Below are 53,165 nucleotides of genomic sequence, written 5' to 3'. Positions count from 1 at the left end.
GCGGGCCCATCTGTAAGTGACAGCCAAAAGGCCGCCTTTCAACCTTCCTCCATGCGGAGGAAGGTATTACCCGGTATTAGCCCCGGTTTCCCGGAGTTATCCCGATCTTACAGGCAGGTTGCCCACGTGTTACTCACCCGTCCGCCGCTCGTTCCACAGGCTTCACCCCGAAGGGATCCGCCTGCTTCCCGCGCTCGACTTGCATGTATTAGGCACGCCGCCAGCGTTCGTCCTGAGCCAAGATCAAACTCTCCATAAAAGTTGAGCTTGCTTGCTCGTTCAAAAAACTAGCTTGTATATCTTGCTTGACATACTGGTTGTTTTGTTCAGTTTTCAAAGATCAAGTTGCTCTGTTGCTGTCGAAAACAGCGACTTAATTACTATAACACGCCGTTTTGAAGAAGTCAATATCTTTTTTCGGCTTGTTATTTTGTTTTGCGCCGCTGTCGAAGCGACGATTAATAATATACCATGCAGGCGAGAGAGCGTCAATACATTTTCTCTAAAAAATATTCATCTTTTTCTAGAAACCCGTCACGCCGCTCTACACGCCCGGTAACATCTTCTTTCGTCTCGAGATAACCCTAACCGGAAGCAAAATATCTTTATACCGGCATTGCTTTATACTTCCTATGATAAATCATTTTCCCTTTAGTTTCTTCCCTCACTGGTTCAATTATACCTTTCTCCGTTAAGTATTCCAGCATGGAACTTAAATCGAGTGCATACGGTTCGATTTCCGGATGGATTTTCAATTCGCCGAAAGTCCAGGCATCCTGTTTACTGTTCATGATTTCCAACAGATGGGCTGCACACTTCTTCGCCCTCGTGCTGATTGCGAATTCCAGCGCCAACAGCATCAGCTCCACCCGCTTTCTAATTTCTTCATTACTATTGATTAATTCTTCATATAACTTATATACTTCTATGTCGATCCGCTTCACTTGGTTCCAAACCACCACTTCCGGATGATAGCCTTTTTCGATGATCGCCAGGCGCGCTAAATAATGCAGCGACCGAATCACCCTGCTATAGGCGTCCAAGTACTGATCTGTTTGGAAAAGATCCTTCGATTCACTGTAGCTGCGCGTCAGCTTGGCGAATTCCATCGCCATCTTCAGTTCGCGTTTTTCCTGCGGGAAACTGCTTAACTCTTCCTTTAACCTGGCGACATACTCGTTGCGGTCGAAAACGATTCTTCCATTGATCACCCATTCGACTGCACGCCTATAGGTGCTTGTGTCGATCCAATAGGTAAGCAGCTGCTCGTCTACGATATGCATCGCCGCTTTTTTATCATCAAATTCATAATGTTTCACATACCATGGCTGGTCCGCTTCGCTGGCAATCACCAGCAATATGACATCGAAATTATCGGTTACCGGGCTGACCGGTTTATTCTTTTCTATGATCAAAACACCCAATGTGTTCGCTTGGCTTGCTCGTTCCTGATATATAGGCCGTAAAATGTCCTTCATGATATTCCTCCATTAATGAGAATAGAAACTTATTCGATAAATACGCGAAAAATCCTTTTTCGGGAGACAAGTTTTCAATGGAATTTTATGCTATACTACCCTTTGTAGAGTTAAGGAGGGAAAGCGTTGGCTTTAAACTATAGCAGCAAAATCAATAAAATCCGTACGTTTGCCTTAAGTCTGGTTTTTATCGGATTCGGGGTCATGTACCTCGGCATTTTGACGAAAAAAATCGAATGGCTGATGGCGATCTTTTTCATACTCGGTTTATTATGTATCGTATTCAGTACTGTCGTCTACTTCTGGATCGGCATGCTGTCCACGCGAGCACGCCAGATTATCTGTCCTACCTGCAATAAGCCGACTAAAATACTTGGACGCGTCGACGCCTGCATGCATTGCAAACAGCCGTTGACCATCGATAAGAATCTCGAAGGCAAAGAATTCGACGAAAAATACAATTCTAAAGAGTATCGCAAGCAGATAAAGAACCAGAATCAAACAAACGACTCCAACTGATCACAAATAAAAAAGAGGCTGTCCGACGAGGCAGCCTCTTTTTTCAGCTTTCATAGGAAAACCCCTACCGGCATGGTAAGGGCATTGCAGTATTAGTGCTGGGTGGCTTTTTTGCAATTTTCGCATGTTCCGTAGAGTTCCATCCGATGGTGGCTTACGTCAAATCCTGTCACTTTCTGCGCCAACGACTCTACCTCGTCAAGACGTGGATAATGGAAGTCGACGATTTTACCGCAGGAATCACAGATAACATGGTAATGATCGGATGTATTGCAGTCGAACCTGCTGGAGGAATCTCCGTAGGTTAATTCCCTAACCAGTCCGATTTCGCGGAATACCCGAAGGTTGTTGTAAACAGTCGCGACACTCATGTTCGGGAATTTCCCTTCCAGTGCCTTGTATATGTCATCAGCGGTCGGGTGGATCTCTGCATTCAATAAATATTCTAATACCGCATGACGCTGTGGTGTGATTCTTACGCCTGAATTTTTCAGCCGGCCGACAGCTTCTTGAAGTTGTGCTTCAGACACCGTCATGCACCTCACTTTCACTAAGCTAAATTCTTTTATGGTGGTTTCCGTAAAGTCAATCATTCCTGGTAGATGTATTGCTTGGTTGTATGGTCGGTTCATTCTATTAATATTATTAGTTTATAATTCTTATAATTAGTGTAACCGGATAAGAAACGTTCTGTCAATAAAAGTATATTAGGCAGCAAGCAAAATTATACTACACGTCCGCCTGCAACGGCAGCTCTTCTCCCCCTGACTGCTGGTTGGCATAACGAGCAGCCACGAACAAAAAATCGGATAGCCGATTCAGGTATGACAGGACAAGCGGTCTTTCCAGCTCGTCCTCCAGGGCGACTGCCAGCCTTTCCGCCCGTCTCACCACTGTCCTTGCGGTGTGCAGAGCGGCAGCTCCTGGCCTTCCCGATGGAAGGATGAAGTTCTTCAACGGTTCCAAGTGCTGGTCCCATTCATCGATTTGTTTTTCCAATTCATCGATATGGCTTTCCTTCAACTTCCAGGTCACTTCTTTACCTTCTGGTGTCGCTAGTTCCGCGCCGACGTGGAACAAAATCGTCTGGATACGATGGAGGACTCCGAGAAAGTCATCTTTTCCGGACCAATTATCCTCGGCAAGATGGCTCGCCGCAAGACCGATCATTGAATTAGCTTCATCACATGTGCCATAGGCCTCCACACGAATATCATTTTTTGGTACCCGTTTCCCGTAAATCAACGACGTTTTTCCTTTATCCCCTGAACGCGTGTAAATCCGCATCTCAATACCCCCTGTCCAATTGAATGGTGTTGACGAGTTGCTGGTCACCGCTCACGTATTTTTCCAGGTTCTCTTCAAATATATCCATTGCCCTTGGCAAATATTCGGGAGAAGCACCGGAGACATGGGGTGTCATCGTCACTTTTTCATGATCCCACAACGGATGGTCAGCCGGAAGCGGCTCCTGCTCGAATACATCGAGAATGGCATGTGCGATCTCGCCGCGGTCAAGCGCATCAAGGATTGTCTCACTGGTAACGGCATCGCCACGTCCCATGTTCAGGAAGATCGCAGTTGCCGACATTTTTTCGAAATGCTCATTGCGGAAAAAGCCTCTTGTTTCCTTGGTGCTAGGCAGAATCGATACGACAAAATCGGCGTTAGGGAGGACGGTTGCCAGATCCTTTTGCGTGTACATCTCGTCAAAGTAGCTTTTTTCAGTTCCGCTGTGCGATACTCCGATTGTTTTCATGCGGAATGCCTTGGCGAGCCGGGCCAGTTCCTGTCCAATCGCACCAGCACCGACGATAACCATTGTTTTATTGGAGATTTCCTGAAGGCCGGCCCGTTCGCCACGCGCCCATTGATGGTTACGCTGGCTATCGATGAACAGCTCTGCGTTACGGCATACCTGCAGCAGCATGCCGATCGCATATTCAGCCATCGGTATTTTGTGAATTCCCCTGGAATTGGTGACGATAATCCCCTTTTTCTTGATCGCTTCGAAAGGCATCTCATCGATACCTGCTGACAGCACCATGATCCATTTCAATTCGTCAGCCTGTTCGATCAATTCATCATTCAAATCTTCCCCATAGGTAAGCAGGATATCGGCCGATTGGACGTACGGCTTTGCTTTCTTCATCCCGCTGCAAAATCGGAATTGATGAGATGGATAAGTAGCAGTAAAGTGATCTTGCATGTTTTTTGGGATTTCTGCGGATGATACGATATTCATTGCGTCCCCTCCTGGCAGCAGTTTTATCTCTATGATAAACCTTTCTGCATCCGGGAAGAAAGGGAAAAGCAGCCAGCCGATGGCAAAAAAATCAGCGCAAGGCGATTACCTGCGCTTTTAAGAATATCTATATTATAGGGGAGGTTTCAGAATATATTACACGATATGCCGCCGCCCCTCCCCTTGTATAGAGGCTTTGCCTACTTTTTGAAAAAAACTGCGGAAATCAGGATAAATTCTCGGGATTCAGCCCTTTCAATGCATCGATGACAAACTCTCCGTCCTTCCGGATCAACACATCGTCAAAGTAGATCTCCCCTCCACCATATTCCGGCCGCTGGATCAGCACCATGTCCCAGTGGACTGAGGATTCATTGCCGTTTGGTGCCTCATCATACGCCTCGCCCGGGGTGAAGTGCAGACTGCCGGCAATTTTTTCATCAAATAGAATATCGCCCATCGGTTCGGTGATTTTCGGATTCAATCCAAGGGCGAATTCGCCGATGAAGCGTGCTCCTTCATCCGTATCGAGGATTTTGTTCAATTCCTCCGTTTTATCGGCAGTCGCTTCAATGATTTTGCCATCTTTAAATGTCAGTGACACATCATGAAAAGTGACGCCTCGGTAGGGACATGGTGTGTTATACGTGATCGTCCCGTTGACGCTGTCCTTTACTGGCGCAGTGTACACTTCTCCGTCCGGTATGTTTCGTTCCCCGAAGCACATGACCGATGGGATATCCTTGATAGAAAAGGTCAAATCGGTGCCTTCAGCGGTGATCCGTACTTTATCCGTTTGGTCCATGAGCTGTTTCAACGGGCGCTGTGCCTCTTCCATCTGTTTGTAGTCGACCGTACAAACATCCAACAAATAATCAAAGAAATCATCAAATGTCTTGCCGGCTTTCTGTGCTGCCCCGGGTGTCGGATAGTTTAATAGCACCCATTTTTTGTTGTCGACCAGGTAGTCGTTGGCAGGCTTCAACACGCGCCCGGCTAATTCCCACTTTTCGGACGGCACCGTACTAAACTCCGCGTCATTTTCTTCCCCGACAATTTGGACAAAGGCATCGATATCCTTAAAGCGCTCCAAATCCCATTTATTTTGCAAGGCCAATTGCTCCTCTTTTACTTCTTCTATTTGTAAACGCCGGATTTCATCATCGACCAATTCCGGATATGGAAGTGCCTGTAGTTGGTATGCTTTTTTCACCAATTCCTTGATCAATGGCTTTGCGTTCGTATTTCCGGTAATCAACACTTTCTCTCCTGGTTGAATCGTCAAGGAGTGCTTTAGCAATACTTCTGCAAGTTCAGTTAGTCTGGAATCTTTCATGTTCTCGCTTCCCTTCTGTTTAGCTGTCTATGCATTATTCGCTGCCGAGGGCTGAATTCCTGTATTTGATTCGAAAAACCGCCAACGGTCGGACGCATTTTCCGTCGCAAGTCGGATTGAAAGCGTGCAGTAAATTATATAAAAAAGCACCCGTCCGCAGACGAGTGCTCCAACAATCAGCTTAAATTTTCTTTGATATACTCCAACGCTTCTTCCACATGTCCCTGCACTTTGACTTTGCGGAATTCTTTTTGCAGGTTGCCCTGCTTATCAATGATGAAGGTCGACCGTTCAATACCCATATACTCTTTGCCGAAATTCTTTTTCAGCTTCCAAACGCCGTATGATTCGGCAACTTTATGGTCCTCGTCGACCAGCAGCTGGAACGGAAGGTCGTATTTTTCCTGGAACTTCTGATGACTTGCTTCGGAATCCGGACTTACACCGAGAATGACGGCATCAAGGTCGGCAAAGCTTTGATGATTGTCGCGGAAGTCACATGCTTCTGTCGTGCAGCCTGGTGTATTGTCCTTCGGATAAAAGTAAAGCACGACATTTTTTCCTTCAAAATCCGACAGCTTGACGGTTTCACCCGTATTTGCTTTCAAGGCAAAACCCGGCGCCAGTTTGCCAATTTCTGTGGTCATGTATGTATCTCCCCTTTTCCTAGGTAATCGGGAACGGGGAGCGCGCAGCTCTCCAACTCCCCTTGCTTACCTACAGGATAGCTCACCTTCGGGTAAGATACAACTAATCGTCATTATCGTCTTCCTGTTTATTGCTGCCGAACGCCCTCATAAAGTAAGCTGTCGGCAGCAACACTCCTATACCGGCTTCAACCAGGGAAACGATTCGGCCAATGCCAAGCGGCACGATATCACCATATCCGACGGAAAGGATGGTCTCCCCGCTGAAATAAAGATATGTTTGGAACGAATGCTCGACCGGCTTGCTCCCGTTCGGATCAGAATAAACGAGCACTGGACCGTTCAAGGATAGGACATAAAACAAAAAGGCAAAGCCGAAAGTCATTCCGGTAAGGACAAAAAACAGTTTATAAAACATCGCCCGGTTAAAATAACTCTTTTTAAATGATTTGTTTGTAAAAAAGTAATACAGATTGACTGCCAAAAATAAGACGATGATGGCCAGCAATACTTTGGACAACATAGCAACAACCCCTTCATTGATCCATAGGGGTTCTATACCCGGATGGGCAGGTAGTTATGCCTGACAGGTTAAACCAGTTATCCACTACAAAAAAGGGGGGTGTTTTTGATAGAAATCTGCCTTTTCCTGCTGTTCCTTATCCTCCAGAGATGTCTGCCAGACCTTCAGAAAAAAAGCAGCGGGCAAAACATACCCGATCAATGCTTCGGTTAACGCGAGCACCCGGCCTATTCCGATCGGGATGATATCGCCGTAGCCGACGGTCATCAACGTAACACCGCTGAAATAGAGGGCATGCGCTAAAGCCTCCAATGGAGCAACCTTGGACAGGGAATCGCCTTCGATCAGGACGACACCGTTGAACGATAAAATAAAATACAATAAGGCAAAGCCGAGCATGACGGCCAAGTACAGCACGATCAGTGTATAGAAAATTTCCAATGAAAAGTAGCTGCGTTGATAGGATTTATGGAATATGAAGGAATAAAGACTGCCTGCAAGCAGCCAGACGATCAATGCGGCGATAATCCAGGTCATGATTCGGCCTCCTGTCTTTTCACAGACTATGAGTGGTTCCGCCCGTACAGCTTCTGTCTTACTTGTTTATTCTTCTTGCCAGTTATTTATGACAAGCCGCCTTCCTCCTCTCCGCATGAGAGACTTTCCAATTTGGGGGTTGTTTTCGTTTGTTGCTATAATGGACATGATTCTATTTACATATGGAGGTTTCGTAATGAATATCGAAAAGTCGAAACAATTACATACAGAGGCACAGGACCATATCGTCGGCGGGGTCAATTCCCCTTCCCGCGCCTATAAAGGAGTAGGAGGCGGTACACCGGTCTATATGGAACGCGGACAGGGTGCTTATTTCTGGGATGTCGATGGCAATAAGTACATCGATTATCTGGCAGCATATGGTCCGATCATCACCGGACATGCCCACCCGCATATCACCGAAGCGATCACCCATGCAGCTCAAAACGGTGTGTTATACGGGACACCGACAGCGTTGGAAAACAAATTCGCTAAAATGCTTAAAGAAGCGATTCCTTCTTTGGAAAAGGTACGCTTCGTCAATTCGGGCACGGAAGCGGTCATGACAACGATCCGGGTCGCCCGCGCCTATACGAACCGGAACAAAATCGTAAAGTTTGCCGGCAGCTACCATGGGCATTCGGATCCGGTGCTTGTCCAAGCAGGTTCCGGACCATCCACGCTTGGAACTCCTGATTCTGCCGGAGTGCCAAAGGCGATTGCCCAGGATGTGATTACGGTACCGTTCAATGACATTGAGGCTTATAAAGAAGCGATTCGCCACTGGGGCGACGAGGTCGCGGCTGTCCTGGTCGAGCCGATTGTCGGCAATTTCGGCATTGTCGAGCCAAAACCAGGGTTCCTGGAAGAGGTCAACGAAGTCACCCATAATGCAGGCGCACTTGTGATTTACGATGAAGTCATCACTGCGTTCCGTTTCACCTACGGGAGTGCTCAACAGCTGTTGTATGTGGAGCCGGACATGACGGCGATGGGCAAAATCATCGGCGGCGGACTGCCGATTGGGGCGTATGGCGGACGCAAGGACATCATGGAACAGGTTGCACCGCTCGGGCCCGCTTACCAGGCCGGAACGATGGCCGGAAACCCTGCATCTATGTCCGCGGGTATCGCTTGCCTGGAAGTGCTGAGCCAACCTGGTGTCTATGAGAAAATGGACAAGCTGGGTGAAAAACTGGAGCAAGGAATTCTCGAACATGCCCGTCAATACAACATTCAAATAACCATCAACCGGTTGATCGGCGCCTTGACCGTCTTCTTTACCGATAAGCAGGTAGAAAACTATGTGGATGCGGAAAACACCGATGGCGACAAGTTTGCCAGATTCTTCAAGCTGATGTTGGAGCAAGGGATCAACTTAGCGCCATCCAAGTATGAAGCCTGGTTCCTGACCACCGAGCATACCGAAAAAGATATTGATCAAACACTCGATGCAGTGAAACATGCCTTCGCTAAAATGAGTGAGTGATAAGCTGCTTTATGAAAAGCTTCCGGGTGACCGGGAGCTTTTTTATATTTACCACTCTTAGTATAATAAATGGCGGAACCTGTACATGTCCGATTTTCAGCACATAGCCAGCGAAGACAGAACACGGAAACTCCAATTAAGCGTCCGTCTCAAGCCCCACTGAAAAATGGATTTGCGTTTAGAAGAGGCTAAAGCTCGCAAAGAAAAGCATTGTGTTCTGCCGAAGTTTTTGCGCTGACTATGATTGGAAACAGAAAAAATTAAATCCGCATGAGTTTTTCCATTCTTTCCCTCAGTCCTAATAAATTGTGCCAATAGTAGACACAATTTATTTTTATGCAATATTTTGAATATTCAATTGAATTAGCTGCCTGCTTGTGATAAAATAATAGATGAAAATTTTTATAATTTTCAATCATTCGTGCTTTTTGTCAGTTTGTTTGACTTCCCTTCCAAAGCATGAAAGTCTTGAGTCTCTGTCATACCGGCAGGGACTCTTTTTTTACTGCCTTTTTTCCACCCAAGAAGAAAGCTTATTATTTCTCGTATAGCGGAATAGACTGGTATTAGCAGTTTGTTTTGCCGTTTTCATAACAAAAAAACAACAGCTGCGCTATACTTTAACTAGACAGAGCAATTGGAGGGGGTACCTACATATGAAACTCGGAGCAAGAATGCTGAAAACAGGTCTGGCTGTCGCAATCTCTCTATACATCGCAACGCTTGCCGGTCTGCCTACTCCGATTTTTGCCGGAATTGCCGCTGTATTTGCGGTACAGCCATCGATTTACCGCTCGTTTCAATCAATTGTCGAACAAATCCAGGCCAATATCATCGGAGCAGCAACTGCGATCCTTATCGTTCTTACCCTGGGCAACGATCCGTTCGTGATTGGCTTTACCACTATCGTGGTCATCGGGATGTGCATCAAACTGAACATGAACCAATCGACGATGATGCTTGCCGTTGTCGCTGTTATCGCCATTATGGAATCGACGGAAATGGAATTCATCACCTTCGCCTTGATGCGTTTTTCCTCCTTGACGCTGGGGATTTTGGCAGCGTTTGTCGTCAATCTGTTTTTCCTGCCGCCGAAATATGAAACGAAGCTGTTTCAAAAAATTGACCGCACCACTTCCGATATTTTGCAGTGGCTCCGTGTCACAACCAGGCATTTATCGGACGAGCCGGCGCTCAAAGGGGAAATCGAACGCATCCAGGATGAAATTCGCTACATTGATCAAACCTACATTTTTTATGCTGAGGAACGGACCTATCTAAAGAAGAACCAATACAGCAAGGCTCGTAAATTGATTGTTTTCCGCCAGTTGATTGCGTGTACGAAAAAATCTTTCGACGTGCTTCAAGCCTTCAACCGTCTCGGCGAAAAAATCGAGAACATCCCGAAAAACTTTCAGGATGCGCTCGTCCAAGAACTTGATAAGGTTATTCATTCGCATGAAAAATTGATATTAAGTTCAATGGGCCGTATTCGAAAAGACCACAAAGAAACATTGCGGCTGATCAGCGAGCCAGATTTGCTGCGGCTTGTCGAGACATTGATCCACGTGTATCAAGAGAAGGAAGAAGAACGACTGATCTTTCTGCCGCTCGCGTCCCAACTGATGGAATACCATCACGAGCTAAAACACCTGCGGCGGCTTTTGAAAAGCTACCAGCAATACCATCAGGATGAAAAGTTCAACGTCACACCTGAATACAAAAAATAAGGCAAGGAATTTTACTCCAACGATTCCAGAACGCTTTATTAGTTGCTAGGTTACAACCGCAGCTTATACGAAATAAAAAACCGAACGAGTTCGAATGCTTAAGACTTCGAATCATCGATCGGTTTTTTCTTTAGTCATTAATGCTTTTGTTCCAGCCTATTTTCAGGTCCCCAAATATTCGGTTGTCGTCGAGTCATCAAGCTGCTGTACCTGATAAAGATTGTAGTAATTGCCCTTCAGGTTCATCAGTTCATGGTGGGACCCTTGTTCCTTGATTTCTCCGTTTTCGATCAATACGATTCTGTCGGCGTGGGTGATGGTCGACAGCCGGTGTGCGACAATAAAGGTCGTCCGGTTGGAAGCCAGCTTTTCAAGCGCCTCCTGGATCAAATGCTCGCTCTCCAAATCGAGCGCCGAAGTTGCTTCATCCAATATTAGGATCGGCGGGTTTTTCAAAAATACCCGTGCGATGGCAATCCGCTGTTTTTGTCCGCCGGAAAGCTTGACTCCGCGCTCGCCGACCATGGTGTCATAACCGTCGGAAAGCCCCGTGATGAACTCATGGGCGTTGGCCGCTTTGGCTGCACGGATTACTTCTTCATCGCTGGCATACGGGTTTCCCATCCTGATGTTCATGGAAATCGATTCGCTGAACAAAATATTGTCCTGCAGCACCATGCCAATTTTGTCTCTCAGAGAGCGGGCCTCGACGTCACGGATATCGGTCCCGTCAATTTTGATGCTACCCCCGGTGACGTCGTAGAAACGCGGGATTAAACTGATCAAGGTGGATTTCCCACCGCCGCTCATCCCGACAAACGCAATTGTTTCGCCTTTTTTCACATCAAGGGACACATCGTGAAGAACGAGGGCTTCCTCATCGGTGTATTTGAACTGAACATGGTCGAATTTCACATCACCGTGCACTTCTTCCAACTGCTTGGCATTCGGTTTGTCGATGATATCATAATCTTCATCTAAGAATTCAAACACCCGGTCCATCGAAGCAATCGACTGCACTAGCACAGTCGAGGAACTGATCAAACGCCTGAGCGGGCTGTACACCCTATCCATGTAGCCAACGAAAGCAGCCATCGTTCCGACGGTAAGTCCGCCTGTGATTGCAAAATATCCGGCAAATCCGATAACGAGTAGCGGTGCCAAATCGGTGATCGTATTGGTCACTGCAAAGGTTTTCGCATTCCACGAAGTATGCTGGAGCGCTTTGTCCAGGAAGTTCGAATTTTGCTGGTCGAACTGTTCTTGTTCGTAATCCTCAAGCGCAAAGCTTCTGGTCACCGGCATTCCCTGAACGCGTTCATGCAAGTGGCCCTGTACCTGGGCAAGTGCTTGGGAACGGTCTCTGGTCAAACTGCGCAGCCTCCCGTAAAACAGTTTGACAGCAAACCCGTAGAACGGGAATAATGCCACTGCTACAAGAGTGAGCCAGACATTCATAGACAACATGATCGCAATTGCAATCAAAATCGTAATCATATCCAGCCAAATATTCATCAGACCAGTCATAACAAAGTTTTTCGTCTGCTCGACATCGTGAATGACACGGGAAATAATTTCCCCTGTCTTCGTCTGTGAATAGAAACGCAAACTCAACCGCTGTATGTGATCAAACAGCTTATCTCGGATATCGTATAAAATTTTATTTCCTGTCCACTGGGCCAGATATTGTCGTATATACTCAATCGGCGGCCTGGCCACCAGAAAGACGACAAACGCTCCACCCATGAGCCAGAATAATTCGGACAGTTTCTCCGAATTCGTCAAGTCATCAGCGCCGATAATATTATCGATAACATACTTAACAATCAACGGCATCAGTAAAGGGATTCCAAATTTGACAATCCCGATCAGCACCGTCCAAAGAATTCTCCATTTATAAGGCCAAACAAACGCCATGTACCTTTTTATACTGTCCAAGGTGTCCACCTCTCTCTCTGTTGCTGTATCTTGTATATCTTTAACCTGCCCAGGCATAATCAAACGCCTTTATCCAAATGAGCGCCGGCACGGTCCTCTATCGTGCTGCTTACAAATATAAGATGCGGAGCTAACTTCAGCTAGGAAGAATAATATTTCTCTTAAAAATAATCAACTTTCGGGAACATGAGCGACTTTACGGCTAAGTAGAGCGACTTCGGATCGAACTGGAGCGACTTTCCCGGAAAGATGATCAACTCACTCGAACTGGAGCGACTTTACGGCTAAGCAGAGCGATTTCGGATCGAAGTGGAGCGATTTTCCCAGAAAGATGATCAACTCACCCAACATGAGCGACTTTACGGCTAAGCAGAGCGATTTCGGTTCGAAGTGGAGCGACTTTCCCGGAAAGATGATCAACTCACTCGAACTGGAGCGACTTTACGGCTAAGCAGAGCGATTTCGGATCGAACTGGAGCGACTTTCCCGGAAAAATGATCAACTCACCCAAACATGAGCGACTTTACGGCTAAGCAGAGCGACTTCGGATCGAACTGGAGCGACTTTCCCGGTAAGATAATCAACTACCAGGAACAATGAGCGACTAACTCTTAAAGAGTAGATCATCGCGCCACTATCCACAAACGCAAGAAAAACCTTGCCGCCCAAATTGGTGACAAGGATTTTCGAACATATTCCTGTTTTTCAGACAACAAGAAAAGCCTACCGGTAGGTTAAATACCGTTCATACCATTGGTCTACGAATTCGGGGGCGAACGGTCCTTTGCGCTGTCTGATCCAATGAATGAGATATTCTACGTGGTTCCATAAAATCCGGTCGACTACCTTTGGGTAATTCATTTCCCGTCTATGCTGCTCGTATTCATCCTCATCCAGCAAATTAAACGTCATATCGGGGAACACTTTGATATCCAAGTCATAATCGATGTACTTCAACGCTTCCTCGTCATAAACGAAAGGAGAACTAATGTTGCAGTAATAATAAATGCCATCATTGCGCAGCATGCCTATCACATTAAACCAATACTTGGAATGAAAATAACAAATTGCGGGTTCCCTTGTTACCCATGTTCGTCCGTCGCTTTCCGTGACCAAGGTTCGATCATTAGCTCCTATCACGACGTTTCGCGTGCCCTTTAACACCGTACTGCTTTCCCAAACGCGATGGAGCTGGCCATTGTGCTTATAGCTTTGAATTTGCATTTTCGAACCAGGTTGCGGGCCAGCCATCCTATCTTCCTTTCTTTTTTAAAAGAGTATTTTTTGTTTACTAATTTAATTATAACGATAAAAAATTCTAAATGGAAATGATAGACTGCAGGCAGTAATGAAGTTTGTCCCCTTCTCCCCTTCGAGCACAAACAAAAGGAGCTCTCAACGGGTGAGAGAGCTCCTTTTTGTCTGAATTATTCGGGGGTTAAGAAGTTACTTCTTTTTTGCTTGAGATTGTTGGTTTTGCTTTCTTACTTGCTGAGCATCAGTTTCAGAAGCAAACTCTGTACCAAACTGGCCTGCTTGTCCAGCTTGTGCTCCTGCTTGACCTGCTTTGCCGCGGGCAGCTTTTTGGTTTTGCTTTCTTACTTGCTGAGCGTCAGTTTCAGAAGCAAACTCTGTACCAAATTGTTGACCTTGGGCAGCCTGTTGGTTTTGTTTTTTAACCTTTTGAGCGTTAGTTTGGCTTGGATTATTGTTTTTAGCCATCTCATATCACCTCCGCACCCATTAATTTCTCCAATAAGCGGGATGTTATCCGGAGGAATGAGGCAAGAAACTTATCCATATAGACCAAAAACTTCCAAGCAGGAATAAAAATGACTCGGACGCTTTAAACTAAGTGGAGAACGCTCATTCTACGTGTTTCAGCATTTTTTGATGGGAAACAGGAAATGGGTACTGATCCAGTTCTTCCACTGTAACAAAACGGCTTGCGTCACGGACCAGGACTCCTCCTCTGACCGTGGCTTCAATGACTTCGACATCCCAAATCAAGTGGGAAAACACATGCTTGATTCGGTCAACCTGCCCGCCGATTTTAATGTCGACACCGTACACCTGGCTGAACCATTGGGCGGCATGCTCTTCATCTGTTTCAGCTAACGGAGCCATCGGAAACTGCCATAGGCTTGCGAGCAAACCGGTTTCTGGTCTTTGTTCGATCAAATAATTTCCGTTACCATCTTTTACGAGGAAAGCAAGGTAACCGACCTGTTTTTGTTTTTTGGCTTTTGTTTTTACCGGTAAATCCTGCTGGATACCTTCGGCAAACGCCCGGCAGTGGCTCTGAACAGGACAGAGCATACAGGAAGGGGTGGTCGGCGTACAGACAATTGCCCCCAGCTCCATCAGCCCCTGATTGAAAGCGGAGGGATCCTCATGCGAAATAATCGCTTTGACGGCGGACTCAAATGTTTTTCTCGTTTTCGGCTTGGCGATATCCTCATCAATCGACAGCACCCTCGATAAAACACGCATAACATTGCCGTCGACAGCAGGTTCCGGTTGATCGTAGGCAATACTGAGAATCGCCCCTTTCGTGTACGGCCCGACGCCTTTCAGGGCACCAAGCTGATTTGCATTCTCCGGCACTTTACTGTCATAGGATGCAGCGACTTCCTTGACTGCGTTTTGCAGATTTCGGGCACGGGAATAGTAACCTAGACCTTCCCACGCTTTCAATACTTCCTGTTCGTCTGCTTCCGCCAGATCATCAAGTGTCGGGAATTTTTTCATAAAGCGTTGGAAATAAGGAATAACGGTATCTACTTTGGTTTGCTGAAGCATAATTTCGGATACCCATACTTTGTAAGGGTCTTTATCTTCACGCCAGGGAAGCTGACGCTGTTCCTGATAAAACCAATTGATCAAATCGGCTTGAAATCCAGCCGTATCGAAATGATTTATCGTTTCTTCAACTAGTTTGTTTTTCATTGTTTTTCATCCTTCGTGGTACAATATCATTAGCACGATTCAAGACCGTGTAGAAGTAAGTGTGTTTATCAAAGCGATTAATTGCTTATCGATAAAGAGGGATAGATTATACAAGGAAGTAAGTTCGGTAGGACAAGTAACCACAAACTGGTTATGGAAAATAACCGGAGTGCTGCACTCCAATGGTGGACTTCTTGCCTTTAAAACAATCTATCCATCAAGCACAAGTGACTCAAACTTATGCAGGCGTATAGCCTGCTTGATAACTGAATGAAAAGCCTAGCAGCCAAGTCTGCTTTTTACTACTAATATACTGATTAAAGGAGGGCCGTATGGAATGGATACTGGAACCCACATCGTCATGGGGGTTGCGCTCGGCGGCCTGGCCACACTTGATCCGGCCGTTCAACAAGATCCTGCTTTATATAGTGCCGTCATGATCGGCACATTAGTCGGATCACAAGCACCCGATTCGGATACCATTTTAAAATTGCGAAATAATGCTGTTTATATACGACACCATCGTGGGGCTACCCACTCACTGCCGGCAGTCCTGTTTTGGGGAGTTGCCGTTGCAGGCCTGATTCATGCATTTATGCCGGACGTTAGTTTTCTGCATTTATGGATGTGGACGTTTCTGGCTGTAATCCTTCATGTTCTTGTCGATATCTTTAATGCATATGGCACCCAGGCTTATCGGCCGTTCACACGAAGGTGGGTCGCCTATGGATTTATCAACACGTTCGATCCGTACATTTTTACGATGCACATCATTGGTATTGTCGCGTGGATACTGGGAGCTAATCCTGGTTATACATGGCTGCTGATTTATTTTGTGATTTTTCTATATTATATCAAACGGTATCTCGACAAACGGGAAATCGTCAAGAAGGTGAAACACCATATTCCGGATGTCGAACAAATCGTTACATCGCCTACTATGAAACAAAACATTTGGCGGATTGCCGTGACAGCAAAAGACCACTTCTATGTAGGCAGGGCCGAAAACGGGCATATTGAATTCATTGACGAGTTTGAAAAAAAGCCGCTGCCGGAAGACGAATTGACCGATATGGCATTGCAGGACAAAAACATTTCTGCGTTCCTGTCATTTTCACCGGTACACCGTTGGGAAATCAACTACTTTGATGATTTTACCGAGGTACGGTTTATTGACCTGCGCTATCGATCAAAGGGGCATTATCCTTTTGTCGCAGTTGTGCAAATTGATGACAACCACCGGATTATGACTTCCTACACGGGCTGGATATTTTCCGAGAAAAAGCTTCAGCGCAAACTTGTGATTGAGGATTCTCCCTCCCCTTTCACCTGATAAGAAAAGTGCAAGGGGCAATTTACCCTTACCCTGACAAGCTTAAGAAAAATGGAAGGCTGGGAATCCCTTTAACGGGTACCAGCCTTTATTTATTTTCGCTATTGTTTTTCCGCTCGAACATTCTTGCGTATTTTGGATTATTGGCTAGAAAATCGTGCAGTCGCGGACCATATTGGTCGATCCAGCGTAGTACGATCTGCTCGGTAACGTCTTTGCCCTGATACTTTTCCCCGGCTTTCGCCCGAGTAGAGTCGAAATCCTCCCAAAGCAGTTCTACCCATGTTCTAGCTTCGTCACGGCTCAATTGTTGATTTTTTTCGGCAAGTCGTTCTGCCAGCCGTTCAAACCGTTCCTGCATGTCACTCACCCTTTATGAAAGAGAATCGCGTACGTACCTGCATCTGAAATGCGGTCAGTACCGGTAATTATTGTACCACATAAGCTCTCTGATTACGTAAAAGCTATGAGTGCGCAGCTTTCAGGCAGCGCACAAAGGATTGACGGGACGGAGGGAATGCGAATGCGGAATAAAAAGTATGGTTTTCCTGATATGCGCATGGACAGCAAACCGCGCGCCAAAGGACGATACAGTCCGAAGCGGGCGGATGGCTCGATCAACACTGAACCACAGGAACGCATGAAAAATTCTGCACACCGCTGAGGAGGAAAACAGCTATGGCCAGAAAGCCATTTGCCGAAAATCTCTACCAGGATCCTTTTCAATCTCCACGGGCAAATCCGAAACGTGCCAGCCAGCAAGTGAACGGTGAAACCCGTAAAAGCCAGAAAGATATCATCATGGACGTTCTCAAGAAAAAAGGCTGACATACAGCAGTCCCTGCCATATGGCAGGGACTGTCCCTTTACCGCTTAATCCAATTTTTTCCCGAGCAACGAAATCGGTATCGCTTCCTGTTTCTCCACCATTTCACCCAACAGATTGATTCGGTTGCCCCAGGCAAACCTGCCGTTGACATAACTGATTTTGAACGTGTGGCCCGGATCCTGCTGCAACTCATAGGTTTCCCCTGCAGCATAATCCTCCGGGTTCATCATATATGCCAGCGCCATCTGTATTTTTCTTTCATGGATGGCGAATTCACTTACGTTACCCAATTGTTCTGCTTTTTGGGCTTTTTCTTTCAGGGCTGCCACTTCCTGACGAAGTTCGTCCACCGTGTACTCACTGTATCTCTTCTCCACTCTTGATAACCTCCCGCACACTTGATGCATTTCCTATTCCTTTTCCATTTTACCGCATTGTCCGTTGACCCACAAAATATCTTTTTCCTTTGCCCATCCTCTTATTTACACAACCCAAGCTGATTGGTAATATATAGAAAAAACTCTGTAGAAGAATTTTGAGATCGCTATAACTGATGTAAACCTGTAAAAATGAACGACAACTGCACAGGAGGAAAATTCATGTTTACCATTCTCATATTCCTGCTTTCCATGTTCATCATTCTGTTCACCAAACAGCCGAATGGGCGCTTGCGGACAGGCGCATTGGTGTTTGCGTTTTTCGGATGTATCTGGCTGACACAATGGAAAGACGGGGAACCATCTCCGTTTTACTTTTCCGCATCCCTCGCCGGACTAGCTTACTACCTTTTTCACTATTGGAAATGGAAACGGAGCAGAACACAAACAGAGCAGAAAGCTTCCTGACTGGCAAAGATCGTTCTGTCCATATTTATAACCGTTTGTGTACACTATGAACGATCGGATCCTTGCTTCCTTAATTCCCCTTTGTCTGAAGGCGTTTGCAAACTGTATAATCGAAATTGATTATCTACATAAACGCCAGATTAACATTAAAGGAGCCAAAATTATGCTCAAACTTTTCGTCACCGATCTTGATGGTACATTATTGGGAAAAGAAAACCATATCCTGCCGGAGGACATCGAAGCGATTGCCGCCTTGGTAGATGAGGATGTTGAATTTGCTGTGGCTTCCGGAAGAATGGATCGCGACATTCTCGAAGTGTTCAAACAAGTAAATCAAACAGGACATCGGGTAAGCCAAAACGGAAGCTTCGTTTATCATGGGAAAGATGGACTGGTGCATACCGAAACGTTTCCAGAAGCCTTGAGCCGGCGTCTGCATCAGGCGATAGCCAAGTATCCTACCGTTTATTCCGTTTCCACTGCAGACGATGTCTATGTAGCAGAAAAAACGCCGGAAATCGAGGCGTTCGAGCACTTGCTTTATTTCCCTGTCAAAGAGGAGAAACGGCTGGAAGCATATTACGGCGAGACCGTTTTCCCTGCTAAATTCACCATCCACGGCGAAACAGAAGATATCCTCAAAATCAAACAGGAAATCACAGAGGAATTCGGCCCGGTCATGGAGAGTTATTTGTCTGATGCCCATTGTGTCGATTTCGTTCCTAAAGGAATCAGCAAAGCACTCGGTCTGCAGCGCCTCATTGAAAAGCTGGGCATTACCGCAGAGGATATTGCCGTTATCGGCGATTCTTTCAACGATGTGCCGATGCTGGAAATGACACCATACAGCTATGCAATGTCGACTGCGCATCCTGATGTCCAGAAAACAGCATCCCGTGTAGTCGATCACGTCCACCAGGCAATCCGCGATTTGAAAGAACGCGGGATTTATTAGTGCACAAGCTCTTGATATTGTAAAGGCTCTCTCTTTTTGAACTTCTGAAAGATGGATGCCCCGGTCTCGTGCTTACCACTGGGTTCTATGCATTCGCCTCCTCCCGTAGTTTATCTACAGTGAATAACAGTTGGCTAAAAACAGAAAGCATAGAATACCTGAAGACTCCTGCGGGAGGAAAGGTCTCGGTGAGATCCCCCCAGAGCGGAAGCTCGCCAGCCGCCTGCAGAAGAAGCAGGGTATTTCCGCAGCGGGGTATAAGCATTTTTCATTAAACCCAGACGGTCGCGGATGATACCAGCCAAGGAGCAAGTACAAGGAAATGGTCAACATAGAAAACCAGGCTGTAATGGTTCAGCCTGGTTTTACTCTGCTTGATCCACGTATTCTTCGATAAAGCGGTCGATTTCTTCGAACCCAAAACCTTTCCGGTATAGTGCACCCTTCAACTTTTGTTTAAGCTGAAGCCCTTCCTCTTTTTTCGCATACTTGCGAAGTAGTTTTTCTCCCTGGTAAACAACTGCCTGCCACTCGGCATCGTTATCATCGTCAGTATCCACTTCCGCTAGCACATCTTTGATGACATCGCTGGTGAAGCCTTTTTGCATCAAGGTTTTCTGTACATTTTGCAGCTGTTCCCTGAACGACTTCCTGCCGTCGAGTTTCATCTTTTTCTCCATCCATTTCAATGCTTTATCATACTGATCCTGATAGGTATAAAGCTGAATCGCTTCTTCCGCAATCACAGCGGATAAGCCTTTATCCAGCAGCTCTTTTTTGACAAGTAAAGGCCCTTTGCTCGTCGTATTCTTTCGGGTCCGTACCAGTGAAGCAGCAAACTCCCGGTCATCAAGAAACCCTTCCCTTACCAGTCTGTCGATGACTACCGGGATTTGTTCTGGTTCTACTTCTTTTTTGGCCAGGTAATCGTGAATTTCTTTTTTGGATCGCATTCGATAGCTTAAATAGTTCAATGCAAGGGTAAAGGACTTATGAATGGTATCTTTTTCAATCAGCGCGTTAATTGTCGGTTCGTCCAGCTCCATTCCTTTGCGGAGCTGGAAGGAAATCAAGATATCCTCGTCGACGCTGAATCCATATGCCTCATTGTTATTTCGGTCAAGGAAAATATTATAGCGGTGTTTGTTTTTCTTCTGTGTGGTTATCCGGGATATAGTTGCCAACGGGATTCACCTCCACCTTCCATTTTAGCACGGAAGGAAACCGCACACACGCTTCGAAACATCGTATAATAAAGGTATCTTGCTCTTACATAATAAAGGAGGCCATGATATGAACGTTGCCATTACAGGAGGAACAGGATTTGTCGGTCGAAACCTAACCAACCAGCTCATCGAAAGGGGGAGCCATGTCTATGTATTGACACGTCATCCGGAAAACCACCGCAACACGGATTCGGTTACCTATATTGGCTGGCTGCAGGAACACAGCAAACCGGAAGCCGAACTGCCGGCGCTCGATGCGTTTGTTAATTTGGCAGGTGACTCGATTTTTGGTTATTGGACGGAAGAAAAAAAGCAAAAAATTATAAACAGCCGCCTGCAGGCTACCGAAGAGGTACTGCGGCTTCTCCGGACATTGCCAGATAAACCCCATGTTTTGATCAATGGCTCGGCAATGGGGTACTACGGCACATCCACTACCCAAGCTTTCACTGAAAAAACGGCAGAACCGGGTGATGATTTTCTGGCAAGCGTTGCAGCCGAGTGGGAAGCCAAAGCAGCGGAAGCCGAAACGCTCGGCGTCCGTACGGTTGTTGCGCGTTTCGGTTTGATTCTTGGCCGCCAAGGTGCCTTGCCTTTAATGTCTCTGCCTTTCAAACTAATGGCAGGTGGCAAGGTCGGAAGCGGCGAGCAGTGGGTTTCCTGGATCCATATCGATGATGTCGTGGAATTGATCCTGTACGCCATCGACACGGCCGAATTAAGCGGACCGCTGAACGTCACAGCTCCGAAACCGCAACGAAATAAGGATTTCAGCAAAACCCTTGCAAAGGTGCTCAACAGGCCCTGCTGGCTGCCCGTACCGGAAAAACTGATGAAGACGGCGCTGGGTGACATGAGCGAGCTGGTACTAAAAGGTCAGACTGTCCTCCCTGCAGCAGCTCAGGCACATGGTTATGCCTTCCAGTATCCGTATCTGGAACCGGCGTTACGCGATATATTTTCTGCCTAAACCGCCCAACTGAATCCAGCTCCGCGTAAGAAAAATTGTCGGATATTGCCTGAAAATTTTTGTTCCCTTTTCCGAGATTTTTGTGTACTATATTCTTGTAAAAAGTGATTGTATTTTCCCATCTGTACATGGGAATAAAAATAGAAAATGGGAAGGCAAATGGTGCGCCACCAGTCTGACTGGTTCTAGTGGGTTCGATTCCCACCCCGAATTTTTGTTGGTTGTTGATAAAAATTCGAGGGGGAGGCGGACCACTAGCGATTCCTAGGGTTACTTTCAATCCTCTCCACGATCAGGAGGGATTTTTTTATGCTGAAAAAACGCGATTTACACGAGGTACCAAAATTATTCGAACTGATGTGCCACCCGCAGGTGTTTCCGTATGTCCGCCACAAAGCAGCGGGGATGGATGAATTTTATTTTTTGACGAAGCAGACAATCGAACAGGAAGAAGCCGGCCTGCTGGTCTCGCGTACCATTCTGGATGAGTGCCAACAGCCGATCGGAACCATCAATTTATTTGATATCCATGATAAGAAAGGATTCCTGGCAACATGGATCGGTCAGCCGTTTTTCGGAAAAGGCTACAACCGGATTGCCAAAGAGCAATTTTTGGAGGAGGTATTCATCTCGCACGGGATGGATGCGGTGTTTATCAAAATCCGCCAGTCTAACGAACGTTCGATGCGGGCTGCCCTGAAACTGCCATACCTTCACTCTGGACAATCCGCCTATCCGGATGTTTATCAAGCGATTAATGCGCACTGCGATGTCCCCGTGTACGATTTGTTTGTCATCACTCCGGCAAGCTACTTCCTCCATCGCCACCCGATAGAGGTAAGCGAAGGAGAAGCTGTCGTATAAAGAAAACGTTTTGGGAAATGCTAGAGGAAAAGGCCTGTATCTTCCCTTTGGGCGGCGGGCGATTCGAAAGCGAGGAATTCGATGAGCAATAAGCGAGGCGTCAACGATCCAAAGAATACGTTATCCAAAACCCAGCAAGTGCTATATCAAAAAGAATTCAAAACAGCAGATCGCATGTATGCTGAAACAAAAAAGCGGGTTTAATTTTGTCCAGGCGGGGAATACCTACACTGTAGCCCTGTAAGTTGTGGGCAGAAGTTATCCACAAGGTTGTGCACAGTGTTGATAAGCGTCTAAAACAGTTGAAGTACCTAGATTTTGATTGTTGATGAAAATCTTATTAACTTTTCACCTTTTATTGTGGATAATGTGGAAAATATCCACAAACCGTGTGTATAACCGATTTGATTTGTGGATAAGATTGTTAATAAGAGATTGTCCTACTCCAAACGTTTTCCCGATTCCTCCCCTTTTTCGGTTAAGAGTTCGACAATCTGAAAAAAGAAGGCTTTCGCCAAATTAATGGCGAAAGCCTTCTTTTTTAACATAACCAAGTGTGATCGGCATTTCATCTATACCAGTTTTATTATGTAAAGGATAAATCTGCGTCTATTCGCCTGCCCAGCAATTCACGCGCACTTCGCAATGCTTCGGAAGCTGTTTCACCAAAACCGTAACCCGCTGCGATACCGGCACATTCCAGTTCCAATGCTGCCTGCCAGACTGCTGTTTTTGTCGTACCTGGAAGCATGACCGTGAGCGTTCCTTCCAGCTCCTGTTTCACCGTTACCTCTGCGCTGTCCATTTTCAATCCATTCACCAGCCATTCCGCCATACTCTTTCCTTCTTGGGGGTATAAAGCAAGACAGCCAATCATCCTTTACTTCCTCCTTTTGTTCTATTCGGTAACATTTTACTACATGTTCACTAATAGAACAACGGTTTCCGCACTTTTTCTACTAATAATGTTACGATAACGATTAACAAATACGAGTTGCGAGTGATTGTCGGATGAACTATGAACAACTAGCATACAATTTGAAATATTACCGTGAACAATCGGGCTGGACACAGAAGCAGCTGTCAGAAAAAATGAACGTTTCCCGCTCTGTGGTAACCAAGTGGGAAAATGGCACCGTCCTCCCCGATCTCAAATCTATCATTAAACTTAGCAGAATTTTTGATATATCCGTCGATCTGATTGTCGGCATCGACACACCACGCGAAGATGTTCTCAAGGAGTTCAATCGGCTGTATAACTCTACAGGGGAAGCCATTGATGAGGAAACCTTGGAAATCTTCGACTACTTAATCAAACACCCGCAATTCAAGCAGCAGGTGAAACAGATGAAGGACCTCCCCGTTAAAAAACAGAAGGCGATTCACCGGATGATTGCCAGTATGGTCGAGGAGTTCACCCGGGTTTAAAGTATCGAATGAGAAGCGCAGGCACTTGCCCATTCCGATAAAAATGAGACGACTGACGAGGCTGCAGAGGTCCAAGCTTAAGAAATATCGTCGCAGCTTTTTTTTGCGAAAAGGTTTGATTTTAGCTATCGTAGACGGCGTGGGATAGGTGCTGGACTCCCCAACAGCTGAATAGTTACAATGTTTTGTTGAACGGCTTTTTCTCCGCTCTTTCTTCTCTTTACCATCTTCATAAACTGCTTATCTTCTTCTAAAATAAAAAAAGCCCGGTTTCCCGGGATTATTTATGGTTATCTTGTTTCTTGTCGAATTTTTCGAATACCTTTTTGGCAACATTATCTTTTTCTCTCTTCTCTGCCTCTTCCAATTCAAATAGAACGCGGTCATTGTCCGGCAGTTTAAAGTACTCTTGTTTACGGGACTCTTCATCCTTTAATGCCATTTGCTTCCTGCCCCTCTCCTTTTATTTGCCATCCGTGGAAAACGGCTGTAGCGATTAAAACGGCTGGTTAATTTCCGGATCAAAATAATTTTTCCGTTTGATCCAGACGAAGCCGTCTCCCTTGGTGATCACAGCAACGTCAATCGGCGGTCCGACAGATTCGGTCGCTCTCGTCAGCCTCTTCTTGAAGGAAGTAAGATTGACCAGCGCTTCCGCCATTTCTGCCAGTTCTTCTTTCGGAAGCGACCGGACGATGCCGAGCAACGGCCTGACATATTGATCCTGCTGATATTCTTCCACTGAATCTTTGATCGACTCATATAGTTCATTACCCATTTTCTTCATGGTTCTAACCTGTTCTGTTGAAAACTTGATATTCAACTGCTTCTGAATATGCTCATGGTAATCTCCAAGCACCCGGTCAATGATGCCGAACATTGCGTCTTCCATGTTCGGTTCTATTCCTCCCATAAAGGAATCGACCATCTCTCTTTGGGCAAACGCCGTGATGCTTGCTGTTCCGGCCTTTTTATCATTAGTATAGGTGATTTTCCTTTCCCGAAGCTTTTTGTATTTCAAATTTCCGAACACAAACCCTTCCAGTCGATATTCGATCAAATGAGGAAAAATCTCTTTATCACCATACCCAGCGATGACAAGACCAGTGCTGCCCAAGCTGAAGAAATCTTTTTTGACCGCTTCGAAGGCTAGTCTGACCAGCTTTTCTTCCAGCGAGTCAGGCACAGTGTAAACTATCAATTCTTTCTTTATTTCCGATATGACGTGTTGAAACTTTTCCTTGAAAGAGGCATACTCGATCTCCAGAAACTCTTTCTCCATTTCCGCATATGTTGTCGTCTGTTTTTCAACTTCCATAATAAGTAACTCGGTGACTTTTTCATCGGTGACGTCTTCGCCTTCACTTTTTCGGTTGTTGACATCTTCCTCGACATCGCGGACTATTCGTTTCAGGAGATCTGAAAAGGTCCTATGTATGATGATCTCTTCAATCTCCTCTGCTTTAAACCGGTCATCTCTATTCAAGAATGAAATAAAATCAGCAAAATAATCGCTGACATCATCGAAAGTCCGGTCCTTTAGTTCCGCTCGATAAGATTTGATGATAACCTCCCAAGGAACTTCCATAAAAGAAGCTGCGCCATACACCATAAATCCGATGGAATGATGTCTGGATAGGGAAAAAAGCTTGTTGGCAGAGTTGTACACCTTCTGCACACCTTCCCTGCCGCTCGTTACAGCACTGTCGGCAGCAAGCGACATGCCCAGCTTGTTCATGATGGTCACTTCTGCAGTCATCTACTTCACGCCTTTCCCGTAAAACTATTCTTAATTTTGTATATCCTAATCTAAACCGCTCGAAACGTTAAGGGCAATACAACAAGAAAATGCATAAGTACCAGGATTGCTACCAAACATAGGGAATAATTAGTATGGAATATAACTTGTAAAGTGTTTCTCCTACCTTATGCCTAATCTATTGTGCTTTTCTGTGTCAAAAGATACAATTATCCGGGGAAAAGCCCGTTTGCCTTACATTCAAACCGGGAAATGTTATAATTGAGAACGGGACTGGAAAATAACGTTCGGTCCTTAGCTAAAAGGAATGACAACAATGGATAAGAAATCAATCGAAGCAGAAATTGCCAGCTATACCGGAAAGCTATTCAGAGATAATTTCGGGAAAGGCCCATCATCCATTTATGTTTCGTGTGTCCGGCCGTTTATCACCATTCATCTTCGTGATTTTCTGGCACCAATGGAAAAAGTGCTTGTCAAACAAAACAACAATCTAAAGGTTCAGGAAACACGGGATTTGTTGATGCAGGAACTACTTCCTGATATCAAAGCGACCGTCCGGACAACGGCAAAGGTGGAAATCCGAAATATCTATTATGACTGGTCTTTGGAAAACAAGACCGGCATCATCCTTGCCGAGATGGCAGAGAGTGATACGGAAAACGATAATGACTATTTAAGCTATCCAAGCCGGGAACAAGTGCATGAGGAAATCGTCCGCTTCAGTGAAAAAGCGCAAAAGGCTCCGCGCAATTTACATTCACTGATGCTGAATCCCAGGACACTGGTTATCGTCCGGGAAGGAATCCTGGTGCGGATTGAAAAAGAACTGATAGCTGCCGGATTCGAGGAACAGCTGAAGCTGTCCAAAAGACGTCTGGAAAAAAGTTTACTGAATACTGATTTGCTGGAATCGTTGCTTGGAGTCCAAATCGAGGACATATTCGCCGATTGGGACTTCTCCTTGGATAAAGGCTATATCATTATTATAATGAAACCAGAAAAATAACAGGTGGAAATGAGCTGGATGCTGAAAGCCAGACATAAGCCGAAAAGGAATGAACTCCTTTTCGGCTTTTTATTTTGTAAAAAATTTCCAGTCTGTATAGCAAAACAATCCATTCGACGATTCCATATGTAAAACAGGGGGAGTAGATAACGTGTATAAAGTGACCGGGTTAGTAAAAGGCGGCATTAGAGTAGAGTTTTATCAAGACAATAAGGAGCTGCTATTCGATACGTACGACGAAGCGGCAGCTTTTATAGAGAAAACAAAACAAGAAAATACGCTGCCGGATAACTATCAGTTGCTTATTGAGGAAGTCGCCAGGTAATTTTACCGGTGTGAATGAAACTTTTAACAGCTAGCTTTCGTATACTTAGTAAACCGCACTAACAAGGACGTGTTTACATGTATACTCAAGAGCTACAGCAGAAGGCGTCAGCGAACTTAGAAATTTTTGACGAACTGAAAGCAAAATTGAAATGGAAGGTTTCAGACCAGCGGATACTGATGATGGCTGCTTCCATGTATGTGGTAAACGGGAAAACGTTTGATTACGGAAGGTTTGTCCGCCTTGCTGACTATATTAAACAAGAAGTGGGGTTGTTTTCCTCACTGAAGTCTCATTCCAGGTTCACCATTGCCTCGATGCTCGATGTCCGATTTGCGAATCCCCGGGAAAAATTCCAGGAGATGCGCAGGATTTACAAGAGGCTGGTAGAGGCAGGGTTTCGCAGGGGGGTATTCACCTATATTTCCGCCCTGGTCCTGCTTTCCCACCCATCAGAAAACGGTGAATTCAGCGATGACATTCTCAAGACGGATGCGATATACCAGAAAATGAAGGACGCGCACAGTTTCCTTACCTCCAGCAGTGATTATCCACTGGCGGCACTGCTGGCTCAAAACGATGGCACCGTAACCGAATTGACCGAACGGACAGAAGCGTATTACGAGCGGCTGAACAACCTGGGATTCCGAAAGGGCAACGACTTGCAGTTTCTCAGCCATATCCTGACATTGGATGAGCATGCCGATGTGGATTTGCTTGTCGAGCGGACATCTCATATTCATCAGGCTTTTAGCCAGGCTGGAATTAAACAAAAAACCAGATTTTATCCAGAAATGGGCATGCTGGCACTGCTGCCGGAAGATCTCGTCGAATTGGACGTCATCAATCAAATTATCGATGAGTTAAACAAACACAAGTCATTCCGTTGGCAAAAGGATATCACGACAATCCTGGCCATCAATTTGTTCATGAGCGACAAGCTCGCAGATTCATCCTTGCTGGAGACAAGCCTTTACACCACAATGGAAACCGTTATCCAGGCACAACAGGCAGCCATGCTTGCATCTGTTGCAGGAGCCTCAGCTGCGGCTAGCTCCAGCAGCAGTTAATGACTGGCAAGTGATAACAAAAAGAAGCCCCCCTATTTGGAGGCTTCTTTTTGTTAGTTTTATTTTTCCCGAAAGCTTCTGTGTACGAAAGAGCCTACAATATTTTTTCACAAGGTACATAATAATAATTGGTATTCTCCATGTTTTTCGCTAAACTAATAGCTAGATAACTATCATCGTATTATTCCTTCAACATGATTTAGGAGGATAAGTATGTTTTTTAAGACTAGATTAGTACCCTTCATTATTTTGTTAATGGTGACACTTGGATGCAGCCAAAACATTACTGCAAGTTACATAAAAGTAAAACAAAAACATGAGGATCCCACACACCATTCCTATTCTATAGAAGTTATAGATCCATTTGATAAAGAGGAGAAAGAGTTTACTATAAAAATCAAAAATGAGAACACGTGGAATTTAATTGAAGAAGGGGAAACGTACTTTGGTTCCTATAAACACGGTGACTTAAGTAACGGCGCTACGCTAAGTCAGATTAAGCAAGTCTCCGATCCTGAACAGAACGTCAGTAATTAGTAAAAGAAGCCTCCTATTTGGAGGCTTCTTCTGCCAGATGCTGAAAATATTCTTTTAAATAAGCCTTCAGTTCTTTATTTTCTAAATCAGCAATCTCGGAAACGGAAAAAGAGATGGTTTTCTCTTCTTTTTTATCATAGACATAAAAAGTAGGATCTATGTTTCGGATTGTCGCCGTTTCCATGCTGTTCATTTTCACCATCATATATCGGCTCTCCGATACCGTTTGGTCTTCCATATCCTCATCCCCCTTATCCTCATTATAATATAGTTGTCCTATAACGGAAATCGTTCGTTCATTTCTTTACTTGGATACATTCTTCCTGCTTTTTGTTTTCTTCTGACGCATCCTCTTCTTTTTTCCCTTCTTTAGAACTATTACCATTTCATCATTTTTCTTGGTTCACAAAGGCTTTACAACAACTATATCTAGTTTTAATAGAAGGATGGTAGCTTGAAACTAGAGGATGCTTCAAAGACCTGTCAGCACACGTACACAAGGAGGAATGATTGTTTTGCAAAGGCAGCCTTCGAATTTGGACAGGAGAAATTTTTTAAAAGTCGGTGGATTAAGTACGATTGCATTACTGGGGACAACCGGGATTCTATCTTTCCCTGGTGCTCAATCGCTAATGGCCTCCAGTAACAAAAAACAGGACAGTATCTTTAACGGCTATGGCAACCTACAGAAGGATCCCGGAGGCATTCTCGATTTGCCACGCGGATTCCAATACCGAATTATTTCCGAAGAAGGGGGACAGCTTTCAGATGGACGTCCGATCCCTTCTGCTTTTGACGGTATGGCAGCATTCCCCGGCAAGCATAACTCCACTGTGCTTGTCCGCAACCACGAATTAACCGGAAACACAGATTACCCGGTTATCGGAAAAAATCCGTACGACAAAGACAATACCGGAGGAACTACTGCTCTGGTAGTCGGGCCGAACCGAAAAGTGATCGATGAATATGTTTCCTCTTCCGGTACAATCCGCAATTGCGCGGGTGGAGGGACACCATGGGGAACGTGGCTCACCTGTGAGGAAACCCTGGAAAGGGGACATGGCTATGTATTTGAAGTGGACCCAAACGATCCGGAAAACAAACGGTCACGTACTCCTATTCGGGAAATGGGCGCCTTTTCCCACGAGGCATGTGATGTCGATCCCGCTACCGGTATAGTGTATTTAACAGAAGACTCCTCTCCAAGCTTTCTTTATCGTTTTATTCCTGTTGATCCAAGTCCACAGCCAGGCGCATTGCAAAAAGGCGGAACCCTGCAGGCGGCAGCATATGAAGAAATGCCAAACCGTTATGCGGAATCACTGTATCCGGCCAAAAAGTATAATATCATCTGGAAGACCATCAACCCGGAAAAAGCCAGCGATGATGCCGAAGCAAAAGGCTGCATCCAATTCAGCCGACTGGAGGGATCACAATTCTCTGCTGGAGTTTTCTGGTTCAGCGACACTTCCGCAAGAAGCAGCACAGGCGAGCAGGGACGGATTTACCGGTACATTCCTGCGACCAACCAGCTTGAGCTATTTTATGAAGCAGCTAGCGCCAATGAAATGGAGATGCCCGACAATCTCTGCATTACCCCATGGGGAGATGTCTGGTTTGTCGAGGATGGCCCGGGTAATGACCGGGTAATGGGAATCACTCCGGAGGGACAGGTCTATCAATTTGCCGAAAACAAGTTGAACGATTCCGAGCTTGCCGGTCCAACTTTTTCACCTGACGGACGCACGTTTTTCGTCAATATCCAAACACCCGGAATCACCTTTGCAATTTGGGGTCCATTTGCCAGGAGAAATGCAGGAAGACAACGCCAAATGGCTCATGCAGCACCCCCAGCAGGCTTAGGCCCTTCGATTTCCGGAGAGGTTACAGCCTTTGCCGAACAGCAGGGCATGTCCGACTTGGAAGTAGCTGCCCTGGAACGACACGGTATCCCTTTACTTTAGACAGGAGGATAATCATGCTGCAAAATATCGGTATTCCCGGTTTGATATTGCTGGTCATTCTTGCGTTGATCATTTTCGGCCCATCGAAGCTGCCTGAAGTCGGCAGAGCTTTGGGCAGTACGCTCAAGGAATTTAAGAAATCTGCCAACGAACTGGTAAGTGACAACAATCCAGAGCACCCCCTCCCTTCCTCTCAGGAGAATAATCACGAAAGCCAACTGGAAAACAGATGAATCGGCTCAGCTTGCAAGGAAACTTTTTGTTTTCTGCAAGCTTTTCTTTTCCCCAGCGTATAGCTCATTGAGGATTGCCGTTCTATCGGTTGTGTTGTGAATCCTCTTTCAGGCATAGCCGCTCCTCCTGAACTGAATTGATCCTCTTTCACCTGGCTCCTCATTTTTGTTCCTGTCGGGGTGGTCATCCGTGTACTTGCTTCTCTTCGGTCACTGCATCCTCTCCTTTCCCTGTATAACTTGGATATTGCTATTCTGCTCACCCTCTTTATTTTCGCATTCTCCCGCCACTACCAGCACATAAAAAACGATACCAAAGATAGTTCCTCCTTCTACATGGAAGCAGGTCGTCCGCTTTTTTTATGTCTCCATGATAGAATGATGGCAAGGAAAAAATCATGAGACGAGATAAAGAGGTGACAGAATGAGCAAGCGCAAGTTGATAATCGCACAAAACATTGAAAAAGAACTCCAAGACCAAGTGAAAAACATTGTACCCGATTGGGAAATAATTGTCGGGAAAGAGAAAGAAACCTGGCAGAAGCACATCCAATCGGCAGAAATCGTTGCCGGCTGGAAAAAAGACATGAACGAATCGCTGCAAGCCGAATCCCACCTTCGTTGGGTGCAAAGCTGGAGTGCCGGTGTGGACAGCCACCCGCTCGACCGGTTTGCCGAACGGAATGTCGCTTTGACGAGTGCAAACGGAGTCCATGCCTATCCGATTTCCGAGACGATTTTCGCGCTTATGCTCGGACTGACAAGAAAAGTTCATGCATATGTCCAGAATCAGCAATCAAAAACATGGGCACATGAACAGTTAAAACTGGAAATTCACGGAAAAACAGCCGGCATTATCGGAATGGGGGCGATTGGTAAAGAAACAGCCAAAATTGCCAATGCATTCGGCATGAAGGTGATCGGTGTAAGGCATTCGCATAAACCGGAAGAGTTTGTCGATGAGATGGTCACCACAGAACGACTGAACGAGGTTCTCCCATCATGCGACTATGTCATCGTCACTGTGCCGCTCACCGGGGAAACACGTCATCTATTTGGAAAAGAGCAATTCCATACTATGAAATCCTCCAGCTTCTTTATCAATATCGGCCGCGGGGAAGTCGTCGACGAGCCCGCCTTGATCGAAGCCTTACAAACAAAAAAAGTCGCCGGTGCAGGGCTGGATGTATTTGAAAAAGAACCGCTGCCGGAAGATAGTCCACTCTGGGAGCTGGAAAATGTCATCCTGACGCCGCACTCGGCCGGTTCCACCGAACATTATGACAAGCGCGTGATCGAAGACATTTTCATTCCCAATCTTAAAGAGTATCTCAGAGGAGAAGTCCCTTCCATCAATCTTGTCGACTATGACAAAGGATATTGAAGAGGGAGGAGGTGTGAGATATTTTCTGAAAATAAACGGGGTCAGCATCCTTTATGCAATAATGGCACTGATTCCAATCCAACTGACCGTAAACATATATCGTATATACCGCTTAACCGGTTGGAACCCGACCATCGTCAATGGAGTGCTTCTCACCATCATGCTGACACTGATTATCGCAGGCACTATTGGCATATTTTCATTAAGTAAAAAGTGGTTGAAAGGCCAAAACGCCGGTTTTTGGACAGCAATTCTATGGATTCCTTACTTTCTCATTTTCACTTACTTGTTTACCAGGTTGTTTCCTACTACGAACCCAGGTGATGAACCGAACCCTGCTTTAGGGTTGATCTTTTTGACTGGATTATTCGCTTATCCGTTTTATATTTTGATTCTAACTTATATGGCCAACACAAGTGCTAGAGAAAACGTTCAGGCAAAATCGAAGACTCCCACCATATGAAAAAGGCGTGCCAACCATATCGGTTTGCACGCCCTTTTCGTCAGACTTTCCGGAAGGCCCTTCTTTCGGCATAAGGTACACATTTATAACAGACAAGCACTTTTGCGCCGTTATCATTTCTATATTCAGTGGGCCTTACTGCTTTCTGACCGCACATCTCACATTGTTTCTTTTTTAAGAACCGGAACATAAAAACAACAATCCCCTCTATCGTTTTTACATACTCTATTTTACTAGCAAAAACGGGCATGCTTCAAATCAACTGTCTTTCAGTCCTGCCCGGCGAGCCATTCCTGGAGCACAACCGCCTGGTTATGCTCCGTATCCTTTGCACCATAAACAAGTGTCACCGATTCACTTTCTTCGATGATTTCCTTCAATTTCCCGATATGCTCTCTTTTTGTCTGATCTGATTCGATTTCCTGAATATACTTTTGTTTGAAATCCGGGAATTTCTCCGGGTCATGCTGAAACCATTTCCGCAGTTCGGCGGACGGCGCAAGCTCCTTCAACCAGTGATCCACCGCCGCTTTTTGTTTTGACAGACCGCGCGGCCAAACCCGATCTACCAATACGCGCACGCCGTCTTCGTTCTCCGGTTGCTCATACACCCGCTTTCTGTTAACCTGCAACAATTCCACCCCTTTTCATCTGTAAGATTGCATTTGCTTTCCACCTGCTACATATGTACGATACTTTTTGATTACTTGTCGGAGCAATCCAATCGTTACGGCAAGCCAAGCTGTCATGGCGACATATACCATGACCTCCGGAAGGAAGAACAAAAAATCCAGATGGAGTACAGTCGCTAAATAAAAAGTACTGATGGTATACATCGCAAGCGGAAACACCATCCCCCACTGTTGCGGTTCATAGCTTAGCGGATAACGATGATACAAATGCCGCCATATAAACAAAATCACCAGCAGCGGGGTCCACCATGTCCCGAAAACCCAGAAGAATAAAGTGAATCCCGTCAAAAACGGCCGGATTGATTCAAGCAACTGCCAGCCACCCCCATGCAGCAAAAGAGTACAGCCTGCCATCGCACTGATTGCCACTGCCCCCATATTGATCCAATAAGGCGGAGTAAGTTCCGTGTGCTCCATCCTCAAAAAAATAAATCGATAAAAAATCAGTGTAATCAAGATGAAGTATAGCATGCACCCGGCCAAGTGAAGGCTCAAAGTAAGAAACAGCATCACTTGTTTCCCGGTTCCCATCGTTTCAGCCAACAAGCTACCTAATACAGATAAGGATTGGGCAGCCACTACTGCTAACAGCCAGGCACCATTTATCCCCATTTCCAGCGTGGGTGTCGCCTGTTGCACCGTGACAATGGTAAAAAAGCTATACATGATGGCCAGCCATAAAACGAGGCCTACTCCCCACAGCCAGAAAGCCAGATATGTGCTTCCAGTTACAATGATCGATTGACTGCCAAGCATACATGTACCGGCAATCAACGTAAAAAAACCAGGTCCTTTCGCATGATTGGCAAAGTCGGCAGCCAAACGCGGAAAATATCCAATCAGCCGAATGAGCGTCAGTATCCAGAGCAGTGTATAAACGATTATATTTGATACCAATAAGGGGGTGGCAATCCACCCGATGCCCAGTACTTCCGCAGCAATCGACAAAGCTCCGGTCGCCATGACCATAGCAAAATAACCAGGAAACAATTCCGCTGCTGTTTGTTTGATAAATGCCTTCATGCAGTTCACCTACTATTCCGTTCCTGTCATCCCATCTTTTTTCACAAAAACAAGACACTGTTCTTATTGTAAAACGTCCACTGCCACTCTGCAAAGGGAACAGATTGCCACTTGTCACTGGTTTAGTGTAAAAGTCTCAGGGGAATCGCTGAAATGACGGAAAATCAATCAGGATGGAGGAAACCAAGTGTCTGCTGGCAGTATCATTATTGGGATTGTCTATTTGATTGTCCAATTATTCTCCAACAAAATCATCGCTTCATCCCGGCTTGGCCCTGCAAGATGGCTGTCATTTTCAGGCGGAATAGCCGTTTCCTATGTATTTGTTTACGTCCTGCCATCCCTGCATAAACAACAAGAGGACTACGGGGACAAAGCTGGTGGATTGACAATGGAAACAGAGCTGTACTTCATCGGCCTTATTGGCGTGATAGTCTTTTATGCCATTCACAAGGCAGCTGATAAAGCGGAGAGGGAACACCCCCATGGCGAAGGCCGCTTCTTTTGGATTCAAATCGCTTTTTTCTGTGTTTATAACATGCTGATCGCCTTTATAGTATTCGGGACGGATATCGAAGGAGTGGAAGCAGCTTTTTACGGGGTGGCGGTAGGATTTCACTATATGGCCGTCTCGCATGACCTGTGGCGGGAAGACGCCGGCCGCTATGAAAAATTCGGACGCTACATTTTGGCATTTGGCATTTTCATCGGCTGGACCGCCGGGATTGCCATTCCATTCCCACCGTTTGTACTGGCGCTTGTGTACGCATTCATTTCCGGAGCGATGATTTTGAATGTGTTGAAAAAAGAGCTTCCTTCCGAAGAAAACGCCCATTTGCCAGCTTTTTTAATCGGGGCCTTGAGCCATACGGCGATTACCTTAACATTAAAGTATATCTTTGACTGGTAAAAGCAGGTGGGAAAAAAGCATGGTGACAAAAGCGATAACCTAACGATATTCGAAAATGCCAAGCATTAGTCATCGTTGGGTTTTGTCTTCCCTATCCCAATTCGGTTCTCAAAGTGGGGTTATGTTATGTCCCACTCCTTTTCTTCTTTACAATTTCTTTAGAAACCCATCCCCCCTAAGCGACGACTGTTTAAGTAGGAGGGGATAGCATGAAATATAAAACAGTGCGGTTTGCAGTTCTACTGGCGTTGATGTTTTTAATGGCTGCCTGCGGGGATTCGGAAAACCAGGCAGTCGAAAAACAGGAAAAGCAAAACAGTTTTACAACAGGGCAAGAACCGATGACATTGGAAAAAGAAAGGGATAACTTCCATCTTCTTGCCAAGATTTATTCCCATTCTTCCGATTCGCTAACCGTAGAGGGAGTATTAACCTATACTGGAGAAAAGCCTGTCACGCTTACCCAAGGAATGGAGATCATCCAGTGCGAGATGGTACACCCGGAAAGAGATGAGGCTGTAGATGAAATGATTTATCCAGATATTGCTTATACAACCACTGTCAAACCCAATCAATCTTTTCCTGGCAAACAAACATTCACCCTGCAAGATGGCGAGCAGTATGAACTGACTATCAAATCAGTCCTTCATACTTTAAGTGGCGAAGCACGAGGCATTACCCTCGACACTATAGAGATTTCCTGGTAATAAGCCGTGGTCACCAGCCCTTCAACCGAAATCGCCGGAGGCCTCAGTATTGGGAATAATCAGCCATTAAAGGGGAAATGACGAACAAAATAAATGAACGCGAAATATCCTACCAATAATATAAAAGAAATGGTAAATAGGATATATATTACTTTGCGATACAACTTACCACCCCTAACTACGCATCTTGGATAAATCCACTTTTCTAACAGGCTTTCATGTTAAACTATATGGTATAAACTACCGGACCAATTGTCTACACAAGGAGGCAGTTGATTTCAAGATAGGAGGATGAGATGAAAGAAAACCTGCGATTTGCCTGGATTGCTTCTTGGTTTGCGCTAGTCGGTCAACTTGTGTTTTTCATCGGGGTAGCCATCTTCACAGGAGAATGGCGGTATGTAATGTGGAGTCTGATGGTTAGTATGATGGCCGGTGTTCCCAGTATGATTAGGACCGGGCAGGCACAGAAAAGACGGAACACTCCCACAAACGAGTGAGAAGGAGCTAGGAAGGGACTTTATGCAGGAAAGTCCCTTTTTCATCTAAAAAACAGCTCACCGTTTTTGCCACAAATATACCTGTCTTCCTTTTTCTGTCTCGCATTGTCCAAAAGCCCTGGTTGCAATGCCGTGTAACAGCCTGTGAAGTTACCTGCCTTTCAATCTAAAGTCACCTGAACTCGTCCTGACTTTCAGTACATGGATAGGATTCTCTCCGATGAAACCATGGATATTGTGTTCGGATTTTTCTTCAAACAAAACTTCTTCCATTGAAACACGCCCATCGCCCGAGCTGCTTTGAAAATCAACTTCAAATCGCTCTTGAGGCAAATCATATTCGACCGACACATCGCCGCTGGTTGTTTCGACATTCACCTCTGCGATTTCACCAGAATGAGAAAGTACAACATCACCGGAGGTGGCTTCGTACTCGAACTGGGACCCTTCAACCTGTTTATTCTTGATGGTACCGCTGGTTGTTCTGATGGTAGCAGATTCGATGGTATTATTCTCTGCTTGTATATCTCCGCTTGTCGCCTCCATCACCAGGCTGTCTGTTATCTTGTCCCCGGTCAGATCCACATCGCCTGAAGTAGACGTGATTTGCGCATTGGCCGTTTCTGCATGATCAAGGACAATATCGCCTGAAGTTGTTTCAATCGACACGTTGTCATACAATTTTTCCGGAACGCTTACCGTCACATGCAAATTCTTTGCCGTGTCCCATGGCAAAAACCCTACTCGGTTCTCTTTCTCTTTTTGGGTGATCATGAGTGTATCATCCGTTTGCTCGATTTGGTAAAGCTGCTCCTCCTGGTCCTTTTCCAATACATCTCCTTTCACTGTTGCCTCTATTTGATCGGATGACTGGCTCTTCACGGTTACATTCATCGAAGTTGCCGCAACTTGAATACGCGTGATTTCGCCTGCTTGAAAACTCTCCTCCGCGATGACCGATGCACGCGAAATACCTGTTGTAAGATAAATAGTTATCGTGCCTGCCATTCCGACAATTAGTATGGCCAACAAGGACACAATCCATTTTTTCACTTGTAACCATCTCCCTTCATTATTAAAAAGTTGAACCTCATATACCGGATCAGCAAACGATACAGCCATTTTCCTACTCGCCACAAACCGATACTACAAAGCACTCCGAAACTGCCCATCGTAATGGATACAAAGAAATCGAATAGCAGATTAGGAGAGTGCAGAAACACAACCTTGAAAAGAAAAACCAATGGGGAAAGCGACAAAACTGCAGCCGCCCCATACAAACCGATATACAAAGCTAACATACCGAGAGCAGGCCCTAGCACAATGAGGAGATTGATCAGACTGACACTGATGATAGCCATGACCGCCCTTCCAATATTCGTGATGGAACGTTCCTGTTCCGCTATCTTCAGACTCGCTTCTGCTTGCAACTCTTTTGCTATTGCCGCCGGGTTTCCTAGTCCCTCCACAATTTCTTGTTCGTCCCTTCCTTCGGAAAGTGCAGCGTCTATATGCTCTTTAAAGTCAAACAAAATCTCTTCTCTTTCCTCATTGGAAAGACTTTTAAGTCGTTTATCGATTTCTTTCAAAAAGATCTCTTTTGTCACGCTTCTCCCCTCCTGCTGATGCTTTGAACCAATTCATTAACAGAAACTGTAAACTGATTCCATTCTTCTATAAGTGTTTCCATCCTTTTTTCTCCTTTCTCTGAAAGCTTATAGTACTTTCTTGCCGGCCCTTCTCTTGAAGGCGACATATAGGTGTCCAAATATTGCTCCTTCGTCAGTCTCCTCAATAATGGATACAAGGTCCCTTCAGCAATCAAAATATGCTTCGATACATTTTGAGCCAGTTCATATCCGTATTGATCCTTTTTGCAAATCAAAACGAGAACACATAATTCCAATGCTCCTTTTTTAAATTGAACATTCACTGGGTTATCCTCCTGTGCCTGGTGTCTTCTATTCTTAGTTAGTCATCTATGATCCACTATAGAATATCATTCAGTAGTGAATATAGCAAGGTAGTGTGTGAAAAAGTTTTAAAAAGTGACGTTTTTGACCTTTCCATTACTTTTATTATCTATCTTTGCCGCTGATAACTGCTTAAAATAGCGATAAGAACGAGTCTCTGGGAGGAATGATGATGGAAAGACTTAGAGAGAAGCCCTACATAGATACAGAATGGCTAGAACTCATACAGGAGGCATTGGAACTGGGAATGACGTCACAGGATATCCGCGATTTCCTGAAGCAGAAGCAATATATGAATCAATATAATTCACCGACCTCAGCAAACTGCTCCCTATTCGAAGATGAGGAGAAAAGATAGTGATTTTATCGATTTTTTAGTAAGGCCATGGCCTCTCTGCGGCTACGGACGTTCAGCTTTTTATACAACTGGCTAAGATAATTTTTGACCGTTCCCACGGATAAATATAGATCCTCTGCTATTTCTTTGTTCTTTTTTCCAGCAAGAAGCAAGTGCAGCATTTCTTCCTCTGTCCGAGTCAGTGTATCACCTGCGATATCCGGCAAAACCGACAGCGGAACGCTTTCATACGATGTCACAAGGTGATCTGCCAGCATTGCTTGAAACGAAGCAGGCAAAAGCAGCTGGCCAGCATAACAATCGCGTATACCACGAATAATTTGGTCTGTATCTGCGTCCTTCAATAAGTATCCCGATGCTCCGATTTTTACGGATTCTGCAATGTATTCATCATCGAAAAAAGTAGTTAACATTACAATTTTAATGTCGGGAAACTTTGCCTTGATTATTCTTGTCGCGGAAAGTCCGCCCACTTCAGGCATGCGAAGATCCATAAGGACGATATCGGGTCGGTGCATTTCCGCAAGCTTAATTGCGTCCGATCCGTTTACCGCACAAGCAACTACTTTGATATCCAACTCAAGCTTCAACAACGCAGCCAACCCCTCACAAAAAACCGGCTGATCGTCAGCAACTAATACCTTTATCTGATTCATTAGCCTGCACCTGCCTGGATTCTATCTTTTCCCTCTGTTAGAGGAAAGGAAAATGCGATAGCTGTTCCCTTTCCTGGGATCGAATTTATTTGAAACTCACCATTCAGCTGACGGACACGCTCTTCCATACCCATCAGTCCAAAACCCGGTGCTGTCCGATTCACTGTAAAACCTCTCCCATTGTCGACGAGATGAAACGTAATGCGGCCAGTGTGCTGCTCCAAGGTGAATTGGAAATCGGTGCTTTTTCCGTGACGTAATCCATTTGCAAGTCCTTCCTGCAGGGCACGGACAATCGTGATTGCCTGGTCCGCATTAAGCTTGTCATCCAACTTTTCTATCTCATAAGCAATCCTCACTCCTGTACGGTCTCTCGTATCCTCAATCAAATCGGTGAGATGCTTCGTGAAATTGTCCGGCTCGTACGGGGCGCTCAGTGTCCGTACAGATTTCCGGACCTCGTTCAGCCCAGTTTGCAATTGCTGTTTCATATCGCCAAGCAGTTTTTCCGCCTTCTTTTCGTCTTGTTTCAACAGGCGTCTGCCGGCCTCTATGCCCATGATTGCTGTGGTAAGCGAATGACCGATTGTATCGTGGATTTCCCTGGAAATCCTTGTCCGCTCTTTCAGCATGGTGGTTTCCTCCAGTTGTATTGAAGCTTGCTTCATCCGCTCGTGCGCATTTGAAAGCCGGTGCTTTTGTACGGCTATATACTTGGCCAAATAACTAATTGCGAAAAAACAAATAAATTCCAGGCTTTTCGGAATAACGATTTCCCATATTTGTGCAGCAGGAACGGAAAAAACAGCAAACCTTCCAACAACAAAAGTAAGGTAGGCTGTTAAGGTATAAACACAGCTGTAAAGCTTCTTTCGATGAAAAGCCGCTTCTCCAATGAGGAACAGTAAAAAGATTTGTGAAATAAAGGACTGGTCAACCAATGTCATGACAGCAGCCAGTAAAAGCTGCCCCCATAACACCAAGCCACCTGCCCTTGTACGTAAATCTATATAAACAACAAAGTTCCGAATGATGAAAGTAACTATTAACAGGACGGCAAACGAATACAACAAAACAGGATGTTCCTGCGGATCCATGGCAAACATCGGAGTAATGAAACAAAGAATTAGTACGACACTAACATCAATCTTCCGTTCCAGCTTTCGACCCATATCCTTCCTCCCCAACTAGTTATAACCCCCTATTCATTTTAACAAAAAATTCTGTTAAATGGACAAGCACGGCGGTTAATTACTAGGAAACATCTTAATCAGTATGCCCGAAAAGAGATGGCCAGTGCAGGAGGAAACAATACAGTTTTTCGCTGCATTGTTATTCGTGGAGCTTTCTTGCTGCTAAAATTCGACCTCGACAGAAACAATATCCCCGGCATTCCGTTTTAATTGAAAGCCGCTGGAAGGGTTCTCGAAACTCAATACTTTGTTGACCCTCCTCGATCTTTCGACTAGTTCGACAAATTCATGGGTTTTAGGAGTACCTGGTACTTCTATGACATTCCCATCTGAAAACTTGAGGATTACTTTCATCAGACCCCCTCCTTTTTACCTTTCAATTCGACAAACAGGGGCTGGTTCCTTTCACAATATTCTATTTTATGGAATTTATTTAGATGAATTTGCTTAAACGCTATCTCTTTTATCCTGTGATCGTTATTCTTTTCTGAAGTCGTAACTCCCTTGGTTTACGTTTATCTCCACTTCATCTTTCTCAATCAAAAAACACCCGAAGCACAACGCACGTTTGTTAATTCATTCTATCTTTTGTTAACGAACGTAATTTCAGTCAATTTCTTGGTTGTCGTTATTTAAGTTTCGGTAAGCGCGAAATTGACTCGGTGAAAGTCCTGTATTTCGTTTAAATGCATTATAAAAACTAGAGACACTTTGATAGCCTATTCGATAACCAACTTCCGTACTATTAAGATTCGTCGTTAAAAGAATTTCCTTCGCTTCGTTCACTCTTATCTTTTCTAAATATAATCGTGGAGTATATCCTGTTTTATCTTTGAAGATCCGATTTAAATGAAAACGGCTAACCCCAACCTCTGACGCTATCTTGTGTAAAGACAGATTTTGCGCATACCTATTTTTTATCAATCGTTTGGTATCTTTCACAAGGTTTTCTAGTGGGTCATATGTTTTTATATTTAAATCTGGCCGACATCTCTTACATGGTCGATAGCCTGCATTTTTGGCATCCTTCGCATTGGGAAAAAAGGAAACATTTTCGCAATTAGGTACCTTGGACTTGCAAGAAGGACGGCAGAATATCCCTGTTGTACGGACCGCGTAAAAAAATATTCCATCATATGATGAATCACATGAAACAGTCGCTTGCCACATAATTTCCTTAGTATGGTTAATTTGATCCTTCATTAGATTTTAAACCTCCTTTCAGGAGAAATTTTCTTGCTAAAAATCATATAAATCGCATATAAAACCACGACAATCATCGGTACAAATATATACAGTTGAAAAAATGGAAGAGCCAATAAACATAAAATGCAAGAGGTTAACGACGTCCACCAGGCTGATGTGTTCTTCCTGAATAATCTAACCCCCGCAGCCATTGAAAGAACATAAACTAGTATCCCAAGAGAGGTCGGTATAAACAAAATATTATCAAATGTCAGTGATAAAAACTTCACAACTAAAACACCTGCCATCGAAAAACCGATAACGAATATCACCATCCGTCTTGGGATTTGAGTAGTTACAGGGTGTTTTAAAAAAAACTTTGGAAAGGCACCATGTCGGCTTAATGAATATCCTAATTGCGTCAGGCTAGCTACAAAAGCATTTGATGTGCCTATACAAATAATTAAGGCTGAAACAGCTGTGAAGACTTTAGCACCTATGCCTAATGTCGCACCCATTATGACCCCAATAGGAGAAAGATTGTTTTCTTGGCTGCCATACGTTGCTGTTCCAATAGTGACAAGGCTTAACGCTAAAAATAACACTCCAATGACCATTGCACTAACAACTGCTCCTTTGACAATGTCCTTTTCCGGTCTTTTAAATTGCTCGGCTAGATTACAAATCGCCTCCCAACCGAAAAAAGACCAAAAGATAACCGTTATAGCGCTCCCGACAGAAAACCACCCATTCGGGACAAAAGGAGTAAAATTCGCCCATTGTATTCTTGGAAGTGACACTAATATTGCAACTACTATAAGTATTAATAATAAAGAACTTAAAATCAATGCAACTTTCCCACTAACATTTACGCCGTAATAATTAGAAGCACCTGCAATTCCCAAAATAGAGATTGCAATTACAGTTGTTTCTCCACCTGAAAGTCCAAATGCCTGACTGACATAATATGCACCGGTTAAAGACACAATAGTTTGACCAACTGCTGCAGTTACAAAGTAAAACCACCCAACGATATTGCCAAGATGGTACCCAAAGGAATTTCTTACAAAGGTTGCTGCTCCCCCAGCATCAGGGTATTTTCTTGCCAAACAAGCAAAAGAATAAGCAAGCGGAAAGCTAATTACAATAACAATGAGCCAAGATATAATAGAGGCGGGTCCCGCCATTGAGGCTGTTATTCCTGATAAAAAAAGGATACCCGAGCCAAGAATGGCAGCAATGTATAATGCAATTCCTTGATATAAGCCGATAGATTTATTGCTCATGATCTCCCCCCTTTATAGCAATAGTCTACTAAAAACAGGTGTAAAACTCTTCCTTTTTTTTGCGCTTTAATTCTCGCCTAGTAAACTTGTCAAAAGCATTTTTGTATAGTTCCTCATTCAAGATTTCAAGAAGTTAAGAAAGAAAATCAATAAAATTGCAATCGAAGTAAGAGCTAGTAATTAATTCTTTTTCACCAGGTGCATATCCATGCTGCCTCCTTGTTGGTTAAGACCCTTTTAAAAGATCTTTTTCTGCTTTTTTGGCATGATTTTTAAAAAGAAAGACCGCTTCTCTTAGTCTACATCTAAGAGAAGCGGTTCTGAATTAAGTATGCGTTAACGCAACTGATTGATCCGTCGGGTAAGCTCTAGGAACTTTGCGTCCAGCTTTGCATACTCCTTGTCATTAGGTGTCATAAAACTTAATTTCCCCAGGACTTCCTGTCGCTCTGTTTCCAGTTTCATCCGTAATTCTTCCTGCTCATCCACTTTTGATACGGCTATGTTTCCCTGTTTTTGAATCCGATGTTCGGTAATGATGAGCTTGTCTTCTGTTGCCTTCTCAAGAAAATAACGGTCATGGGAAACGACGATCAGCGTTCCATTATAGTGGGCCAACGTTTCTTCCAGCTGCTCACGCGAAGGCAAATCCAAATGATTTGTCGGCTCATCCAAGAGGAGTACATCCTTTTCTTCCAAAATGTAAGCCATCAGCTTGCACTTCACCCGCTCACCCATGCTCATCTCGGCAATCGGCTCTGTCCACTGTGCAGCAGAGAATCCTAAGTGCTTCATCAAATTCTGGACCTTTCCTCTTCCTTCGAACGTATCTTGATAAAACAATTGCTCTGGCGTTTCATAAAGCGGCAAATCGAATACTTCCTGGGTTAAATAGCCAATATCCGCTGCAGGCGAGATCCACACCTCGCCTTCCGCCGGTTCCTTGCCCATGATGATGTTCAACAAAGTCGTTTTCCCACTGCCATTCGGGCCTGTGATGGCCAGTTTTTCCCCGTGCTGGATGATAAAGCTGGCATTTTGAAACAACGTTTTACCGGCGAAGGATTTGGATAAATGATTCACTTCCAGGAAACGCTTGCCGACCTTGGTATTGGCTTTCATGGTAAAATCCACTTTGTATTCGGGGTCAACAGGGTTCACCTTATTTTCTTCCAGCTCTTTTTCCAGCCGTTTTTGCTTCGATTTCACCTGCGAATCCATTCGCTTTGCCTTTAATCGATAATACTCCTTGTAGCCCTCCTTTTTCGTCGATTCCGCATGTGCTTTCTTCGACCATGAGGTGAGTTCATTCAGCTGCCCCTCGATCCGTCCCACCATTTTTTGTTGCTTTTCATACTCGCGCTGCTGGGTGAGCCTGCGTTGCTTGCGTACCTCCATATAACTGGAATAATTCCCTGAATGCTCGATAAGCGCATTTCCTTCCAATGACCACACTTTCGTGGCGGCCTTATCCAAAAAATAACGATCGTGCGATACAAACAGGATAGTGCCCCGGTAGCTTTTGAACAGGTGTAGTAAAAGGTCCGAACTTTGCTGATCGAGATGGTTGGTCGGTTCATCCAGCAACAACAGCTGCGCGTTTTTTGAAAATCCGGCAGCAAGCCGTGCTTTCAATTTTTCCCCGCCACTATATTGATCGTACTCATGATCAGGTACCTGCCACTCCTTTCTCAGTTTTCCTTCGTCTGCGGACATATTTTCCACCTTATGAGTTTCTGTTTCCTGCGCGACCATTTCAATGGTGATAGGTTTCTGAAGCCACTGTATGTGACCGCTTGTCGGAGTAAGGTCTCCATTAATCAATTTTAGCAGCGTCGATTTCCCGGCACCGTTTTTGCCGATGATTCCGATGACCTCTCCCTGCTGCACACGAGCATTCATCTTTTCAAACAACGTTACGTTTTTCACTTCATAGCTCAGATTATTCAGCTTTAACAGTTCCGTCATTCTATCAATCCCTTTCCGTAAAGGGAGGATCTCGACATGGCCAGCATCATGAATGCATTCAAATAAAAAGGGCCAATAAAAAATCCCCCCAAGCGAGTTGGAAGGATTAGCCGTACCTTATGCGTTATCAAATAAGCTGCATGTTGCGACAGCTGTGGAATGATATAAAATAATGGGCAGACTAATCCTATTTCGTGTGTTTTGAAATATGCTATTTCAAACAGTTGAGAATAAGATTAGTTCTTCATTGTCCACCCATCATTCCTTTCGTCTGTAGTACGCTTAGTATAGCATAGCAGAAGTCTGTATGGCAAAGCGGTTTTTGATTCTTGAGAATCCTGGCTGATTTTTTTGAAATAGTGGTTGTTATTTTTTTTGGTCGTTATTCTTTATATAGAGTGTGCATTCCTAACCAATACATTTTACTGCTTTTGCTCCGAAAAAGTTTGTCATGAAAGAATTTTTATAGCATGATAGGTGGGAGATAATAAGTAAAATACCAACTGAAAGGACTGTAATAATGGATTATACTTTAATCTTCGGACATAAAAACCCAGATACGGACGCGATATGTTCTGCCCTCGCATACGCAGATTTAAAAAAAAGATTGGGATTTCAAACAAAAGCCGTCCGCCTTGGTGAAGTTTCAAAAGAAACCCAATTTGCTCTTGATACATTTTCAATCCAGCCTCCCGAACTTGCTGCAGAAAAATTGGCAAAAAATCAAGACGTCATCCTTGTAGATCATAATGAGCATTCACAAAGTATCGACAGTCTGGAAGAAGGTAATATTCTTGAGGTGATCGACCATCATCGCATTTCCAACTTCTCTTCCGAACAACCGGTCTATTTTCGGACTGAACCGGTAGGATGTACAGCAACCATCCTATATAAAATCTATAAAGAACATGGGTTGGAGCCGGATGCAGCCATTGCCGGACTGATGCTCTCAGCAATCATTTCGGATACTTTATTATTTAAATCTCCGACCTCTACCGAAGCTGATCATATAACAGCTTCAGAACTTAGTAAACTGGCGACCGTGGATATGGAAGCATACGGCATGGAGCTATTAAAAGCCGGAGCCGGGACAGAGAACCTTGATCCGACAGACATAATTACAATTGACGCTAAGCTATTCAAAATGGGAAGCGCAAACGTAGAAATCGCTCAAGTAAATGTGGTGGATACAAGCAATGTCCAATCCCGCAGTGAAGAGATAAAAAATGCTATTTCCGAGAGAATTGAGAACAATGATTTGGCTATGTTCGTACTATTGATTACTGATATTTTGACCAGCGAATCCCTTGTAATGGTTTTAGGAGAAGAACAACAGAAATTTGAACAAGCTTTTTCGACTACTTTAAAAGAGGATATGGCTTTTCTTAGCGGGATTGTTTCTCGTAAGAAACAGGTTGTACCTCCACTTACTCAAGCTTTTGCGGACTGAAAAAGCCATGAAAGCTGAACATTATGGCAAATGGGAATAAAGAAAAGATACTCAATAAGCACGAAGATTTTCTGGAAGATTTATTACGATTAATGTCTATAGGAATGTGCTTGTATTCCTTTTTAACTAAATAGAAGAAGGCATCCACCAAGATGAAATGGATGCCTTCTTCTATTAGGATAGATATACCTTATAGTAGATTTTAAATTTATCTATATACGCGAATTACATTAAAAAAACCATTCACACTCAAGTCTGCAAAAGGTAAAAGTCCTCCCAAGCGAGTTGGAAGGATTAGCCTAACGATGCCATATTAAATAAGCTGCATGTTATTAAAGAATACTTTTGCGAAAAAAATTGCAAATTTTATTTTACAGTGGTTGTTATATTCTTTGTACGTTATTCTTTATATAGAGTGTGTTATCCAGCTAGCAATCAGATGTTCCTTTTCCCTTAAAAAAAGAACGATTCTCCTTACTTCAAGTCAACCAATATGAAGCACTGGTCATCTTTTTGGTCGTACCTTTTTTGTTTCTGCTTTAGTTTCAACGCCATTTCTTCTTTCAAATCGGTTAATGATTTCCCTGGAGAATTCATTATCAGTTCTTTCAAATAGCTATACCCGATCAGTTCCGATATTCCATCCGTATAAAGCAGCAATCTGGAGCCCTTATCATACCGAATGGTTTTGGAATGGTACGTTATTCCCTCAAATGTGCCTAGCGGAGGGTTCGTAGCACCCAATGTCTCCTGTTTCCCTTGTTTATTTTGATAAATCGCGGGGGGATGGCCAGAATTGATATATTCCATCGTTTGCTTTTCGGTATCAATAAGAAGGTATATAGCAGTACAGTAATGCCAAGCCTCCTCATCATGATGAAATAAGTAATGTAAATGGCTATCTAATTCTTTCATAACAGAAGCTGGGCTCATTCCCTTTGGGATAACTTTTTGGTATGAAGATTGTAGAGACATGGTTACTAAAGCAGAAGAAATTCCATGTCCCATTACATCCAATAAAATCACACCATATTGGTGGTCATTGATCTGATAAAAACCATAGATGTCTCCTGATAATTCCTTTGATGCCTTATAATAAGATTCAATCTGAATCTTGTCATTGCCAAAAGCATCCGTTAACGAGGTTTCTTGAATTTTTTTTGCCAGCTGTAATTCATTTTGATTTTGCTTATTAATTTTAATTAACTGGGCCTGTTTCGCTTCCAGCGCTTCCATGGCTTCTTGTTTTTTATTTAGAGCATCTTTAGCAACCTTGTTGGCGAATAACAGTTGATCTTCATAATCGTTCCTTCTCTGCATTGGAAGGAACACACAATCGATAAGTGAAGGCTGACTGTCCTTCTTCTTGGAAGCATTTAGCAGTATTGGTATCTCTTCTGATTGGTGATTCACCAATGAAAGGTACATCTCCTCGACAAACCCCTTATGTGTCACCATCGGGATGAAATATAATTGAAAAAACATCTGCGCCGAAGGTGATAAGATGACATTTATATGCTGTCCATCCAACTCATCCTGTTGATACCCAAGTAATCGCAGCAACATCTCATTCATCGAAAAAATTGTACCCTCAGTCGACAAGGTAAGAAAACCGCATGGTGCCTGATTTAGCTGTTCGTCCATTAAGTTAAACCACCTATTTTCTCTGATTCAAGCTTCTCCAAATATTCATGTATTAATGCAACCGTCTCGTCAGGATGACTCATATGGGGACAATGACCTCTGGCTTCCATGTAACGTATGGTGCTTACCGGTAAACGTTGATTCATATATTCCCCAACTACAGTGGGCGCTATCACATCTTCAGAACATTGTAATATCAAAGTCGGCAAGGTTACGCGCGGCAAATCCTCCCGGTTGTCTGCAAAAAAACAAGTCTCTGCAAAATTGCGTGCAACGACAGGATCTGTCGAACAAAAGCGATCTTCCAGCTCTTCTGCAACTTCAGGGTGCTCCGCATCATTGGTAATCGTAGAAGCAAAACTGTTCGCCCAGCCGATATAATTTTTGTCCATCATGTCCATTAAACCGAACAGCTCTTCTTTTTCAAAACCGCCAAAATAATCAGGCGGGTGGTTTAGATAGCAGGGGGACGGACCGATCATAATCAGGGAAGAAAAATAATCAGGCTTTCGCAGGGAAGCAATCATACCGATCATACTTCCTACCGAATGTCCTACGAATATGGCATCCTTTAACGCCAATTCCTCACAAATATCAAGGACGTCCTGTGCATAGCCATTTAGTGTACTATATTTCTCGTAGTCAAAAGCTTTTATATCGGATTTTCCCATTCCAACATAATCGAATAAAATAACTCGGTAATCCTCTTCAAAAGACTTTGAAACCCTGCTCCATACTGATTGGTCACAGCCAAAGCCAGGGGCAAACAGAATAGGCTTAGTCCCTTTACCTTTAATTGTAACGTTATTTCGGACAACCACATTTCGTTCCATAACGGATTTCCCCTTTGCCTGATATCTTTATTAGATAAATTATCTCACAGATAGACGAATAATCCCTAATTATAAAGGAGTTGGATGGAAAATGTAAGATAACAGCCTCACAGCTTATCGATTTAGGGAAGACTTCTTCATCAACCATCACTATATGCCGGAAAGACATTAATGTCTATAGGAAAGAGTTAGTATGAATTCCTTTCCCCACCAATAAAAGAAGGCATCCATTTCGTCTAAATGGATGCCCTCTTATATTAGAGTTATTTATCCCATACTAAATTTCAAATTTTGATATCTACGTGCGAATTGTGAATTGATGACACACGGTAATCTTTGAATTCTTCAAACTGGTTGGTAAATTCATTCCAATCTTCCCTAAGTAACTGAATACTTTCATTGAGGCTTGCTTCAGATCTATTGTCCCATGATCCACCCAATTGTTCTTTTTGTATCTCCTTAAAACCATTCATCACTTCTTCGTAACGGTATTGGAATTGATCAGACAGTTTTAATTCAGAAAACAGCTTACTATACTGTTTTTGCTCAACTTGAACGATATGATTTCCTTCTTGAATATGTTGAATGGAGGTTTTTAAACGGTCTGCTATATCTCCTAATGGACCTGCTTTTGACTTATCTCGATTGTAAATTAATTCATATGTTTGTAATGACTTATCTACTGTCTGCCCCAGCTGATCATCTGTAAATTGATTCGATACATTTTTCATCTCCCCTGCAAAAGAAGGAGGTAGTACCTTTTCTGCTATTAAATGGAGCTTTTCTTTCGTTTGAAGATGGTACATGCTTTCTTTTGAACTAGTCCATCCACTCGACCAAAAATCTTCATTCCTGGTTATTGCTTTCTTTATAAGTCCCGAAAGCTGATCCTTTTCTTCTTCAGAAACTCCTTCTAAATCTTCAACAAAAGAAGAGAAATAGTCATCATAATCTGATTCCGACTTCCCTAAACTTTCATCTTTAAGCACGGTCACTTCCAGCTTGGAGGACTGATTGATTGCTTCACCCACCACATCAGAGAGAAGCAGCTTATCCAGCTTCATATTTGAATAATTATGGAGGCTCGTTCCATTCGATATTTGTCGTGGTGTACTGCGATTAATATGATTGACATTAATGTGCTGCTGGCCGTTAGAAACATTGGTTAATCCCGACATTATTCATCCTCTCCTTATTGTTGTGGCTGGTAAATAGAATGTAAATCTCCATTCGAATCTACCCTATTCCCTTTTAGAGCACCGCTTCAGATACCAGTGATAAATACTAATTGAATTCATAACTGCAGCCTGAATACGATACCACTTTTGTTGTCCCTTATCTATTATGTAATCTGAATGATCAATTTTTAGATTAGGACAGAACCAAACCAATTGTTTTTACAGGAAAGAAATTTAAATACCACTTTCCCAATACATCCCTAAATCACTAAGTAAGCATTCTAACATCTTGTACAAATGGTCCAAGATGTACAACTCCCTACATCATATAAATTCGACATTAGGAGAAAATTTCCTATAGCTTTTGTTCGACGAAAATCGACAAGAGGAACGGAAGAATTCGGCCTATAGAAAAAAACACCCCCTTTGGGATGCTGACTTAAAGGGAAATCTATGAAGAAAGGATGCCACAATATGCACCTTTAGAAAAAACCGTCAACAATTCGTCAACAAATCACTAAAACCCTCCATTAATCAAAAGCGTACACATAGCAAAACCCCTTGATAGACAAGGGGTTGAGTGATGGAGCATAGCGGGCTCGAACCGCTGACCTCTACACTGCCAGTGTAGCGCTCTCCCAGCTGAGCTAATGCCCCGTATTCGATTAAATGATATTGCTATTTGACTCAGACAAGAAGTATTATATACCATTACCAGGCTGTCTTGCAAGAGGTTAAGTAAAAATTGTTTTACTGCCTATATCCGGCTTTTTCCCAGCTTTCATGTGATATTTCTCACGGTAACCAACCAGTTATTCTTGCATAATAGAAGAAAAATCAATTCCACCAAAGGAGTTTTTCTGATGAAAAAACTACTCCCAAGGCAGCACGGCGCCTGGGCAATGCTAATCATCCCATTCTTTCTCGAAGCCATTGCCGGCCAATTTACATTCTGGCATGTCCCCTTATTCCTAGGGTGGCTCTGTTTATACTTGGCAACTTATCCGCTTATCATGGTATTCAAGAAGAAACGGAACAACTCCCTATATAAAAAAGGAGCGATTCTCTTCGGTCTTGCCGCCCTTGTGTTTCTGCTCCCGCTACTCTTGGTGGAGTGGCGCTTGATTTTCTTCGGCATTGCCATGCTTCCGCTGTTTTTGGTCAATATTCACTTTGCCAAAAAGAAAAAGGAAAGAGCGTTCCTCAATGATGTGGTAGCCGTGATTACCTTTTGTATCGGCGGACTGGCCAGCTACTTCCTTGGTACTAGTACCATTGAGCAAGAGGCTCTTGTTTTGGCAGCCTATCACTTTTTATTCTTTTTCGGCAGTATTTTTTACGTAAAAACGATGATCAGGGAAAAGAAAAACCGGCAATTCCTCTACTTTTCCTGGAGTTATCATCTTTTACTGACGATTGGCGGCTTTTTCATCGGAGGATTATGGCTGACGGTCGCTTACTTTCCAAGTTTTTTAAGAGCCTTTCTGCTGCCTGGAAGAACGCTTTCTATTAAGAAAATCGGCATCCTGGAAATCCTCAATTCCGTTTTCTTTTTTGCACTAATGTTGGTGATCGTTCTATCTGATTGAGAAAAGAAGGTTTTTTCCAGTGAAAGGCTGATAAATCGGACTGAAAGAAGATCAGATACTCTCACGAATGTTAATTCATGAAAAAGAAGCTGCCAATCATGGCGGCTTCTTTTTTTATCAGCTATTGGACCGATACATCGGGAGACTGCAGCAACGGAAAGATCCTCCCGATTTTATGATTTCCGAAAACTCCACTTCGATCACGTGGAAACCGGCTCGCCTCATTTTTTCATTAACATCCTTGTTTTGCGGCATGCTGATGACTTTTCCTCCACCGATGGAAAGTACGTTGGTTCCCATGGAAAACTGCTCAGCCGCGGAGACTTCAATCAACTGGTAGTTCTGTTTCAGTTTTTGATAATCTTCCGAGGTAAATGCATCGGGATACACCAACGCCCAATCGGGACTAAGTACATTAAAAGCACAATCAAGATGGAGAATGCTTTCATCGAGCGGGAGCGGAATGACTTGATAATCACTTCCCAGCTGCGACTGCAGGGTATCCGCCGCCTCTCTGGTCGTCCTTTTACTGATACCGACCCAGATTTTATTTCCATCCACCATGACGTCTCCGCCTTCAATCGATTGTAAAAAAGGACGATGATAAGCGATGTTTTTCTCCTGTAGGTTTTGTTTTAACACATCTACTTCGGCGCCACGGATATTTGTCTTCATTTCCGATAAAAACAATCGGTCGCCAATGCAAAAACCGATGTCCCGGGTAAAAACTTGTTCATTGAGCTGATGCTCTGGTTCCAGCCGGATAACTTCCGCTCCGTGTTTTTCCAGTGCCCGGGCGAAATCCTCATGTTGTTCCATTGCCAAATCGACGTCGATATTACCATTGATATAATGCCGTTGTGTTTCGTTAATAATTTCGGTAATTTCCATATATTTCGGCCTGCAAATGAATAATGTTTCGAGCTTGTGATATTCTGTCGTACACTCAATGGTCTTTTCTTCTGATTTTATCATCAATTCGGGTTACCTCCATTATCATTTGGAATAATATACTAACCTCTATAAGGAGATATTCCCTCTTCCTTATCATCAAAAACCGCACGGCAGGCTGTTTACTTAATTGAATTTTCTAACTTTTTAGTATAAACCAATAGTAAAAACAATGACAAGTATTCCTGCCTTCCTTCGGCTTCCGAAAATATTCAAGTGGATAAATAGATTGATAGAGTTTCCAAATTAAGTAAGATTCGTGAATCGAACGTAGCCTCTTAGAAGAAGAAAAGTTTAAAAGCGTCCATACGTGGAATTCGTAGTAGTGAAAACAATTTAAAGGAGGAAAGATAAAGATGGCAAACAATAACAAACGTAGAAACAATAAGATGTCTGTAGAAGAAGCTGGTCAAAAAGGCGGTAACACTGTAAGCAACAAATATGACAAAGACCACTTCCAAGAGATTGGCCAAAAAGGCGGTAA

59 protein-coding genes, 1 tRNA gene, 1 rRNA gene and 1 pseudogene are annotated in these 53,165 nt (G+C 44.1%); 26 read left to right on the top strand and 36 right to left on the bottom strand.

From position 1 onward, the window contains the following. A 16S ribosomal RNA gene (locus tag BLR82_RS15470) occupies positions 1-259 on the bottom strand; the annotation flags it as partial. Positions 260-605: 346 nt separating this feature from the next. Beyond that, a complete protein-coding gene (locus BLR82_RS15465; protein ID WP_074600370.1) occupies positions 606-1,478 on the bottom strand; it encodes a nucleotidyltransferase-like protein in 873 nt (290 codons plus the stop codon). A 126-nt stretch (positions 1,479-1,604) separates the two neighbouring features. Between BLR82_RS15465 and BLR82_RS15460 the strand changes: the two genes are divergently transcribed. Beyond that, positions 1,605-1,997: a YgzB family protein gene (locus BLR82_RS15460; RefSeq protein WP_074600369.1), complete on the top strand. Its 393-nt coding sequence runs from the start codon at positions 1,605-1,607 to the stop codon at positions 1,995-1,997. A gap of 92 nt (positions 1,998-2,089) precedes the next feature. Here BLR82_RS15460 and perR read toward each other — a convergent pair whose 3' ends face one another. The 7 genes from perR to BLR82_RS15425 all read right to left on the bottom strand — a co-directional run bounded on the left by perR (position 2,090) and on the right by BLR82_RS15425 (position 7,285). Further along, positions 2,090-2,533: a peroxide-responsive transcriptional repressor PerR gene (gene perR / locus BLR82_RS15455; RefSeq protein WP_074600368.1), complete on the bottom strand. Its 444-nt coding sequence runs from the start codon at positions 2,531-2,533 to the stop codon at positions 2,090-2,092. Positions 2,534-2,726: 193 nt separating this feature from the next. Next, positions 2,727-3,284 (bottom strand): cob(I)yrinic acid a,c-diamide adenosyltransferase, encoded by a 558-nt coding sequence (locus tag BLR82_RS15450; protein WP_074600367.1) that lies wholly within the window; start codon positions 3,282-3,284, stop codon positions 2,727-2,729. A gap of 1 nt (position 3,285) precedes the next feature. Then, positions 3,286-4,242 carry a D-2-hydroxyacid dehydrogenase gene (locus BLR82_RS15445; protein ID WP_074600366.1) on the bottom strand — a complete coding sequence of 319 codons (957 nt, stop codon included), beginning with the start codon at positions 4,240-4,242 and terminating at the stop codon, positions 3,286-3,288. 226 nt (positions 4,243-4,468) lie between these two features. Then, positions 4,469-5,578, bottom strand: a complete 1,110-nt coding sequence (locus BLR82_RS15440; protein WP_074600365.1) for an aminopeptidase — start codon at positions 5,576-5,578, stop codon at positions 4,469-4,471. A gap of 176 nt (positions 5,579-5,754) precedes the next feature. Then, positions 5,755-6,225 carry a thioredoxin-dependent thiol peroxidase gene (bcp, locus tag BLR82_RS15435; protein WP_074600364.1) on the bottom strand — a complete coding sequence of 157 codons (471 nt, stop codon included), beginning with the start codon at positions 6,223-6,225 and terminating at the stop codon, positions 5,755-5,757. Between the two features lie 103 nt (positions 6,226-6,328). Next, positions 6,329-6,748, bottom strand: a complete 420-nt coding sequence (locus BLR82_RS15430) for a potassium channel family protein (protein WP_074600363.1) — start codon at positions 6,746-6,748, stop codon at positions 6,329-6,331. An 84-nt stretch (positions 6,749-6,832) separates the two neighbouring features. After that, on the bottom strand, positions 6,833-7,285 hold the full coding sequence (locus BLR82_RS15425; RefSeq protein ID WP_074600362.1) for a potassium channel family protein: 453 nt from the start codon (positions 7,283-7,285) through the stop codon (positions 6,833-6,835). Positions 7,286-7,481: 196 nt separating this feature from the next. On the opposite strand from BLR82_RS15425, the gene BLR82_RS15420 reads away from it, so the two are divergent. Both BLR82_RS15420 and BLR82_RS15415 read left to right on the top strand, forming a co-directional pair. Continuing rightward, on the top strand, positions 7,482-8,774 hold the full coding sequence (locus tag BLR82_RS15420; protein ID WP_074600361.1) for a glutamate-1-semialdehyde 2,1-aminomutase: 1,293 nt from the start codon (positions 7,482-7,484) through the stop codon (positions 8,772-8,774). Positions 8,775-9,430: 656 nt separating this feature from the next. After that, complete coding sequence (locus BLR82_RS15415; RefSeq protein ID WP_074600360.1) at positions 9,431-10,504, top strand: FUSC family protein; 1,074 nt, start codon at positions 9,431-9,433, stop codon at positions 10,502-10,504. Between the two features lie 162 nt (positions 10,505-10,666). Here BLR82_RS15415 and BLR82_RS15410 read toward each other — a convergent pair whose 3' ends face one another. The 4 genes from BLR82_RS15410 to mutY all read right to left on the bottom strand — a co-directional run bounded on the left by BLR82_RS15410 (position 10,667) and on the right by mutY (position 15,391). Next, entirely contained in the window at positions 10,667-12,442 is a 1,776-nt protein-coding gene (locus tag BLR82_RS15410) for an ABC transporter ATP-binding protein (protein ID WP_074600392.1), read from the bottom strand. 723 nt (positions 12,443-13,165) lie between these two features. Continuing rightward, a complete protein-coding gene (gene ntdP, locus BLR82_RS15405; protein ID WP_074600359.1) occupies positions 13,166-13,693 on the bottom strand; it encodes a nucleoside tri-diphosphate phosphatase in 528 nt (175 codons plus the stop codon). Positions 13,694-13,888: 195 nt separating this feature from the next. Beyond that, positions 13,889-14,164: a gamma-type small acid-soluble spore protein gene (locus BLR82_RS15400; protein ID WP_074600358.1), complete on the bottom strand. Its 276-nt coding sequence runs from the start codon at positions 14,162-14,164 to the stop codon at positions 13,889-13,891. 144 nt (positions 14,165-14,308) lie between these two features. Then, the gene (mutY, locus tag BLR82_RS15395) at positions 14,309-15,391 is read right to left on the bottom strand and encodes an A/G-specific adenine glycosylase (protein WP_074600357.1); all 1,083 of its coding nucleotides are present in this window, start codon (positions 15,389-15,391) and stop codon (positions 14,309-14,311) included. A gap of 337 nt (positions 15,392-15,728) precedes the next feature. On the opposite strand from mutY, the gene BLR82_RS15390 reads away from it, so the two are divergent. After that, the gene (locus BLR82_RS15390; protein ID WP_074600356.1) at positions 15,729-16,724 is read left to right on the top strand and encodes a metal-dependent hydrolase; all 996 of its coding nucleotides are present in this window, start codon (positions 15,729-15,731) and stop codon (positions 16,722-16,724) included. A gap of 88 nt (positions 16,725-16,812) precedes the next feature. On the opposite strand, the gene BLR82_RS15385 is transcribed toward BLR82_RS15390, so the two are convergent. Continuing rightward, on the bottom strand, positions 16,813-17,085 hold the full coding sequence (locus BLR82_RS15385) for a YfhJ family protein (protein ID WP_074600355.1): 273 nt from the start codon (positions 17,083-17,085) through the stop codon (positions 16,813-16,815). A 162-nt stretch (positions 17,086-17,247) separates the two neighbouring features. On the opposite strand from BLR82_RS15385, the gene sspK reads away from it, so the two are divergent. Then, positions 17,248-17,388 carry a small acid-soluble spore protein K gene (gene sspK / locus BLR82_RS15380; protein WP_074600354.1) on the top strand — a complete coding sequence of 47 codons (141 nt, stop codon included), beginning with the start codon at positions 17,248-17,250 and terminating at the stop codon, positions 17,386-17,388. A gap of 14 nt (positions 17,389-17,402) precedes the next feature. Further along, the gene (locus tag BLR82_RS15375; RefSeq protein ID WP_074600353.1) at positions 17,403-17,552 is read left to right on the top strand and encodes a YpzG family protein; all 150 of its coding nucleotides are present in this window, start codon (positions 17,403-17,405) and stop codon (positions 17,550-17,552) included. Between the two features lie 45 nt (positions 17,553-17,597). On the opposite strand, the gene BLR82_RS15370 is transcribed toward BLR82_RS15375, so the two are convergent. Beyond that, positions 17,598-17,930 (bottom strand): YfhH family protein, encoded by a 333-nt coding sequence (locus BLR82_RS15370; RefSeq protein ID WP_074600352.1) that lies wholly within the window; start codon positions 17,928-17,930, stop codon positions 17,598-17,600. Between the two features lie 222 nt (positions 17,931-18,152). Between BLR82_RS15370 and BLR82_RS15365 the strand changes: the two genes are divergently transcribed. Together BLR82_RS15365 and BLR82_RS15360 are read left to right on the top strand one after the other, a co-directional pair. Next, on the top strand, positions 18,153-18,398 hold the full coding sequence (locus tag BLR82_RS15365) for a hypothetical protein (protein ID WP_074600351.1): 246 nt from the start codon (positions 18,153-18,155) through the stop codon (positions 18,396-18,398). Positions 18,399-18,561: 163 nt separating this feature from the next. Continuing rightward, complete coding sequence (locus tag BLR82_RS15360) at positions 18,562-19,353, top strand: Cof-type HAD-IIB family hydrolase (RefSeq protein ID WP_083334885.1); 792 nt, start codon at positions 18,562-18,564, stop codon at positions 19,351-19,353. A 365-nt stretch (positions 19,354-19,718) separates the two neighbouring features. Here BLR82_RS15360 and recX read toward each other — a convergent pair whose 3' ends face one another. After that, positions 19,719-20,537 (bottom strand): recombination regulator RecX, encoded by an 819-nt coding sequence (gene recX / locus BLR82_RS15355; RefSeq protein WP_074600350.1) that lies wholly within the window; start codon positions 20,535-20,537, stop codon positions 19,719-19,721. A gap of 109 nt (positions 20,538-20,646) precedes the next feature. Here recX and BLR82_RS15350 point away from each other — a divergent pair, with 109 nt between their 5' ends. The 3 genes from BLR82_RS15350 (at position 20,647) to BLR82_RS15340 (ending at position 22,617) form a co-directional block, all read left to right on the top strand. Further along, a complete protein-coding gene (locus BLR82_RS15350; RefSeq protein WP_074600349.1) occupies positions 20,647-21,549 on the top strand; it encodes a TIGR01777 family oxidoreductase in 903 nt (300 codons plus the stop codon). Positions 21,550-21,858: 309 nt separating this feature from the next. Further along, positions 21,859-22,413: a GNAT family N-acetyltransferase gene (locus tag BLR82_RS15345; RefSeq protein ID WP_074600348.1), complete on the top strand. Its 555-nt coding sequence runs from the start codon at positions 21,859-21,861 to the stop codon at positions 22,411-22,413. 81 nt (positions 22,414-22,494) lie between these two features. Continuing rightward, a complete protein-coding gene (locus BLR82_RS15340) occupies positions 22,495-22,617 on the top strand; it encodes a YfhE family protein (protein ID WP_083334884.1) in 123 nt (40 codons plus the stop codon). Between the two features lie 382 nt (positions 22,618-22,999). On the opposite strand, the gene BLR82_RS15335 is transcribed toward BLR82_RS15340, so the two are convergent. Continuing rightward, entirely contained in the window at positions 23,000-23,290 is a 291-nt protein-coding gene (locus BLR82_RS15335; RefSeq protein ID WP_074600347.1) for a hypothetical protein, read from the bottom strand. A 134-nt stretch (positions 23,291-23,424) separates the two neighbouring features. Between BLR82_RS15335 and BLR82_RS15330 the strand changes: the two genes are divergently transcribed. After that, a complete protein-coding gene (locus BLR82_RS15330) occupies positions 23,425-23,841 on the top strand; it encodes a helix-turn-helix domain-containing protein (RefSeq protein ID WP_074600346.1) in 417 nt (138 codons plus the stop codon). 280 nt (positions 23,842-24,121) lie between these two features. On the opposite strand, the gene BLR82_RS21145 is transcribed toward BLR82_RS15330, so the two are convergent. Together BLR82_RS21145 and BLR82_RS15325 are read right to left on the bottom strand one after the other, a co-directional pair. After that, entirely contained in the window at positions 24,122-24,283 is a 162-nt protein-coding gene (locus BLR82_RS21145; protein WP_175486831.1) for a hypothetical protein, read from the bottom strand. 54 nt (positions 24,284-24,337) lie between these two features. After that, positions 24,338-25,600 (bottom strand): hypothetical protein, encoded by a 1,263-nt coding sequence (locus BLR82_RS15325; protein WP_074600345.1) that lies wholly within the window; start codon positions 25,598-25,600, stop codon positions 24,338-24,340. A gap of 316 nt (positions 25,601-25,916) precedes the next feature. Between BLR82_RS15325 and BLR82_RS15320 the strand changes: the two genes are divergently transcribed. The 4 genes from BLR82_RS15320 (at position 25,917) to BLR82_RS15310 (ending at position 28,541) form a co-directional block, all read left to right on the top strand. Next, entirely contained in the window at positions 25,917-26,609 is a 693-nt protein-coding gene (locus tag BLR82_RS15320) for a Na-translocating system protein MpsC family protein (RefSeq protein WP_074600344.1), read from the top strand. 151 nt (positions 26,610-26,760) lie between these two features. Next, positions 26,761-26,934: a hypothetical protein gene (locus BLR82_RS21140; protein ID WP_175486830.1), complete on the top strand. Its 174-nt coding sequence runs from the start codon at positions 26,761-26,763 to the stop codon at positions 26,932-26,934. Positions 26,935-27,011: 77 nt separating this feature from the next. Continuing rightward, a complete protein-coding gene (locus tag BLR82_RS15315; protein WP_074600343.1) occupies positions 27,012-28,004 on the top strand; it encodes a DUF4003 family protein in 993 nt (330 codons plus the stop codon). A 213-nt stretch (positions 28,005-28,217) separates the two neighbouring features. Further along, the gene (locus BLR82_RS15310) at positions 28,218-28,541 is read left to right on the top strand and encodes a hypothetical protein (protein ID WP_074600342.1); all 324 of its coding nucleotides are present in this window, start codon (positions 28,218-28,220) and stop codon (positions 28,539-28,541) included. Positions 28,542-28,554: 13 nt separating this feature from the next. Here BLR82_RS15310 and BLR82_RS15305 read toward each other — a convergent pair whose 3' ends face one another. Continuing rightward, entirely contained in the window at positions 28,555-28,779 is a 225-nt protein-coding gene (locus BLR82_RS15305; protein ID WP_074600341.1) for a hypothetical protein, read from the bottom strand. Between the two features lie 268 nt (positions 28,780-29,047). Between BLR82_RS15305 and BLR82_RS15300 the strand changes: the two genes are divergently transcribed. From BLR82_RS15300 to BLR82_RS15280, 4 genes are all read left to right on the top strand, one after another. Then, positions 29,048-30,505 carry an alkaline phosphatase PhoX gene (locus BLR82_RS15300; RefSeq protein ID WP_139186983.1) on the top strand — a complete coding sequence of 486 codons (1,458 nt, stop codon included), beginning with the start codon at positions 29,048-29,050 and terminating at the stop codon, positions 30,503-30,505. A gap of 14 nt (positions 30,506-30,519) precedes the next feature. Next, complete coding sequence (gene tatA / locus BLR82_RS15295; protein ID WP_074600340.1) at positions 30,520-30,738, top strand: twin-arginine translocase TatA/TatE family subunit; 219 nt, start codon at positions 30,520-30,522, stop codon at positions 30,736-30,738. Between the two features lie 424 nt (positions 30,739-31,162). Beyond that, a complete protein-coding gene (locus BLR82_RS15285; RefSeq protein ID WP_074600338.1) occupies positions 31,163-32,122 on the top strand; it encodes a D-2-hydroxyacid dehydrogenase in 960 nt (319 codons plus the stop codon). 13 nt (positions 32,123-32,135) lie between these two features. Next, on the top strand, positions 32,136-32,585 hold the full coding sequence (locus BLR82_RS15280) for a hypothetical protein (RefSeq protein WP_074600389.1): 450 nt from the start codon (positions 32,136-32,138) through the stop codon (positions 32,583-32,585). Positions 32,586-32,854: 269 nt separating this feature from the next. Here the strand turns inward: BLR82_RS15280 and BLR82_RS15275 are convergent, their stop codons facing one another. Next, on the bottom strand, positions 32,855-33,217 hold the full coding sequence (locus tag BLR82_RS15275) for a DUF488 domain-containing protein (RefSeq protein ID WP_074600337.1): 363 nt from the start codon (positions 33,215-33,217) through the stop codon (positions 32,855-32,857). Between the two features lie 15 nt (positions 33,218-33,232). Next, entirely contained in the window at positions 33,233-34,300 is a 1,068-nt protein-coding gene (locus tag BLR82_RS15270) for a tellurite resistance/C4-dicarboxylate transporter family protein (protein WP_074600336.1), read from the bottom strand. A 187-nt stretch (positions 34,301-34,487) separates the two neighbouring features. Between BLR82_RS15270 and BLR82_RS15265 the strand changes: the two genes are divergently transcribed. The 3 genes from BLR82_RS15265 to BLR82_RS15255 all read left to right on the top strand — a co-directional run bounded on the left by BLR82_RS15265 (position 34,488) and on the right by BLR82_RS15255 (position 36,417). Further along, positions 34,488-35,210: a hypothetical protein gene (locus BLR82_RS15265; RefSeq protein WP_074600335.1), complete on the top strand. Its 723-nt coding sequence runs from the start codon at positions 34,488-34,490 to the stop codon at positions 35,208-35,210. A gap of 209 nt (positions 35,211-35,419) precedes the next feature. Beyond that, the gene (locus tag BLR82_RS15260) at positions 35,420-35,917 is read left to right on the top strand and encodes a hypothetical protein (protein ID WP_074600334.1); all 498 of its coding nucleotides are present in this window, start codon (positions 35,420-35,422) and stop codon (positions 35,915-35,917) included. A gap of 296 nt (positions 35,918-36,213) precedes the next feature. Beyond that, positions 36,214-36,417 (top strand): hypothetical protein, encoded by a 204-nt coding sequence (locus BLR82_RS15255; protein ID WP_074600333.1) that lies wholly within the window; start codon positions 36,214-36,216, stop codon positions 36,415-36,417. Between the two features lie 150 nt (positions 36,418-36,567). Here BLR82_RS15255 and BLR82_RS15250 read toward each other — a convergent pair whose 3' ends face one another. The 3 genes from BLR82_RS15250 to BLR82_RS15240 are packed head-to-tail and all read right to left on the bottom strand — an operon-like array spanning position 36,568 to position 38,350. Continuing rightward, on the bottom strand, positions 36,568-37,470 hold the full coding sequence (locus BLR82_RS15250; RefSeq protein WP_074600332.1) for a DUF4097 family beta strand repeat-containing protein: 903 nt from the start codon (positions 37,468-37,470) through the stop codon (positions 36,568-36,570). Then, the gene (locus BLR82_RS15245) at positions 37,467-38,024 is read right to left on the bottom strand and encodes an HAAS signaling domain-containing protein (protein WP_074600331.1); all 558 of its coding nucleotides are present in this window, start codon (positions 38,022-38,024) and stop codon (positions 37,467-37,469) included. Before BLR82_RS15245 ends, BLR82_RS15250 begins: the two co-directional genes overlap by 4 nt. Next, positions 38,021-38,350, bottom strand: a complete 330-nt coding sequence (locus BLR82_RS15240) for a PadR family transcriptional regulator (protein WP_074600330.1) — start codon at positions 38,348-38,350, stop codon at positions 38,021-38,023. Before BLR82_RS15240 ends, BLR82_RS15245 begins: the two co-directional genes overlap by 4 nt. A 212-nt stretch (positions 38,351-38,562) precedes the next feature. Between BLR82_RS15240 and BLR82_RS15235 the strand changes: the two genes are divergently transcribed. Beyond that, positions 38,563-38,748 (top strand): anti-repressor SinI family protein, encoded by a 186-nt coding sequence (locus BLR82_RS15235; protein WP_074600329.1) that lies wholly within the window; start codon positions 38,563-38,565, stop codon positions 38,746-38,748. A 5-nt stretch (positions 38,749-38,753) separates the two neighbouring features. Here BLR82_RS15235 and BLR82_RS15230 read toward each other — a convergent pair whose 3' ends face one another. The 6 genes and pseudogenes from BLR82_RS15230 to abc-f form a co-directional block, all read right to left on the bottom strand. Then, a complete protein-coding gene (locus BLR82_RS15230; RefSeq protein WP_074600328.1) occupies positions 38,754-39,404 on the bottom strand; it encodes a response regulator transcription factor in 651 nt (216 codons plus the stop codon). Then, positions 39,404-40,576 (bottom strand): sensor histidine kinase, encoded by a 1,173-nt coding sequence (locus BLR82_RS15225; RefSeq protein WP_074600327.1) that lies wholly within the window; start codon positions 40,574-40,576, stop codon positions 39,404-39,406. The genes BLR82_RS15230 and BLR82_RS15225 overlap by 1 nt, the downstream gene beginning before the upstream one ends. 183 nt (positions 40,577-40,759) lie before the next feature. Beyond that, positions 40,760-40,951 (bottom strand): hypothetical protein, encoded by a 192-nt coding sequence (locus tag BLR82_RS15220; RefSeq protein WP_074600326.1) that lies wholly within the window; start codon positions 40,949-40,951, stop codon positions 40,760-40,762. Between the two features lie 252 nt (positions 40,952-41,203). After that, the gene (locus BLR82_RS15215; protein ID WP_074600325.1) at positions 41,204-41,800 is read right to left on the bottom strand and encodes a bifunctional transcriptional activator/DNA repair enzyme AdaA; all 597 of its coding nucleotides are present in this window, start codon (positions 41,798-41,800) and stop codon (positions 41,204-41,206) included. Next, positions 41,784-43,068: pseudogene (locus BLR82_RS15210) on the bottom strand (APC family permease). Before BLR82_RS15210 ends, BLR82_RS15215 begins: the two are co-directional and overlap by 17 nt. A gap of 336 nt (positions 43,069-43,404) precedes the next feature. Next, positions 43,405-45,036 (bottom strand): ribosomal protection-like ABC-F family protein, encoded by a 1,632-nt coding sequence (abc-f, locus tag BLR82_RS15205; protein WP_074600323.1) that lies wholly within the window; start codon positions 45,034-45,036, stop codon positions 43,405-43,407. A 520-nt stretch (positions 45,037-45,556) separates the two neighbouring features. Here abc-f and BLR82_RS15200 point away from each other — a divergent pair. Then, entirely contained in the window at positions 45,557-46,486 is a 930-nt protein-coding gene (locus BLR82_RS15200) for a manganese-dependent inorganic pyrophosphatase (protein WP_074600322.1), read from the top strand. Positions 46,487-46,960: 474 nt separating this feature from the next. On the opposite strand, the gene BLR82_RS15195 is transcribed toward BLR82_RS15200, so the two are convergent. From BLR82_RS15195 to BLR82_RS15180, 4 genes are all read right to left on the bottom strand, one after another. Then, entirely contained in the window at positions 46,961-48,130 is a 1,170-nt protein-coding gene (locus tag BLR82_RS15195; RefSeq protein ID WP_074600321.1) for a SpoIIE family protein phosphatase, read from the bottom strand. After that, positions 48,130-48,963: an alpha/beta fold hydrolase gene (locus tag BLR82_RS15190; protein WP_074600320.1), complete on the bottom strand. Its 834-nt coding sequence runs from the start codon at positions 48,961-48,963 to the stop codon at positions 48,130-48,132. Before BLR82_RS15190 ends, BLR82_RS15195 begins: the two co-directional genes overlap by 1 nt. A 284-nt stretch (positions 48,964-49,247) precedes the next feature. Further along, on the bottom strand, positions 49,248-50,141 hold the full coding sequence (locus BLR82_RS15185; protein ID WP_074600319.1) for a hypothetical protein: 894 nt from the start codon (positions 50,139-50,141) through the stop codon (positions 49,248-49,250). A 584-nt stretch (positions 50,142-50,725) separates the two neighbouring features. Continuing rightward, a tRNA-Ala gene (locus BLR82_RS15180) sits at positions 50,726-50,798 on the bottom strand. Between the two features lie 206 nt (positions 50,799-51,004). Between BLR82_RS15180 and BLR82_RS15175 the strand changes: the two genes are divergently transcribed. Then, positions 51,005-51,730: a YwiC-like family protein gene (locus tag BLR82_RS15175; RefSeq protein WP_074600318.1), complete on the top strand. Its 726-nt coding sequence runs from the start codon at positions 51,005-51,007 to the stop codon at positions 51,728-51,730. Between the two features lie 117 nt (positions 51,731-51,847). Here the strand turns inward: BLR82_RS15175 and BLR82_RS15170 are convergent, their stop codons facing one another. Then, the gene (locus tag BLR82_RS15170) at positions 51,848-52,705 is read right to left on the bottom strand and encodes a dimethylarginine dimethylaminohydrolase family protein (RefSeq protein WP_074600317.1); all 858 of its coding nucleotides are present in this window, start codon (positions 52,703-52,705) and stop codon (positions 51,848-51,850) included. Positions 52,706-53,165 lie beyond the last annotated feature (460 nt).

The sequence above is a fragment of the Sediminibacillus halophilus genome (assembly GCF_900103695.1).
Taxonomy (GTDB): Bacteria; Bacillota; Bacilli; order Bacillales; family Amphibacillaceae; genus Sediminibacillus; species Sediminibacillus halophilus.
This window is presented reverse-complemented; position numbering and strand designations above follow the sequence as displayed.

Bases quoted from the DNA above. Each gene is read 5' to 3' on its own strand.
- BLR82_RS15340 (WP_083334884.1), top strand. From the start codon at position 22,495: ATGAGCAATAAGCGAGGCGTCAACGATCCAAAGAATACGTTATCCAAA.
- BLR82_RS15235 (WP_074600329.1), top strand. From the start codon at position 38,563: ATGGAAAGACTTAGAGAGAAGCCCTACATAGATACAGAATGGCTAGAA.
- BLR82_RS15450 (WP_074600367.1), bottom strand. From the start codon at position 3,284: ATGCGGATTTACACGCGTTCAGGGGATAAAGGAAAAACGTCGTTGATT.
- BLR82_RS15195 (WP_074600321.1), bottom strand. From the start codon at position 48,130: ATGGACGAACAGCTAAATCAGGCACCATGCGGTTTTCTTACCTTGTCG.
- BLR82_RS15285 (WP_074600338.1), top strand. From the start codon at position 31,163: ATGAGCAAGCGCAAGTTGATAATCGCACAAAACATTGAAAAAGAACTC.
- BLR82_RS15465 (WP_074600370.1), bottom strand. From the start codon at position 1,478: ATGAAGGACATTTTACGGCCTATATATCAGGAACGAGCAAGCCAAGCG.
- BLR82_RS15190 (WP_074600320.1), bottom strand. From the start codon at position 48,963: ATGGAACGAAATGTGGTTGTCCGAAATAACGTTACAATTAAAGGTAAA.
- BLR82_RS15440 (WP_074600365.1), bottom strand. From the start codon at position 5,578: ATGAAAGATTCCAGACTAACTGAACTTGCAGAAGTATTGCTAAAGCAC.
- BLR82_RS15170 (WP_074600317.1), bottom strand. From the start codon at position 52,705: ATGATAAAATCAGAAGAAAAGACCATTGAGTGTACGACAGAATATCAC.
- BLR82_RS15220 (WP_074600326.1), bottom strand. From the start codon at position 40,951: ATGAAAGTAATCCTCAAGTTTTCAGATGGGAATGTCATAGAAGTACCA.
- mutY (WP_074600357.1), bottom strand. From the start codon at position 15,391: ATGAAAAACAAACTAGTTGAAGAAACGATAAATCATTTCGATACGGCT.
- tatA (WP_074600340.1), top strand. From the start codon at position 30,520: ATGCTGCAAAATATCGGTATTCCCGGTTTGATATTGCTGGTCATTCTT.
- BLR82_RS15225 (WP_074600327.1), bottom strand. From the start codon at position 40,576: ATGGGTCGAAAGCTGGAACGGAAGATTGATGTTAGTGTCGTACTAATT.
- BLR82_RS15300 (WP_139186983.1), top strand. From the start codon at position 29,048: ATGATTGTTTTGCAAAGGCAGCCTTCGAATTTGGACAGGAGAAATTTT.
- BLR82_RS15325 (WP_074600345.1), bottom strand. From the start codon at position 25,600: ATGACTGCAGAAGTGACCATCATGAACAAGCTGGGCATGTCGCTTGCT.
- BLR82_RS15375 (WP_074600353.1), top strand. From the start codon at position 17,403: ATGGCCAGAAAGCCATTTGCCGAAAATCTCTACCAGGATCCTTTTCAA.
- BLR82_RS15390 (WP_074600356.1), top strand. From the start codon at position 15,729: ATGGATACTGGAACCCACATCGTCATGGGGGTTGCGCTCGGCGGCCTG.
- BLR82_RS15255 (WP_074600333.1), top strand. From the start codon at position 36,214: ATGAAAGAAAACCTGCGATTTGCCTGGATTGCTTCTTGGTTTGCGCTA.
- BLR82_RS15385 (WP_074600355.1), bottom strand. From the start codon at position 17,085: ATGCAGGAACGGTTTGAACGGCTGGCAGAACGACTTGCCGAAAAAAAT.
- BLR82_RS15270 (WP_074600336.1), bottom strand. From the start codon at position 34,300: ATGAAGGCATTTATCAAACAAACAGCAGCGGAATTGTTTCCTGGTTAT.
- BLR82_RS15185 (WP_074600319.1), bottom strand. From the start codon at position 50,141: ATGTCGGGATTAACCAATGTTTCTAACGGCCAGCAGCACATTAATGTC.
- BLR82_RS15260 (WP_074600334.1), top strand. From the start codon at position 35,420: ATGAAATATAAAACAGTGCGGTTTGCAGTTCTACTGGCGTTGATGTTT.
- BLR82_RS15425 (WP_074600362.1), bottom strand. From the start codon at position 7,285: ATGACCTGGATTATCGCCGCATTGATCGTCTGGCTGCTTGCAGGCAGT.
- BLR82_RS15215 (WP_074600325.1), bottom strand. From the start codon at position 41,800: ATGAAGGATCAAATTAACCATACTAAGGAAATTATGTGGCAAGCGACT.
- BLR82_RS15430 (WP_074600363.1), bottom strand. From the start codon at position 6,748: ATGTTGTCCAAAGTATTGCTGGCCATCATCGTCTTATTTTTGGCAGTC.
- BLR82_RS15365 (WP_074600351.1), top strand. From the start codon at position 18,153: ATGTTTACCATTCTCATATTCCTGCTTTCCATGTTCATCATTCTGTTC.
- BLR82_RS15200 (WP_074600322.1), top strand. From the start codon at position 45,557: ATGGATTATACTTTAATCTTCGGACATAAAAACCCAGATACGGACGCG.
- BLR82_RS15320 (WP_074600344.1), top strand. From the start codon at position 25,917: ATGGATAAGAAATCAATCGAAGCAGAAATTGCCAGCTATACCGGAAAG.
- BLR82_RS15420 (WP_074600361.1), top strand. From the start codon at position 7,482: ATGAATATCGAAAAGTCGAAACAATTACATACAGAGGCACAGGACCAT.
- abc-f (WP_074600323.1), bottom strand. From the start codon at position 45,036: ATGACGGAACTGTTAAAGCTGAATAATCTGAGCTATGAAGTGAAAAAC.
- BLR82_RS15175 (WP_074600318.1), top strand. From the start codon at position 51,005: ATGAAAAAACTACTCCCAAGGCAGCACGGCGCCTGGGCAATGCTAATC.
- BLR82_RS15310 (WP_074600342.1), top strand. From the start codon at position 28,218: ATGTTTTTTAAGACTAGATTAGTACCCTTCATTATTTTGTTAATGGTG.
- BLR82_RS15305 (WP_074600341.1), bottom strand. From the start codon at position 28,779: ATGGAAGACCAAACGGTATCGGAGAGCCGATATATGATGGTGAAAATG.
- BLR82_RS15445 (WP_074600366.1), bottom strand. From the start codon at position 4,242: ATGAATATCGTATCATCCGCAGAAATCCCAAAAAACATGCAAGATCAC.
- bcp (WP_074600364.1), bottom strand. From the start codon at position 6,225: ATGACCACAGAAATTGGCAAACTGGCGCCGGGTTTTGCCTTGAAAGCA.
- BLR82_RS15400 (WP_074600358.1), bottom strand. From the start codon at position 14,164: ATGGCTAAAAACAATAATCCAAGCCAAACTAACGCTCAAAAGGTTAAA.
- BLR82_RS15415 (WP_074600360.1), top strand. From the start codon at position 9,431: ATGAAACTCGGAGCAAGAATGCTGAAAACAGGTCTGGCTGTCGCAATC.
- perR (WP_074600368.1), bottom strand. From the start codon at position 2,533: ATGACGGTGTCTGAAGCACAACTTCAAGAAGCTGTCGGCCGGCTGAAA.
- BLR82_RS15330 (WP_074600346.1), top strand. From the start codon at position 23,425: ATGAACTATGAACAACTAGCATACAATTTGAAATATTACCGTGAACAA.
- BLR82_RS15230 (WP_074600328.1), bottom strand. From the start codon at position 39,404: ATGAATCAGATAAAGGTATTAGTTGCTGACGATCAGCCGGTTTTTTGT.
- ntdP (WP_074600359.1), bottom strand. From the start codon at position 13,693: ATGGCTGGCCCGCAACCTGGTTCGAAAATGCAAATTCAAAGCTATAAG.
- BLR82_RS15335 (WP_074600347.1), bottom strand. From the start codon at position 23,290: ATGATTGGCTGTCTTGCTTTATACCCCCAAGAAGGAAAGAGTATGGCG.
- BLR82_RS15345 (WP_074600348.1), top strand. From the start codon at position 21,859: ATGCTGAAAAAACGCGATTTACACGAGGTACCAAAATTATTCGAACTG.
- BLR82_RS15350 (WP_074600349.1), top strand. From the start codon at position 20,647: ATGAACGTTGCCATTACAGGAGGAACAGGATTTGTCGGTCGAAACCTA.
- BLR82_RS21145 (WP_175486831.1), bottom strand. From the start codon at position 24,283: ATGGCATTAAAGGATGAAGAGTCCCGTAAACAAGAGTACTTTAAACTG.
- sspK (WP_074600354.1), top strand. From the start codon at position 17,248: ATGCGGAATAAAAAGTATGGTTTTCCTGATATGCGCATGGACAGCAAA.
- BLR82_RS15360 (WP_083334885.1), top strand. From the start codon at position 18,562: ATGCTCAAACTTTTCGTCACCGATCTTGATGGTACATTATTGGGAAAA.
- BLR82_RS15315 (WP_074600343.1), top strand. From the start codon at position 27,012: ATGTATACTCAAGAGCTACAGCAGAAGGCGTCAGCGAACTTAGAAATT.